We start from the raw sequence: 57,671 nt of genomic DNA, 5'->3' as shown, positions 1-57,671 counted from the left end.
GCCGGATGGCACGTATCCGGTCACCATCACGGCTATTGATGGCGCGGGGAACAGCACGACGATTAACAGCGCGCTGGTACTCGACACTACGCCGCCGGTGCTCAGCATCACGGACTTTACCGGCGACAACGTGCTGGATTACGGCGAGAGCATTCAGCCGCAGCTGCTCAGCGGCACAGTGACCGGTGCCGAACCGGGAACTGTGGTGACGGTCTCGCTGAATGACACGCTGCTGGGCACCGCGATTGTGGCGGCCAATGGCAGCTGGAGCGTGACGCTGACGCCAGAGCAGATGGCGACCTTTGGCACCGCCACAACCCTGAATCTGGCGGTGACCGATCTGGCCGGTAATACCGGCACGGGCTCGGTCAGCCTGGCCGTCGATCTGACGCCACCGGCAGGCCCGTTAGTGACGCTGGGCACCGTCTCAGGTGACAACATCATCAGCACCCAGGATCTCGCGGGCGGGGTGGTCGTAAGCGGCACCTCGATCGGATTGGGTGCCGGAGGCGTGGTCACGGTGGTAATCAATAATCTGGAGTACAGCACCACGCTGGATGCTCAGGGCAACTGGTCAACGGTGGCCCTGCCGGTCAGTGCGTTTGGGGAGACGGACGGCAGCGTCGCGATCACGGTGAATGCGACCGGTGGCGCGACACCTGTCAGCGCCAGCGGTAACGTCCTGATCGACCTGACACCTCCGACGCTCTCTATCAACGAATTTGCCGGCGATAATCAGGTGAATAGCAGCGAAAGTGGTGTCAGCCAGGTCATCAGCGGCACCAGCGATGCCAGCGAAGCGGGCCGTCTGGTTACCGTCACCTTCGATAATCAAAGTTACAGCGCCGTCGTGCAGAGCGACGGCAGCTGGTCCACCACCGTGCCTGCCAGCGCCATGCAGGCACTGGCCGACGGCACGACGCTTACCATCACCGCGCAGATGACCGATCTGGCGGGCAACGTGGCCACCGCCAGCCAGCCGGTGACGGTCAATACCTCTGCGCCGCTGGTGCAGGTGGATGCATTCCTGGGCGACAACCTGATCAACGCCGCTGACCTGGTGAACAGTCAGGTGCTGACCGGCAGTGCGCAGGGGGCCGAAGGCCAGACGATCGCTCTCTACCTGGGCGATGCGGCGCCTCTCGCCACCGCGACCGTCGGTGCGGATGGACGCTGGAGCCTTACCCTGACGCCGGAGGTGCTGGCGGGCCTGACGGAAGGCGTGCTGGTGTTTGGCGTGCGGGTCAGTGACGGCGCCGGAAACCAGACGGACGCCACGCTGACGGTCAACAAAGTGGTCAACAGCGCGCTGACGCTGGTGGTCGATTCGGTGTTTGGCGACGGCACGCTCAGCGCGCTGGACGCCACCGTGGCGCAGACGATTTCCGGGGTAGCGACCTCGGCGGGCGTGGGGGCGACCGTGTCGGTGCTGCTGGGCGGAACCACGCTCTCCACCAGCGTGGGGCAGGATGGAAAATGGGCCATCGTGGTGCCGCCATCGGTGCTGGGTCTGTTAGGCGATGGCACGCTGAATTTTAACGTGACCCTGACGGATGGCGCGGGCAACACCCGCATCGTGGGGGAATCCGTGACGTCAATTGTCAATGCGGTGCCGGTGGTGGGAGAGCTTACCGGGCTGTTTGGCGGTGATAACCTGCTGAACATCGCGGAAGCCGCGGCCGGACAGCTGGTCGGCGGCGTGATTCAGAATGCGGCGGCCGGTTCGCAGGTGACAGTGACCTTTGGCAGCAAGAGCTACACCACCACGGTGCAGGCGGGCGGGGCCTGGAGCGTTAACCTGCCGGCCAGCGATCTGACCGCACTGCTCGATGGCAACCTGACGCTGGGCGTCAGCGTCCGGGATGCGGTCGGTAATGTGGCTTCCGGCAGCGCAACCATCGGTGTCTTTACTCAGGCCCCGTCAATTTCACTGACGTCGTTGTTTGGGGATGGCGTGCTGAACCAGGCCGACATTGCTACCGGACAGGTGATCAGCGGCGTGGTGACCAACGTTGCCCAGGGTGCGACGGTGACGCTCACGGTCGGCAACAGCCAGGTCACCGCGACGGTGGGTGCGGGCGGGGCGTTCAGTGCCACGGTCACGCCGGATATTCTGGGCTCGCTGGCGCAGGGCAACCTGACCGTCGGCGCATCGGTGACGGACGCGGCGGGCAACACCGCATCCACCAGCGCCGGGTTCCGGGTCGATACGCTGCTGCCGACTATTACCCTTAATCCGCTCTTTGGCGACGGTCTGCTGAACGCAGCGGATGCGCTGGTCGCTCAGACGATCGGTGGGGTGATTGGGGGGGCGGAAGCAGGATCGCGCGTGGTGGTCTCTGTGGGCGCACAGCAGTTTGTCACGACGACCGATGCGAACGGTAACTTCAACGTTTCGCTGTCGCCAGCCCTGTTGCAGGGGCTTGCCGATGGCTCGCTGTCGGTCGGCGTCAGTGTGACCGACAGTGCCGGTAATACCAGCAGCGCGAATGCCACCGCCGTGGTCGGCATTCACAATCTGCCAAAAGTCACCCTTAATCCGCTGTTCGGTGACGGTGTGCTGAACCTGGCCGAGTCGCTGGTAACCCAGACCATCAGCGGCACGGTTTCCGGGGTCGCGGCAGGCAGCCGCGTCACGCTGGCAATTGGCAATACCACCGCCACGGCGCTGGTCAATGCAGACGGGACTTTCTCAACCACGGTCTCTCCGGCGGTGCTGTCGACGCTGCTGAACGGTAATTTTACCGTCAGCGCGTCAGTCACTGACCCGGTCGGCAACGTCAGCAGCACCAGCGCGGGCGTGTCACTGGGACTGGTTCAGCCTACGCTCTCCGTCAATACCGTGTTTGGCGACGGCGTGCTGAGCGCGGCAGATCTGGCCTCTAACCAGACGCTGAGTGGCACCTCCAGCCTCTCTGCGGGCTCTGTCGTCAGCGCCACGCTGAATGGCCTGACCTACACCACTAAAGTGGTCAGCGGCGGGAACTGGAGCATCAGCGTACCGAAAGCGGATCTGACGGCAATCACTGATGGCACCAAAACCGTCACGGTGACCGGTACGGACGCCTACGGCAATGTGGTCAACAGCAGCGGCACACTCAGCGTCATCAGTCAGTCGACGCCGGTGGTCGCGATTACCTCCCTGTTTGGCGACAGTGCCCTGAGCGCCGTAGATGTGAAAACGGCTCAGACCATCAGCGGCACCGCCAGCAACGCCGAAGGTTCGGTGGTGCGGGTGACGCTGGGCGGCCAGACCTACAGCACCACGGTCAGCAGCAACGGCAACTGGAGCCTCTCTGTGCCGGCGGCTAACCTCGCCGCCATCGCGGATGGCCTGCAGACCGTGACTGCCAGCGTGGTCAACGGCGCAGGCAGCACCGGTACGGTGTCGTCGTCGCTGGCGGTGGTGAGCCACACGCTGCCGACGGTGAGCGTAAACAGCTTCTTTGGCGGTGACGGTTATCTCAACATTGCGGAAGCAAACAGCGGTGAAATCATCCGGGGAAGCAGCACCAACGCGGTGGGTGGCAGGGTCACCGTTAACGTGGCGGGCGCGGTTCTCACCACCACGGTCGGGGCGGATGGCACATGGAGCGTCAGCGTGCCGTCAGCGACGCTGAAAGGGATCGCGGACGGCAGTCATCTGCTGACCGTGACGGTGGCGGATATCGGAGGCAACACCGCGACCAGCAACAGCACCTTTACCGCGTTGTCGCATAACCAGCCGCTGGTCGGGGTCGATCCGGTGCTCAGCCTGGTCGGTTCTGCGCTCTATGGCCTGGTGGTACAGGGCGGTTCGCTGAACGCGGCCCAGGGTACGAAAGTCAGCGTGACGCTGCTGCTCTCCAACGGCAGTAATGGACCGACGCTGAATACCACGACCGATGCGCTGGGACGTTACGCCGTTAACTTCTCACCGTCGCTGCTGTCGCTTGGCGGTCTGCTGCTGTCGCTGAATACCCTGGCCAAAGTCTCGATTGTCGATGCGGCCGGCAACAGCTACACCACCACCAACACCCTGATCCTGGGCTCGCTGCTGCCGGTGACGCTGGCGGCCACCGAGTCGGTCGCGCTGTTCTCAGTCGTGGATGACGCTGTCACGCTCGCCAGTGTCGGCTCTGAGACGCAGCACACGGCCAGCACCAGTAATGATGAGAGCAGTGCCACGGTGGCGGTAGCCTCCACGCTGGTCACGGAGGCAGATAGCGTGACGCCGGTCAGCAGCAGCGAAACCGCTCCAGTCAGTGAGACCGTGGCGGCGGTGACGGCGGCCCCGGCAGACGAGGGGGTCTACACCATCGGCGGCGTGGTGATCACGCTGGCAGATGGCAGCACGGCGGAAGGGGCTTCGGTGACGGGCAGCAGCGGTGCGGATATTGTGACGGTCAGCGACCTTAACTTTACCCACATTGATGGCGGTGCAGGCACCGATACTCTGGTGCTGAACGGTGAAAATCTCACGCTGGATCTCACCGCGCTGGGTCTGAAGGTCGAACACATTGAGGTGCTCGACCTGGGCAAAACCGGCACCAACGCTGTGAAGCTCGATCTCAATGAGGCACTCAACATCACGGACAAACAGAGTGACGATTTGCTGATCAAAGGCGCGGATGGCAGCCAGGTTATGCTGGCTAACAGCAACGGCGGGATCTGGGAAGTCAGCGGCGAGCGTACGGTGGAGGGCAGAGTCTTTGAGATCTACCATAACTCGGCGCTGAGCAGCGATAACACGCTGGGAGATGTGCTGGTACAGCAGAATCTGCAGGTTCACGTCGTGTAAAGACCATAGATGCTGTCAGCGCGACAGGCGAAGCGGGTGCGAAAGCACCCGCTTTTTTTCATAACGAAATCCTGACACTTTCCAGACTATCGCCACTATTCATTAACAGCCTGAAGGATTAGGGTAAGCGCAGCAAACGGCAAGGCGCGTTTGTCCCGTTATGACGCCTTTATCAGCCTGCCTCAGCGGCCCGCGCTGACAGGTCAGAGGATGCCGGATAAGTCTGACTGTTGCCGCTATTACCTGTTTATGCGTGGCATATTCCGGGCACCGCTGCGCGGACCGGGCCGGTCAGCGGCGGATTCAGCCTGCGGCACGCCCCGTCGCCTGCGCCGATACATTAATAAAATCACGGCTTTCTGCATCGATTCGATGCGTTATTCAAGAGAAAGATGAGGCTTAATAGTGGCTGTTTTTTAGCCATCTGGCAGAAATATCAACGATTTCATCTGTTTTTAGCAGGAATCTGCGGGTGAAATGATCTAATAATGTTAAAGGTCGCGTAGCGTCTGGCTTGCGAACCATAAATATAATAGTGAAAAAAATCTTCATCCTCTGAGCAGCACCCCTTTTGCACGCTTTGTTCACCGGGAAAAACACCATGATGATAAGAACCCCTGTTGGTATGGATAATGAACAAAGCGCGATTAACCTTTTTGCTATGCGCCCTGAGTGGCGTTGTCAGTCCTGCGGCCCTGGCCGCACCCTTACCTAAAGCCGAATTTAACTGGCGTGCTGCACCCAGCGAAGAGCAGATTGCCAGCTTAACGCTGCGCGACGCTATTCTCCGCGCCTTCGCCCGCAACCCGAAAATCTCGGAGGCGGCGGCACAGATCCATGTGGGGCAGGGTGACCTGGATGCCGCCCGCAGCGCCTGGTATCCGCAGATTTCTCTGCAGGGTGCGGCGGGACGCTCCCATCAGACCGACTCTGCCGGCAGCCTGAACAACAACGGGTCCGGCGGGATCACGCTCAGCCAGCTCCTCTATGACTTTGGTCGCACTGGCAGTGCCATTGATGAGCAACATGCGCTGTCGGATGCCTACCGTTATGGCCTGTTCGACGCGATGACCACCGTGGCGGAAGATACGCTGCAGGCCTATCTCGAAGTCAAACGCTATCAGGCGCTGGCCGACACGGCGCGCACCAATATCGCCTCGCTGCAGCGGGTGCGCGATATTGCAAAACTGCGTGCCGATGCCGGGCTTAATTCGCAGTCAGACGTGCTGCAGGCAGAAACCCGCATCGCCGCCATGCAGGCGACGGTGGAGCAGTATCGCGCCCAGCTCCGCTCCGCCACTGCGCAACTGACCGTGCTGACCGGCGTCGTCCCCGCCGCGCTGCCGGAACTGCCGCAGGCGCTGCTGAAACAGCAAATCACCCTCGACCGGATCGCCTACGAAAGCAGCGCCGCGGTGCGCAGCGCCCAGGCAAAACAGGAGGCGGCCCGCGAGCGGGTGCGCCAGGCCGAATCGGGCCACTGGCCGACTATTAAGGTGCAGGCGGGCCGTACCCGCTATGAAAACGATCGCCAGTCCTACTGGGATGATGAAGTACAGCTGCAGGTGGAGGCCCCGCTTTATCAGGGGGGCATGGTGAATGCCAAAACCCAGTCAGCCGAGGGGGATCGCGAAGCGGCCCAGGCGGCGGTTCAGCAGGCCAAGCTCGCCATCAATCAGAACGCCTCGACAGCCTATGCCGACATGATTGGCGCACAGCAGCGCCAGGCGGCCGGGGAGGTGCAGCTGGCCAGCGCCGACCATACCCGAAATGTCTACGCCGACGAGTATCGCCTGAGTAAGCGCAGTCTCAACGATCTGCTCAGCGTAGAACAGGATGTGTTTCAGGCTGACAGCTCACGCATTACCGCGCTCTACGATGGCTGGGACGCCACGGTACGTTATGCCGCTGCGGTAGACAATCTGCTCGACATCATGGGTATCGATCGCCAGCAAAGCAGCGGCGATCTCCTTCCTTCGCTGCAATAGGGATAAGGCTTTAATCATGAGTATGAATACGGACAACTGGATCGCCGCCATGCTGCGTGTGGCCGCGCGATTCGGCAAACCTGCCGAGGGTAAAACCCTGCGCCAGCAGATGCGCTGGTTCGAACATCTGCCGGCAGCACAGCAGCTGGAAAGGCTTGCCGGGCTGCTGGGGCTGCATCTGACTATGGTGCCGCAGCATACGTTGCGCTGGCGTCAGGAGATCACCCCGATAGTGCTGGTGCTGGAGAATGCCAGCGTAGCGGTGCTGGAAGAGATCGATGCCGATGAGGGGGCGCGCTACTGGCTGAGTGAAGGCGGCGACGTGGTGCGTGAAAGCCCCCTGTCAGAGCTACTGGCACGCGCCCAGGGCAATGTCGGCGTCGTTGGCGTCGCGGCGCGTGGCCGGGATGCGCGCATCGACGAGTTCGTTCAGCCCTATGAGCCACACTGGTTCTGGAAAAATTTTCGCGGCATGGGACGCCGGATCACCGAGATTTCTCTGGCCTCGGTGGTCAGCAACGTGCTGGCGCTGGCCGGGATCCTCTTTTCGATGCAGGTCTATGACCGGGTGATCCCGGCGCAGTCGGAATCCACGTTATGGGTGCTGTTTGTCGGGGTGCTGATCGCAGCAGCCATCGAGTATCTTATCCGGCTGATGCGCACCCAGGTTTCCGACCTGATGGGGAAACGTATCGATCTGAAAGTCTCGTCGATGCTGTTTGCCCGGGCGATGAGCATCCGCAATGAGGCGCGGCCAAAATCGACCGGCTCGTTTATCTCGCAGCTGCGTGAGATTGATCAGGTGCGCGAGCTGCTGACCTCGACGACGGTCGGGGCGGCTGCCGACCTGCCGTTTGTCATCCTGTTCCTGTTTATCATGTCATTTGTCGGCGGCTGGCTGGTTCTGATCCCGCTGGCGGCGATCCCGCTGATCGTCATTCCCGGCCTGCTGGTGCAGATCCCGATGGCGCGGCTGGCGAAAGAGGGGCTGCGGGAAGGGGCGCTGCGCAATGCGGTACTGGTCGAGACCATCGAAGGCATCGAGGATATCAAGGCGCTGCAGGCCGAACCCTACTTCCAGCGTCAGTGGGAGCAGACGCATGAGGTCAGCGCCGCCATCAGTAATCAGCAGCGGCTGTGGGGCGCGCGCCTCACCGGCTGGGCCTCGACCGTGCAGCAGCTGACCTACGCCGGGATGCTGGTGTTTGGCGTCTATCTGGTGCTCGACTCGCAGATTACCACCGGGACGCTGGTCGCCTGTAGCCTGCTCTCCTCGCGCACCATCGCGCCGCTGATGCAGCTCACCATGGTCTTCTCACGCTGGCAACACGCCAAAATGGCGATGAAAGGGCTGGATGAGCTGCTGAAAAAGCCGCTCGATCAGCCGGACACGGCGACGCTGGCCCACTGTCCGACGCTTACCGGGCAGTACGATCTGCGCAATGTGCATTACAGCTATGACGAGGAGAACGAAAAGAGTGTGCTCAATGTGCAGCAGCTGCAGATTAAGCCCGGCGAGAAGATCGCCATTCTGGGCAAAGTCGGGGCAGGCAAATCGACGCTGCTGAAGATTCTGGCCGGTCAGGCGCAGGCGACCCAGGGCAAGGTGATTGTCGATGGCGTCGACATTGAACGTATCGATCCTGTTGACTTACGCCGACAGCTTGGCTGGCTCTCGCATGACTCCCGCCTCTTCTTTGGCACGCTGCGGCAGAATCTGATGCTCGGCAATCCCCACGCCAGCGAGCAGGAGATGCTGCAGGCGCTGCGCATCAGCGGCGCGCTGTCGCTGATCCAGCAGGATGCCGCCAGCCTGGATCGCATTATCAATGAAGGCGGACGCGGCCTCTCTGGCGGGCAGCGGCAGATGGTGATGCTGAGCCGCATGATCCTGCGCCAGCCACAGGTAGTGCTGCTGGATGAGCCCACTGCGGCGATGGATGAGCAGCTTGAGGAGCATGTAATTCGTCAGCTTCAGGGCTGGATCAGCGGCCGGACACTGCTGCTGGTCACACACCGTCCGGCGCTGCTGAAAATGGTCGATCGTATTGTGGTGATGGATAACGGTCGGATCGTAGCCGATGGCCCGCGCGACGAGATTCTGCGCCGCGCGACGGTGCCCGCGACATCGTCATCAACAGGTAAAGGAGAGGGCGTATGAGTCTGGTTATCGTAGATAAAGATCTGGCCCGTCATGAACGCCGCACCTCGGCAATTATCTGGATCTGCACCGCCGCGCTGGTCATTTTCCTGATCTGGGCGCACTTCGCGATTCTGGATGAGGTCACGGTCGGCACCGGCAAAGTCACGCCCTCCAGCCGTGCGCAGGTCATTGACAGTCTGGATGGCGGCATCGTCAAACAGCTTAATGTCCATGAAGGCGATATTGTCGAGAAAGGGCAGGTGCTGGCGACGCTCGATCCGACGCGCTTTCAGTCAAACTTCGGCGAGGCGCAGGCTAAAGTGCGCACGCTACGTGCCTCCTCAGAGCGACTGGAGGCGGAGCTGGCAGGCACGCCCCTGACTTTCAGCGCGGAAACGCTGAAGGAGCCGCAGCTGGTGCTGCGGGAACGCCAGCTCTATGAATCACGCCGTCGCAACCTCACGGAAACCATCAGCAACCTGCAGCAGTCGCTGCGGCTGGTACAGGATGAGCTGCGGCTCACTGAACCGCTGGTGGCGAAAGGGGCGGCAGGGCAGGTGGAGGTGATCCGTCTGCGTCGGCAGGTCAGCGACCTGCGCGGCAAAATCGATGAGGCGCGCAACGACTATCTGGTTCGCGCCCATGAAGAGCAGGTGAAAAATAACGCGGAACTGGATGCGCAGCTGCAGGTTGCCGCCGGTAAAGAGGATCAGCTGACGCGCGCCACGCTCTATTCGCCCGTTCGTGGCATCGTAAAAGATATTCAGGTCACAACGGTGGGAGGCGTTCTGGAGCCGGGCGGCAAACTCATGGAAATTGTGCCGCTGGAAGATCAGCTGCTGATTGAAACGCGCATAAATCCCCGTGATATCGCCTTTATCCGTCCCGGACTGGCGGCGATTGTCAAAGTCACCGCCTATGACTCTTCCATCTATGGCGATCTGTCCGGTGAAGTCGAAACAGTCTCGCCAGATACGCTGCAGGACGAGGTGAAACGCGACCAGTATTACTATCGGGTCTACGTCCGTACTCAGAAAGCGGAGCTGACCAACCGCGCAGGACGAAAGTTCCCGATTGTGCCTGGCATGGTGGCCAACGTGGAAATTAAAACCGGACAAAAATCCGTCATGGATTATCTCATTAAGCCCCTGAATAAAGTGAAGGAATCGCTGCGTGAACGCTGAGTAGTCAGCACCGCTGATATCGCCTCTGGCTTAATTACACAGGTAAATTAACATGGCGGATATTTCATCATTGCGCCAGTGAAAAAGGGAAAAGTTTATCAATCTGTGCGGAAACCGCCGGGCGTTATTTTAATCCTGTGAAGAAAGTTGACAGAGAAATAGCGAAACGGCGGAGAGCAGACAAAAAAAGCCGGACAAATTGTCCGGCGGGAAATATTAAGTTGTACATCTCATTCGGGGAGAATGAAGGTAATAATGGAATAAATGATGATAGCGGGGGCTATTTTATTCCCGGATGAGACATAAGTTTTATCATTCAGTGCTTCGGAATGGTCTGATGTAACCCATTGATAATCATAAATGCAGATCCGGATTAACAATTCGTGCGCCATTTTTTATCGATCCGTGCTGATGATAAGTTCCCCAAAAATTACATCCAGAAATAACTGTTTCGCATTATGAAACAGTTTTGGAAATTTCGTAGCATTTTCCTGGTGGATTATTACCCTCTATAAAACAACAATGGCCTGCCGGCTGAATTTTTAAGCGTTCAGCTCGCAGTGGCAAATAATAAAAGGCACATAACAGAGGGTAATAAAATGAAACGTCGCGTTCTCTCCCTGATGATCCCTGCATTGCTGGTGGCAGCAGGATCAGCAAACGCAGCTGAAATTTATAATAAAGATGGCAATAAACTGGACCTGTTCGGGAAGGTAGATGGCCTGCACTACTTCTCTGACAACAGCAGCGCCGATGGCGACCAGTCCTACGTGCGCTTTGGCTTTAAAGGCGAAACCGAAGTCAGCGATCAGCTGACCGGCTATGGCCAGTGGGAATACCAGGCGGCGCTGAACAACTCTGAAGATGAAGGCACCGCCAACAGCTTTACTCGCGTCGGCTTTGCCGGGGTGAAATTTGGTGATGCAGGCTCGTTCGACTACGGCCGTAACTACGGCGTAGCCTATGACATTGGCGCATGGACCGACGTGCTGCCTGAGTTCGGCGGCGACACCTATGGCGCAGATAACTTCATGTACCAGCGCGGTAACGGCATGGCGACCTACCGCAACAACAACTTCTTCGGTCTGGTGGATGGCTGGAACTTCGCCGTGCAGTATCAGGGCAAAAATGGCAACAGCAGCGAATCACCGAACGGTCGTGACGTGCTGGGTCAGAATGGCGACGGCTGGGGTCTGAGCACCACTTATGATCTGGGCTCAGGCTTTGGCATTGGCGCGGCAACCTTCCAGTCCGATCGCACTAACGATCAGAACAGCGCCACCTCCGGTATCCTGGGTCGTGGTGACAAAGCGCAGGTCTACACTGGCGGTCTGAAATATGACGCCAACAACGTCTATCTGGCAGCGATGTATTCGCGCTCCCTCAACGCAACCCGCTTCGGCGACAGCAGCAACGATGCTTCAGCCTACGGTTATGCCGATAAAGCGGATAACTGGGAAGTCGTTGCACAGTATCAGTTTGACTTCGGTCTGCGTCCGTCTCTGGCCTATGTCACTCAGCGCGGCACCGACATTCAGAACTGGGGCAAACAGAACCTGAAAAAATACATCGACGTTGGCGCGACCTACTACTTCAACAAAAACATGTCTACCTACGTGGACTACCAGATCAACCTGCTGGACGACAACGCGTTCACCGACGCAGCCGGTATCAATACCGACGATGTGGTGGCGCTGGGCCTGGTTTACCAGTTCTGAGTTTTCAGGGCGTGCGGTTACGGCTGCGCGCCCGCCTGATCCTGCTGGCGAGGGGCATCTGCCTTTCGCCATTTCGTGGCTTTTGCCGCCACGGTCGCCGATGGCACGACGCAGCCAAAACGTGCGCCTTCAAACGCCACGCCTGCCAGGGTAAAGGCTGAAAAGCTCAGCCAGTGCTGCCAGACCGACTGCCACTTCTGTGAATTTTTCATTCTGCACCTCTCAGGGATAAACACTGTTTCAACAGTGCAGAATTCATGCCAGCTCTACCGCTCTCACAGCCACAGACATTTCGCCCGTTTTGGTACACTTGCCGCGCCGGTCACGGCTGCGTTGCCCCAGACAGGTGCAGCTATGCCTGTTAATGGCGCGGACGTGACGAGGCCATGTGGCGATGACGGCGCTGTTCAATGGCTTTGTAACTGCCAAAAACAAACAGGCCGAGGGCGATGGCGAGAATCATATAGATCATCTGCTGCTCCTTTATGTGATTCAGAGGGATCGCCTGTCGACAGGCGGGCTCAGGGTAGATGACGGGTGAATGTTCTCGTGGTTCACAGGAAGATTCAACGCTCTTTAAGCTAATTTACCCGAAGTTTATGCTTTGTAGTGGCTTTTAATGAAGTGTTACATGCGAGGAATAATGCGTTATAAGATTAATCTGCTATTTGTATCGCTGCTGGCGCTGATACTGACCGGCTGCGATAAGCCTGTAGCGACCTCTGCGCTGGTGCTGGAAGGCAAAACCATGGGCACCGTCTGGCGGGTAAGCCTGGCTGGTGTGAGCAGCGAACGTAAAACAGAGCTGCAGCAGCGCATTCAGCAATTACTGGACGCCGATGATGCCGAGCTTTCTACGTGGAAGCCGGACTCCGTACTGTCGCGCTTTAACCAGAGCCGCGATCTCTCACCCCAGCCAGTCAGTGAAAATATGGCGGATATCATCACTACCTCCCTGCGGATTGGCCGTAAAACCAGTGGCGCGATGGATATCACGGTCGGCCCGCTGGTCAATTTATGGGGCTTTGGTCCGACGAAACAGCCTCTGCATACGCCGGACGCAGCACAGATCGCGGCCGCCCGGGCAGAAACCGGATTGCAGCATCTGCGGGTACTGCAGGGAGCGGACGGACAGTGGCTGCAAAAAGATCTGCCAGGTCTGTATGTCGATCTTTCTACGGTAGGTGAGGGGTTCGCCACCGATCACCTGGCGCGACTGATGGAGCAGCTCGGGATGAATAACTATCTGGTGTCGGTGGGCGGCGCGGTACTGAGCCGGGGCCTCAATGCCCGGCAGCAGCCATGGCGGGTAGCGATTCAGAAACCCACCGATCGGGAGAACGCAGTTCAGGCGCGTGTGGATCTGCAGGGACATGGGATCAGCACCTCCGGCAGTTATCGCAACTATTATGAACTGGACGGCCGGCGCATTTCTCATGTCATCGATCCCGTTACCGGGCGACCGATCGAGCATAAACTGGTATCAGCGACGGTGATCGCCACCACGGCGCTGGAAGCCGATGGCTGGGATACCGGGCTGATGGTACTGGGCACCGAGAAAGCCAAAGCGCTGGCGACCCAACAGCATCTGGCGGTCTATCTGATCAGCAAGCAGGGCGATAAGTTTGTCAGCTGGATGTCGCCACAATTTGCTGCTTTCCTGATCCCCGCCGAATCCGGAGAACCCTGATGTTAGATCTTTTCAGTGAAGAGCAACCCTGGCAGGAGACGCTGGCTGACGGTGCGGTCATCCTGCGACGCCGGGCGCGCGCCGACGCAGAGGCGCTTTATCAGCAGCTGCTGACCATTGCCGAACAGAATCCCTTTGCCCACCGCATTACGCCAGGCGGGCATCGCATGTCAGTCGCCATGACTAATTGCGGTGATTTTGGCTGGTCGGTGGATTCACGCGGCTACCGTTATCAGCAGGAGGACAACCTGAACGGACGTCGCTGGCCGGCTATGCCGCCGCTGTTCCGGACGCTGGCGCAGCAGGCAGCATCCGAGGCGGGCTTCGCTGGATTTAATCCGGATGCCTGCCTGCTTAACCGCTATGAGCCGGGGGCGAAGCTGACGCTGCATCAGGACAAAGATGAAAAGGATATGCGCCAGCCGATTGTCTCGGTGTCGCTGGGTTTACCGGCAGTCTTTCAGTTTGGTGGCTTTGAACGTGGCGATGCGACCCAGCGCGTGCTGCTGGAACATGGCGATATTGTTGTGTGGGGCGGGCCGTCACGCCTGCGCTATCACGGTATCCTGCCGCTGAAACCGGGCGTTCATCCGCTGGTCGGGCCCTGGCGCTATAATCTGACGTTCCGCCGCGCCTTTTAATCCGCCATCATGGCAGCGGCATGATGCGAATAACTATTGCTATCATTTAGCATCCTATTACACTGCAGGCAGTTTTTAGCTGATGGATTGTCTGCATGACGTTGCTAAGCGTTGTTTTTCGCCAGTTCCGCTGGCCTTTTATCGGGGTGATTGCGCTGACGCTGTTCAGTGCCGTGCTGGGAATCGGCATGATCGCCTTTATCAACCGCGAAATGATTGTCGCCATAAACACCTCGTTTGCCGTCCTGCCGCAGTTTCTGCTGCAGCTGGTGGTGCTGATGGCGGTGACGCTGGCGTCACAGCTGGCGCTGACGATGCTCGGCCATCAGTTTGTCTGGCGGCTGCGCGGTGAGTTTATTAAGCGAATTCTTGATACCCGGATTGAGCGTATTGAGCAGCTCGGCAGCGCTCAGTTGCTGGCGGGACTGACCAGCGACGTACGGGCCATTACGCTGGCCTTTGTACGCCTGCCAGAGCTGTTTCAGGGCATTATTATTACGCTGGGCTCGGCCATCTATCTGGCCTGGCTCTCACCCGCTATGTTGCTGGTGACCAGCCTCTGGCTGGGCGTGATGCTGGTGGGCGGCTGGATGCTGGTTTCCCGGGTCTACCGGCACATGGCGAAGCTGCGGGAAATTGAAGATAACCTCTATCGCGATTACCAGACGGTGATTGAAGGGCGCAAAGAGCTGCAGCTCAATCGCTCACGCGCGCAGCAGGTTTATGACACCGTCTATCAGGAAGATGCGCGCGCCTGGCGTCACCATATCGTGCGAGCCGACACCTATCATCTCAGCGCGGTTAACTGGTCGAATATTATGACGCTGGGCGCTATCGGCATGGTCTTTTTCATGGCAAACAGCCTGAGCTGGGCCAACACTGCTGTCGCGGCGACCTTTTCCCTGACGCTGCTCTTTTTGCGCACGCCACTGATTTCGGCAGTGGGTGCACTACCCACACTGCTCAGCGCCCAGGTCGCGTTTCGTAAGCTCAACGCCTTTGACCTCGCTCCCTGGCAGCCGGGATTCCACACGCCCTCGGTCACCGCTGACTGGCAGACGCTGGAACTGCGCGATGTCGCTTTTCACTATGGCGACAACGGTTTCAAGGTAGGACCGGTTAACCTGACGCTACGCCGTGGAGAGCTGGTATTTCTGATCGGCGGTAACGGCAGCGGAAAATCGACGCTGGCGATGCTGCTGACCGGGCTTTACCGGCCTCAGTCCGGGACATTGCTGCTGGATGGCAAGCCGATCACAGCGGACGAACTTGATCGCTGGCGCAGCCACTTCTCGGCAGTCTTTACCGATTTACATCTGTTTGACCGGCTCATCGGACGTGAAGGTGTCGCGGCGAATCCTGCGCTGGTTCAGCAGTGGCTGGAGCGGCTGAAGATGCAGGATAAGCTGAAGATTGAAGGCAACAGAATACTGAATCTGCAACTCTCCAAAGGGCAGAGCAAACGCCTGGCGCTGCTGCTGGCCGTGGCAGAAGAGCGCGACGTGCTGCTGCTGGATGAGTGGGCGGCCGATCAGGATCCGCACTTCCGCCGTATCTTCTACCGCGAGTTGCTGCCGTGGTTACAGCAGGCAGGAAAAACCGTGCTGGCTATCAGCCATGACGATCACTACTTCGTTCATGCCGATCGGCTGCTGGAGATGCGCGAAGGCCAGTTAACCGAGCTGACAGGCGGGGAGCGCGATCTTGCCACGCTCGACGCGGTAAAACGCACCGACACCGGCCTTTAGACTCGCGGCCGCACCGATCAGAAACAGGCATCTCTGCCGCAGATCAGGCGATATCAGTCAGCGGCAGAAGCTGACTGATATCCTGGCTGGCTTCATGCGTCGGTATTCATCCACGCTGATCCTTACCTGCCGTCCGGCAGAGGGGTTAACCGGGTTTGACAGGATGTGTCACCTGAGTTATGACCTGATGCGGCTGCCATAAAAAGGTGGCCTGCAGTGTCGTCCCGGCTGGAAAATCTGTACTGAAGGTCCGCGTCAGGCGCAGCAGGGCGCGCTGCTGCGACCAGTCAACCGTAACCAGCGCCGCATCCGTGAACTCCATCGGCTGATGGAGTTGTGGCCACAATGCCTTGTACAGACTCTCTTTCAGCGAAAAGAGCAGGGTCGCAGCCGCATTGAATGAAACGGGCAGGGTGCGTAATAGCTGCTGCTCCCGGGCGTTCATCAGATAGCCAGCTGTTTCATGGGCGGTGTTCTCCGCCATCCACCGCTCAACATCGACGCCGATAGCCAGATTCTGTCGGGTGGCGGCAACCACAAGCGTGCCTGTTGTATGCGACAGCGACGCCTGAATGCCCTCAGGCCAGCGGGGAGAGCGGTCAGGCGCATTAGTAAGGATAAAATCGGCGATGCCGAACTCCGCCATTACGGCGCGCACCAGCAGGCGGCTGGCCAGATATTCGGCCCGCCGTTTAACCACGGCGCGCTGCAGCCGCTCAGGCAGCCGAATACCCCACGCCTCAGCCAGCGCATCACGGTAGTGCTGTGGATCAAAGCAGCCGATCGCCAGTAACGGGTCATTATGGTGAAGACGCTGGGAAAGAATGAAGCCGCCTGCAACAGGCGGCAGCGGCTGGTCGGGAAAGTGCATGCGAAACCGTGACAAGGGCCAAAAAGCCATTAAATCAGGCGCAGCCGGGCAGAGCAAGGTGCCCGCAGAGATCAGTCGTTAGGCGGGATGGCAAAACTTTTCAGGGAGACGACAAAATGGTGATGACCTCTGCTGATGCGCGCGCCCCTGTCGCACCAGTGGCTTGCCAGACGGAAGAAGTCGTCGCTGCCAATGTCATACGCCAGTTCCACTTTGCTGATGCCTGAGTGCAGTAACGCTTCTGCATCTTTCAGGCTTTTCGCTTTGATCGGCATGATAGTTATCCATCAATTTCTGGGATAGCCAGAGTAAGTATTTTCTGTGACATTTTTGTTTCAGTTTGATGAAAAGCGCAGAAAGCAGCGAATTTTGTGAGGTCGATCAAATTGCGATTTGCAGGCTAACTGGCTGCTCAGAAAGGAAATATTACCTGAATAAGAAAAGACTGAATCTGTCAAAAAGCCGGAGCAGAAACAGAAAGGCCGCGTTCCGACGCGGCCTTGTGGGTTACTTCTCGTCTGGCGGGGAAGGTTGCTTATCGCCAGATTCCGGTGCTTCAGTGGGATCGTCTTTTTCAATAAAAGTCATAAACTCTCCTCTGGTTACCCACACACACCTAAGTGTAGAACGGATTGCGCAGGGCGCGAAAAAAATGACCTTCTGATGACAGAAACGAAAAAAGCAGCCGCTAAGGCTGCTTTTTCGGGAGAATTTGGTCGGCACGAGAGGATTTGAACCTCCGACCCCGGACACCCCATGACCGTGCGCTACCAGGCTGCGCTACGTGCCGGACACTGGAGGATTAGTCTACTGGTTATCGTCATGAATGCAAGATACCTGTCGACTATTTGCCTGATAATTAATCAGTTAGCGATAAATCGCTTCTCCTCTGTCAGAACCTGCAACAGCAGCGTCAGTTCTGGCTTGTGATCTTTCAGCGCATTGCCCTGCGCATCATACGCCCGATAGCTGCCGTTGTTGTTCAATACCAGCGTCACCTGTGGCGTGGTAATCACCAGTTTGTTCTCTTCGCTACTGGCGACCCAGTCATGACGACGACGTGCGGCAAACAGATCTTCACCCTGCGAGTAGTTCACCGGACTGGTCCGCACATGCAGCAGTCGCTGCATCAGCGTGGCCATGACATCCTGATGATCGGAGAGGCGATCAACAGTCTGCGCAGGCGTGTCAGGCCAGTGAATAACGAGCGGCACCTGCAGCGCCTGCCGGTTACCTGCGCTGTCAGGATTGCCATCCAGCGTCAGACCGCGCTGTGCAGTGATGACCACCACGGTGTTTTTCAGCAAATCGCGTGCCTGCAGATCGCTAAGCACGGTGCGAATCTGATCGTCTACCGCAGGTGCCTGACGCAGATAGCTGCGCTGGCGCGCCTTCGCACTCTCACCGGTTACCTCAGGGCCGTTCAGGGCAATCCATGAGAACCACGGCGCCTGAGATCCTTTCTGTTTGTCCAGCCAGTTCTGCCATTGCGCCACAGTACTGGCGTCAGGCTGACTGGCGGTGGCCGGCAGCGAATAATCGGTCAGCAACGCCTGGCGATAAAGCGGCGCGTTGAAGCCTTCCGATGAGAAGAGACCAAACTGATACCCCTGGCTGCTCAGCGCACCGAGCAGGGCGGACGGCGTCCGGGAGGCCAGAATACCGTTCATGTAGCTGGAGGAGATGCCGTAGAACAGGCCAAACAGCCCTTTCTCCGGCGTATCGCCCGCGCTGTAATGCTGGGTGAAGCGCACATTTTCGCTGGCGAACTGATTCAGTGCCGGCAGCGCTTTGGGCAGTGTGGCGTTGTTCAGACCATCGACCGTCAGTACCAGCAGGTTGTTGCGCGTGCCGCCATCGCGGAACGTAATGTCACTGAGCGGATACTCCACCGCCAGCGCCTCGGGATCACCCTGCTGCACCAGCCGGCGCTGATACTCCTGCGCATCCAGCAGGCCATGCCGTTCAAGGAAGCGACGGGCGGTCATTGGGTAGGAGAGCGGCAGATTGGCGCGCTGCATCGTAATCGGACGATAGAAATTGGCATCGGCCCAGATATACATCAGGTGGCTGGCAAAGAAGGCACTGATAAACAGGGCAGCCAGAGGCTTGCCAAACGAACGGCGATTCAGGCTGCGCAGTTTCTGCCAGCTCCAGGTCGCAAACAATATCTCGACCAGGAAAATCAGTGGCACGCTGATAAACATCAGCTGCCAGTCGCGCGCCATCTCGCTCTGATCCGGGTTGATGACCAGCTCCCATACTACCGGGTTCAGGTGCAGATGGAAGCGGCTGAAGACGGCACTGTCGACCATCACCAGCGTCAGCCCGGCGGTGGCGACGACGGCCGATATGACCCGCATCAGCCGTTGCGACATCACCACAAAGGTCAGCGGGAAGATAATCAGCAGGTAAGCAGCAAAAACGATAAAACTGAAGTGGCCTGTCCAGCTGGTGTAGGCGTAGATACGCCCCGCCAGAGAAGAAGGCCAGTCGGCGACCAACAGGTAGCGACTGCCTAAAATCAGCGCGAATAAGATGTTAAACAGAGCAAACCAGTGCCCCCAGCTAATCATCTGGGAGACTTTTTCGCGGTAGCGCTGCCGGTTGGTTACCATATTATGAAATCAAATCAGCTAATTAATGGGCGTTGTCGTCACGCACGGAAGCCTGCAGGGCATCGGCGAAAGAGCGGGCCAGTGAACGACGTTGCGCGGGAGCGACGTCGCTGTTAATTAAGTTAGTCACCATATTTCCCAGCACCATCAGGGAAAGGTCTGTGGGGGCTTTGTCCTTGTGCAGGATTTGGGCCAGATCCGCGAGGAGTTGCTCCACGCGTTCGTCACTGTAACGGGATGATTGTGCCATATCGTCGTCTGAGCTCATTTTAAAAGGCGATATATTACCGGAACAACGCACTTTTTACCGCAATTTTATCGAAAGCAGCGCGTTCACTTTACGCATGGAGTTGAAAGCCGATGCTGGCGGTGTTTGAATACGCGCCTGTGCTAAAAGGAGAGTCTACCATGAGTCTGGATATCGACCAGATTGCCCTGCATCAGTTAATCAGACGCGATGAAAACCAGCTTGACGTGGCGCTGCGCGATTCGCTGCTGCCTGCCACCCAAACCGTCAATGCGATGGTGGAGGAGTTACACCGGGTTTACAGCGCAAAAAGCAAAGCCTATGGCCTGTTTAATGCAGAAAGTGAACTGGCAGAAGCCCTGCGTAATTGCCGTAAGGGCAACGATGATTTTCTTGCTTTTAGCCGTGCGGCAACGGGTCGCCTGCGCGATGAACTGTCAAAATATCCCTTTGCTGAAGGCGGCGTGGTGCTGTTTATTCACTATCGCTACCTCGCGGTGGAGTATCTGCTGATTGCGGTGCTGAACAGCCAGTCCAGCATGCGGGTGAATGAGCAGCTGGATATCAGCAGCACCCATTATCTCGACATCAATCATGCCGATATCGTTGCACGCATTGACTTAACCGAATGGGAAACCAATCCGGCGTCGACCCGTTACCTGACCTTCCTGCGTGGCCGCGTCGGGCGGAAAGTGGCAGACTTCTTCATGGATTTCCTGGGCGCCGAAGTCGGGCTGGACACCAAAGCGCAGAACCGTGGGCTGTTACAGGCGGTGGATGACTACTGCAACGAATCGGCGCTGGATAAACAGGAGCGACAGAACTATCGCCAGCAGGTCTACAGCTACTGTAATGAGCAGTTGCAGGCGGGCGAGGAGATTGCGCTGGAAGAGCTGTCGGGCGAGCTGCCTCCGCTGGGCGAAAAAAGCTTCCAGGCGTTTACCCAGGAGCAGGGCTATGAGCTGGAAGAGAGTTTCCCGGCCGACCGCTCGACGCTGCGTCAGCTGACCAAATTCGCCGGCAGTGGCGGGGGACTGACGCTGAACTTTGATGCGATGTTGCTGGGCGAACGAATTTTCTGGGATCCGGCCACGGACACCCTGACGATCAAAGGGACGCCACCGAATCTGCGCGACCAGCTGCAGCGCCGGACCAGCGGCAAATAAAAAAGCCGGGCTCAGCCCGGCTTTTCTTTACCCTTCACGATGATAATCTTCATCGGAAGGCAACAAAACAAAAGGGCCGGTTTCGCAACCGGCCCTTCTGCTTTTCAACTCTGTCAGCGATTAAGCGCGAACGAAGTCGATATGGAACAGTTTTGGCTTGAACGGGTGACGCTGAACAGCCTGAACTTTCACTTTGGTTTCTTTACCGTCAACATTCAGAGTCAGCACTTCTTCGTAGAAACCAGGCTTAGCCTGCATGTTCATTACGGAGTCGTGATCCAGGTCGATGGCAACAGCCGCTTCAGAACCACCATAAATGATAGCCGGGAAACGGTTAGCTGTACGCAGGCGGCGGCTCGCACCCTTACCCTGCTCTTTACGTTCTACTGCATTGATAGTGAACATTAATACGTCTCTTTATATAATTCCTGCTACAGGCGACCCAGTAACAGGCAGGTTATTCAACACTGCTGATGCACATGCAAAAGCGGGCGGCATTATAGCCGTATTGCCTTGCGGTAGCAAACGGTATACCCATCCGCCCGGGGCCGGACGGTCAGCGCAGCTCATTGGCCCGGCGATAGCGCCCCTGATAGTCGAACATTTTCTCGCGGATCTGCCAGTACTGGCCTTTAGCGCGCGCCACCACAAAGTCGGGATGGCGCAACAGCGGCTGCAGCGCCACGACGTCAGCGGCGGTCTGCCAGCCCAGCGGCACGCCGGGCGCGCGCTGGTGCGGACGCATAAACAGCTGCTCAAAGGCTTTGCGCTGGGCTGGCGTCTGCAGGCGAAATCGTTCGCTGACGCTGGTGCCATCTTCGTCAAAATAGGTCGCTTTCAGCCATTCGCCTTTGGCATCCGCTCCCTGTTCCAGCGTCATGCCGCCACAGCGCAGCACCAGCGCATCTTTGAGTTTCAGCGCCGCTTTCAGCATATCGTCCGGATCGACCAGAACTTTGTCGCACTGGTGGCAGCGCCGGGCGGCGATATCGTTCTCTGCGCCACAGTCCGGGCAGCTCTTAAAGCGGAAACGGAAGTCACACTGCTCGCGTTCGCCCTCGTCATCTTCCAGTATGCCCTGACAGCGGCGGCCAAAATGCTCAATGATCATGCCATCTTCTGTCGCTTTGCCCCAGAAGGTATTGGCGAAACCACAGGCCGGGCAGAAGACCTGTACCGGCTGGTTGTCGCTGGCCCCTTTGGGCGCGCCGACTTCCGGCGTGAAAAGGTCGTGCGGATTACCGGCATAATCGAGGATCAGACAGCTGGTTTTACCGGGCGAAAGCCGCAGACCACGTCCGACGATTTGCTGATAGAGACTGACCGATTCGGTGGGCCGCAGGATGGCGATCAGGTCGACATGCGGCGCATCAAAGCCCGTAGTCAGCACTGCGACATTCACCAGAAATTTCAGCTGCTGCGCCTTGAATGCCAGAATCAGCGCGTCGCGCTCCCGCGCGGGCGTATCGGCGGAAACCAGTGCGCTATTATCGGGCAGCAGTCGCAGGATTTCATGAGCATGATCCACCGTGGAGGCGAAAATCATCACGCCGAGCCGGTCCTCCGCAAACGCCACAATCTGCCGGATGATATGCGGCGTCACGCGCTGCTGCTGCTTCAGTTCACGATTAAGGTCGGCTTCGCTGAACAGTCCACTGGACTGTGCCGTCAGCCGGCTGAAGTCATACTGCACCACCGGCATATCCAGCCGTTCCGGGGGCACCAGAAACTGATGTTTGATCATGTAGCGCAGCGGCAACTCATAGATACAGTCGCGGAATAACGACTTTTCATCGCCGCGCACCATGCCGTGATAGTGAAACTGATAGATCCAGCCTTTGCCCAGCCGGAACGGCGTGGCGGTCAGGCCTAACAGGCGCAGTTGCGGATTATGCTGACGCAGATGATTGAAGATCTGCTGATACTGGCTCTCTTTGTCATCGCCAATGCGGTGACACTCATCGACGATAACCAGCGAGAAGGCGCTGTCGAACTGGTCGAGATTGCGTGCGACCGACTGCACGCTGCCAAAGACCACTTTACGCTGACTCTCTTTTCGCTGAAGGCCCGCCGCAAAGATGTCGGCTTCCAGCCCGTAAGCCTGATATTTGCTGTGGTTCTGCGCCACCAGCTCTTTGACGTGTGCGAGCACCAGCACCCGGCCACGTGCCAGCCGGGCCAGCTCAGCGATGACCAGACTTTTTCCGGCACCGGTCGGCAGCACAATCACCGCAGGCTGGTGATGACGACGGAAGTGCGACACGGTGGCATTCACCGCATCCTGTTGATAGGGGCGTAAGGTAAAAGACATGTTGCTCACTTTTGCAAAACTGGTAGCAATTATGCCACGAAAGGGCGGTAAACGCGCTGTCAGGCTGGCGCGGATCACGTTATACTTCCCGCACATTTTCAACGGTTAACCAGGCCGTTTCAGATTCCCTCCGCAGTAACAGGCAAAACGAATTCATGCGACTCGACAAATTCATCTCTCAGCAACTGGAAATCAGCCGCGCTATCGCCCATCGCGAAATCCGTGGTCAGCGTGTCACCATTAACGGTGAAGTGGTGCGTGATACCGCGTTTAAACTGCTGCCCGATCATGAAGTGATGTACGACGGTAACCTCCTGCAGATGCTGACCGGCCCACGCTACTTTATGCTGAACAAGCCGCAGGGCTACGTCTGCTCCACCGACGATCCCGATCATCCCACCATCCTCTATTTCATTGAAGAGCCGATGTCTTTTAAGCTGCATGCGGCAGGGCGGCTTGATATCGATACCACCGGACTGGTGCTGCTGACTGATGATGGTCAGTGGTCACATCGCATTACCTCGCCACGTCATCACTGCGAGAAGACTTATCGCGTCACGCTGGAGTCGCCGATTGCGGACGACACCGCGGCAAAGTTTATGGCGGGTGTACAGCTACATAACGAGAAGAGCCTGACCAAACCGGCTCAGCTGGAGGCGATGACACCGACAGACGTGCGGCTGACGCTGAGCGAAGGGCGCTACCACCAGGTGAAGCGGATGTTTGCAGCCGTGGGCAACCGGGTTGTGGAGCTTCATCGCGAGCGTATCGGCGATATCGTGCTGGATGAGGATCTGGAACCGGGCGAATACCGGCCGCTGACCGAAGATGAGATCGCCAGCATCGGTCTGCCAAAAGAGCTGCAGGCAAAATAAAATCTGCGTCAGGAGAGAAGAGGAGAGGGCGTGCGTAAGGAAAAAAACTCGCCAACGGGATTGATCGTTATCCTGGGGCTATTAGCGATGCTGATGCCGTTATCGATCGACATGTATCTGCCTGCCATGCCGCAGATTGCCCGTGAGTTTGGTGTCTCTGCCGGCAGCGTGCAGATGTCGCTCAACCTCTACATCCTGGGCTTCGCGATCGGCCAGCTCATCTACGGGCCGCTGGCCGACAGCTATGGCCGCAAGCCGGTGATCGCGCTCGGCACCCTGATTTTTGCCTGTGCTGCCGCGGCCTGTGCGCTGTCACAATCAATCGACCAGCTCATCCTGATGCGTTTCCTGCATGGCCTGTCAGCGGCGGCCGCCAGCGTGGTGATTAATGCGCTGATGCGGGACAGTTACTCGAAAGAGGACTTCTCGCGCATGATGTCTTTTGTGATGCTGATTACCACCATTGCGCCGCTGCTGGCCCCGATTATCGGCGGCTGGCTGCTGGTGCTCTGGAGCTGGCATGCCATTTTCTGGGCGCTGGCCGGGGCCGCGTTAGTGACCACCGTGCTGGTCACTACCCAGATCCGCGAAACACTGAAGCCGGCGCAGCGGCAGCGTTTTCATCTGCGCACCACGCTGGGCAATTTTGTGACCCTGTTTCGGCATAAACGCGCTTTCAGTTATATGCTGTCGAGCGGCTTCTCCTTTGCCGGGCTCTTTACCTTTCTGAATGCCGGTCCGTTTGTTTACATCGAGCTGAATCACGTCTCGCCACAAAACTTTGGCTACTACTTTGGCCTTAACGTGGTGTTTCTGTTTGTACTGACGCTGATTAACAGCCGTGCCGTACGCCGTTTTGGGCCCTTGGCGATGTTCCGGCTGGGGCTGCTGATTCAGTTCTGTATGGGGATCTGGCTGCTGCTGGTCAGCGCATTGGATCTGGGCTTTCTGCCGCTGGTGATGGGCATCGCAATGTTTATCGGCTGCGTATCGATGGTCTCTTCCAACGCGATGGCGGTGATCCTGGATGAGTTTCCGCACATGGCAGGCACGGCGTCGTCGCTGGCGGGCACGCTGCGGTTTGGCGTCGGCGCGTTTGTCGGTGCGCTGCTCTCCCTGCTGAGTTTCAACAGTGCCTGGCCGATGGTTGGTACTATCGCGCTCTGCGCCTCCCTCTCTCTGCTGCTCTTCTTTTACGCTTCCCGTCCGCGCACGGCGTCCCGCTAATCCGGTACAGGATTTTTGTCCCCTGTACGGTGGCGGGCGACGTGCTGCCCGCTATGTTTATTTAATGTGAAGATTTTTAGTTAAAAAAGTAACCATATTGCGTCTAAAATGATTGTTAACGGCGTGTGAACGCGGTAAATATAGCCTGAAGTGCGACGTAAGTCGCAAAAATGCGCTTCTGCAGTTCGCACAGCGAGGCGATCCTGTCCGGATTCCGCCGTCATCGGCCGTTTTTCGCGTCAGTGCCTGTGCGTTGCGACATACACTCATCCGGGGAGAGTAAACTATGCTGCAACTTTCAATCGTGCATCGCCTGCCGCAGCGTTTTCGCTGGGCCAGCGATCACCACAGTGCCATCGAGTCTGATGACACTGTGCTGGATGACCAGGAGTTTGTGGCGCTGCGGTTGATCAGCCATGACGGCATGCCAGCGTGGGAGATCCTGCAGCAGCTTAAAGAGGTGCTGGCCGGTATTCAGGTCGACTGCAAAGTGGCCGAGTGTGAAGGGCAGCCCTGCCTGTTCATCCGGCGCCGTGACGAAAGCGCGACCAACTGCTGCCTGAAAAATCAGGGTGTGGCGATTGCCGAAACCTTTATCGCTGGCTGAGGGCGTGGCCAGCCACGCCCGGGCAGAGGCCGTTGCAGGAGAGGTAAATAACTATTCATATTCCCTCTGTTCCACCACTTCCTCCTGTCACAATACAATAATCAGGTGACACAGGGCCCGTCCTACATCGGGGTCGTGGCTGACAGACAGCTCACTGCGCGGCCGCTGTAAACGACGTAAAAAGTATCTGTATCTGCACCGTGCGGTCCCGCGACCAGGCCAGCTCACCAGCAATCAACAGCCGGGGCTTTGTCAGCTGCGCCATCGCAATCAGTGCACGCGGATGTTTTCCGCCTGATAGCTGGAAGGGAACATCACTGAGCCGGGCGCACAGCAGCAGAAATCCGGAAAGAAGCCAGGCGGGTCTGTTCTCCTCTCCGCATTCAGGGACGGGACGGTTCAGCGTGATAACGCTGGAAATAGTCTGTCAGTGTTTCCGGTCGCAGCGGACGGCTGAAGATATAGCCCTGCAGATGCGTCACCCCACGATTAATCAACCAGGCTGCCTGCTCGCGGGTTTCGACCCCTTCGGCCACACTCTTCAGGTTGAGCTGCTTCGCCAGCTGCAGCACGGAATCCAGTACCGGTGAGGCCAGCGTCTCCGTTCTGATGCTCTGGACAAAGCCACGATCGATTTTCAGGTAATCAAACGCATAACGTTCAAGATAAATCAGCGCGCTGTGGCCAGTGCCGAAATCATCAATCGCGATATGAATCTGCTGCTGATGCAGCCAGTCGAACTGTTCGCCGACGTTGTCGTCGCTCAGCATGGCCCGCTCGGTGATCTCAAACACGTAATTAAAGTGAGCCGCAGGCATGGTATCCAGCCAGTGCAGGACATCCTGGCGGAAACTGCTGTCAGCCAGATGCAGTGGCGAAATGTTGAGACTAAGACAGGCGTTGCGGGGAATAGTATGGCATAGCCGATGCGCGTCGCGTGACACCAGCTGAAACAGATGCCGGGTCAGGGGAATAATCAGGTCATGTGACTCGGCATAGTGAATAAATATATCGGGCGGAATCGGGCCTCTGGTCGGATGGGTCCAGCGCAGTAACGCTTCCATGCCATAGGGCTGACCATCGTGTGAGGTCACCAGCGGCTGATATTCAACGTGAAACTCGCCGCGCTTCATGCCCTGAATCAGTGCTTTGCCCGGACACAGATAGCTCGACAAGAGCAGCCAGCAACCCCCGGCGACCAGCAGCGACAGCAGCAGACTGCTGAAGAGAATAGCCTCATAGTCACTGAACGCCAGCGTGGAGCCGTAGAGCGTCAGCTGCAGCGGATAGCCTGCCAGTCCCTGCTGATTCAGCGGTGTCGGCAGATTATGGCTCTCCATAATACCGGGTTGCCAGCTGGTCAGGGCGCTGCGTGGGTCGGACAGCGCCATACCGGTAATTTCCGGTCGCATCGACACCATCAACTGATAGGGCGCCAGCGTGATATTCAGCGTGGCGAAGACGCCTGACTGCTGGTTGCCCGGATTTTTAATCCACAGTGCAAGCGCCGGTTTACTGGGCTGCAGCGGCGTGCCGGGCATCAGCCGCAGATCGAGTTCGCGAGAGAGATCACTGAGCGGTGCAATCACACTGAGCGGCAGACTGAAGCTGCCGGTCGCCGAGGAGCAAAACGCGTTGCCGTCGTTGACCAGCAGGATAGCGCGGAGATTCCCGGCGAAGGCGGCGCGTGAGGTGAGTTCACGATTAATGGTATGGCAGGCGGTCTGGGTAAACGGAAGCAGGGGGCTGAGGGTACTGTTAAGCAGCGAGGAGAGCGTCTGCTGTAATGCCGTGCGGCTTTTTTCCAGCAGTTGCTGATGCTGCCGCTCGCGTTTCTGCCAGGTCTGGTGAAGCGAGAGCGTGGCAAATAAGAGAAAAAATAAGCCGCCTGCCATCGCGCTACTCCATGCGATACGGCGAGGATAGTTGGTATGGCGCCGCAGCGCCCCCGACAGTGGCATGAGGAGCTTCCCCTGATCAAATTATTATTATGTTATTACGCACGACTGCTTCGGTTTAAGCGACCGAGAATATAACGAGATCGTCCGGTATGTCTTGTTATTAATCTGAAATGCAATGCTTTTATCTTATGTCACGCCTGTTGCACAGAACAGGCAAAAAAAAACGCTGCATAAGCAGCGTTTTCTGTTCTCTGGCTGAGAGAAGATCGAAGGTGATTATCAGCTCGGGTTACGGCTCAACACACGACGTCCTTCACGGTAACGCTTTTTCCAGTAGTCATCATTGAGACTGGAGATCATTACACCGCTGCTGGTCGAGGCATGAACGAAGTTGTCATTGCCCAGATAGATGCCCACATGGCGGCCGGTTGAACCGGCGCGGAACATCACCAGATCGCCAGGACGCAGTTTATTGCGGGTAATCTCTCTGCCGGTGTCCTGCTGCTCAGAGGTGGAGCGCGGGAGTTCTAAGCCAAACTGATCGCGGAAAGTACGCTGAACAAAGGCGGAACAATCAATCCCGCGTTTGGTATCGCCACCGAGGCGATAGCGCACACCTTTCCAGACGGCGTATTGTTCCATGATGCGCGACTTCACGTCGACATTACGCACCATTTCTTCAAACTCATCCTGAGACGCCTGAAGTAAAAAACCATTCTGGTTGTTAACTTCATGATTCTCGTTATTCGCGTTTTGACTGCTATGAGTACTGCTACAAGCTGAGAGGAGTGTTGCCAGCGCCAGTGCGGGCACGATCCGCAAAATATATCTCAGTATTGGTTGAGACTTGACCATTATTCGGGTTTTCCTTCGGGTTCCTTACGACACAATTGTCGTCAGCCAGATGACAAAGCAGGGAGATTAATAAGCGAGACAGACTAAGACAAATCCTTAATTACTAAAATGTGTTAATGGACACATTTTAATGTAAAAAAATCTGGTTTTTCTGACGCTTTGGCCTCACTGCGATTGAGGTTAACTGATTACAGACGCTGTGGCGAGTGCTTTTAATCAATTTCACATAGGTTTTTTTGATGAGAATCAAAACGTAACATAATGACTAATTTAGCGACAATTATGAGCAAATGATGGTGAGAACAGGCGGTAATACGGGCGTCAATTCAGCGCATCGCCGCATTTCCGGGATTTTCTGGGTGGACAATAGCGTGGGGCGAGGATTTAACCAGCTTGCGGAAAAGATAACCTTTTCTTTTCGCCATATTAATTAGCAGGCTAATAGTGAGGGGCTGTTTTTTATAAGCGCGGCAGGTTCAGCGTAAAACGATTAAACCGACCGCGCTTATCATTTACATCGCGGGCTTATATTTTCCCGGTAAGTTGCGATAAAACCAGTTAACCAGCATGTCGCTGGCTGGCGTTAATAGCCACCAGCTCAGACCGACCAGTACGACCGATAGCGATCCCACGGCAATATCAGTAAACCAGTGTGCGCCGGCCATAACGCGCGGCAGCGAAAATAGCACCACAATCGCGGCGGCAATTGAAAAACGGCGGAAGCCAAAATAACGCCACATAAAGCAGGCAAAAATAATCAGCATCATGCCGTGGTCGCCAGGAAAGCTATCTTTCGACGCATCTTTAGCCGGGATGCCGGTCAGTTCGCTGACACGATGTACATTCTCAAAAAACAGGGTCGGACTGGAATGTTTCACCGGCAGCAGATGGCCAAGCTGATTAAGGATGACAGCCGTCAGCAGCATGGTGATGCCGATCGCCAGCATCCGACGACGCGCCGGAGGTGTCTCCTGCCGCCAGATTGACAGATAGAGCAGGCCCATCGCCAGCAGTGACACGACATCAAAACCCCGGAAGTTGGTCATCGCGACGATCAGCGCAAACAGCGGGTGGGTCACCATCTGGTTATTGAAACCATAAAAGATCGTTTTATCGATGCCGAACCAGAAACCGTGTTGCGGCGGCAGATACCAGGACAGAAACAGCACAACACCCAGTGCATTAAGCAGCAGGATGGTAACAAGGCGGGTTGCGCGCATAGGTAAACTCATTTCAAAAAATAACCGCCGATAATACCTTTACTAGCGTAAACGGCACTTCAACAACGCCGATTGTAGTCGATTCCAGTCAGCCTGCTGAGAATGAATGACTTCAATACGGCTGTCAGGGGGCGATGCAGCAGAGGTTTCACTGTGCAGGGCTTTTGCCTCGCCGTTAATACGCATTGTGCCTTCGGCCGTGTGCATCACGCCCTTTATCCGATCGACCTGCGCCTGCTGTGCCCACGCCAGCAGGGCCGCGCTGTCGAACCGGGTGTCGCCATCGAATAGCCAGCCGCAGGCGTTATAGCCCTGACCCTGATTCAGCGACCGGCGCCAGCGCGCACCGCCTTCCAGTCGCAGCGCTGCTACGCCGCTGGCAGGGGCTGCCGGATGATGATGGTGCGGAAGCGGGAGTTCGCGGGGCTGGTGGGGCGCATCAAGCAGATAAAGGGGAATGCGACCAGATTCTGTTTCTGTCACAGGACGCGGGGACTGGCTCTGCTGCAGCCAGTCAGTCAGCCGCTGGCGATCCTGCCTGTCCCATAAGTCACGCTTGCTCGCGATGATAATATCGGCGGCCGCCAGCTGATCGCGAAAGTTTTCATTGGCAACGATACGCGGATCGGCGAGCTGGCGGGGATCAAGAAGGGTCAGGGTAGCATTCAGCTGCAGCCAGCTCTGATAGACCGGGGCCTGTAGCATCTTCAGTATCTGGCGCGGATGGCCCAGACCAGTGGGCTCGATCAGCAGCCGGTCCGGCTTATCCTTCAGCAGCAGATTCAGCCCGACCTGCATTGGCAGGCCATTCACGCAGCACAGGCAGCCGCCGGGGATCTCTTTGACGATTGCGCCACGATCCGCCAGCAGTGCACCATCAATGCCGATCTCGCCAAATTCGTTAACCAGCACCGCCCACGTTTCGTTCTGTGGCCGGTTGGCCAGCAGATGACAGAGCAGCGTGGTTTTTCCGCTGCCCAGAAAACCGGTAATCAGATTAACGCGTGTCATGGTGCGGGCTCCTGCCTGAAATAGCTGATTAATGTTATATTATAACACGATTACGCCCGCGCCCGTGACAGCTTAATCAGCACGGCTCATGTAGCGGCGTTCAGCGATATGAATACGGATACGATCGCCATTGCTAAGGTATTCCGGAACCTGAATAGAAAGACCAGTACTCATCCCGGCGGGTTTGGTGCGGGCGCTGGCGGAAGCGCCTTTAATGCCAGGCGAGGTATCGACGATCTCCATATCCACCGTCTGTGGCAGTTCCAGGGCAATTACCTGGCCATCCATCGTCAGAACATGAATGCCGGGGATACCGCCTTCAGGGATAAACAGCAATTCGTCTTCGATCTGGTCCTGCTTAAAGGAGTAGGGCGTATAATCCTCATCATCCATAAAGATATATTCGTCACCATCTATATAAGAGAAGGTGACGCTGCGGCGGCTGAGCGAAATCGCATCGATAATCTCGTCGCCCTTGAAGCGCTCTTCCACTTTTAAACCGGTGCGGACATCGGTAAAGCGCATTTTGTACAGGGTCGCCGCACCGCGTGCGCTGGGGCTCTGGACATCAATATCTTTAACCAGCAGCAGTTTGCCGTTGTGCGTGACGGCCATCCCTTTTTTGATTTCATTGGCTTTTGGCATTGCTGTTCTCGCTATCATGAGAGTGAAGTGCGCGCAACGTTACTCGCGCCAGTGAAAACTGGCAATATCACGGATGCGAAATTTTGTGTCAGGCCGCGGCTTTCATGGTAATTGCCGTCCCGGACTGCTATTGTCAGCGCCTCTTTTTCTGCCGGAGCACAGCATGCAATGTCGTAGCCAATGCGGTGCCTGCTGCACAGCACCCTCTATTTCATCGCCTATCCCCGGCATGCCTGACGGCAAGCCCGCCAACACGCCCTGTGTTCAGCTGGACGACGATCTTCGCTGCAAATTGTTCGGTTCGCCGCTACGGCCTGCCGTCTGCGCTGGTCTCCAGCCTTCATTCAGCATGTGCGGGCAGTCGCGCCAGCAGGCGATGACCTATCTGCTGAAACTTGAAGCCGACACCGCCCCCTGAAAAGGCTGATATAGCTGATATAGCTGACGCTGTTTTTCTGCGCCGCCGGGCGTGACAGCAACAGCGTCAGCCTGACTCTCCGCTGATCCGCTTCCTGCCCCTGAAATGTGCGTAATGTCAAAAATCTGTTACGCCGTTTACGCATTTTCTTGCCTGACGAAAGCAGCTGCTTCACAATTCCTGAAACGTTTCAGCGTTGACAGCGTCAGCAGGCACAGACGGCAGGGCGCAAAAATCTGTTCATTAGCTGAAACGATTCAATCTCAGCAAGCGAGGAGAATTATGTTCCAGCTCGAATTGCAGGCCATCCATACCGGAGCCAGCGCCCAGAACAAAGAAGAGGCCATTCGTCAGGTTGCTGCCGCGTTAACCGCGGCAGGCAATGTGGCTGAAGGCTATGTCAACGGCATGCTGGCGCGCGAACAGCAGACCTCAACCTTTCTTGGCAACGGCATCGCAATCCCACACGGCACGACCGACACCCGCGATCTGGTGCTGAAAACCGGCGTTCAGGTGTTTCAGTTTCCACAGGGCATAGCCTGGGGCGAGGATCAGACGGCCTATGTGGCTATCGGGATTGCCGCAAAGTCAGATGAACATCTGGCGCTGCTGCGTCAGCTGACCCATGTGCTCAGCGATGACTCCATCGCTGAACAGCTCAAAACCGCCTCTGCTGAAGATCTTCGTGCGCTGCTGATGGGCGAAAAACAGGCCGCTGAATTCAGCTTCGACACCTCACTGGTTACGCTTAACGTCGCCGCCAGCGATTTGATTACCCTGCAGGCGATGAATGCCGGCAGACTGCAATCCGCAGGCGTGGTTGATGCCAGCTACGTCGCCGATGTCATCTCAACCCCGCCGCTGAGCCTGGGACAGGGCATCTGGCTCAGCGACAGCAGCCTGGGCAATCTGCGCAGCGGCGTGGCCGTCAGCCGTACCGAGCACGCCTTTGAACATCAGGGCGAACCGGCGTCGATGCTCATCAGCGTGTCAGCCACCGATGAACGTCCGCTGGACGTGCTGGGTTACCTCAGCGCGCTGCTGCAGCAGGGCAAAGCTGACCGTCTGCTGAAAGCTGATGCGGCGGGTGTTTACGCCCTGCTGACCAGTGAAGTCGATGAGCAGGCTGAAGTCCTGACCGCCGAATTTACTATCCGCAACGAACATGGCCTGCATGCCCGTCCGGGCACGGCGCTGGTCAGTGTGATCAAGCAGTTCAACAGCGACATCACCGTGACCAACCTCGACGGCAGCGGTAAACCGGCTAACGGTCGCAGCCTGATGAAAGTCGTGGCGCTGGGCGTGAAGAAAGGCCATCGCCTGCGCTTTACCGCCAGCGGTGAAGATGCCCAGCAGGCGCTGAGCGCGATTGAAGAAGCGATCACCAGCGGTCTGGGTGAGGGGGCAGCATGAGCAGACGTGTCGCCACCATTACGCTGAATCCGGCGTATGACCTGGTGGGATATACCCCTGAAATTGAACGCGGCGAAGTCAATCTGGTGAAAACTACCGGACTGCACGCGGCGGGCAAGGGGATCAACGTCGCCAGAGTTCTGAAGGACCTGGGTATTGATGTCACCGTCGGTGGCTTTCTGGGTAAAGAGAATCAGGATGGCTTTCAGCAGCTCTTCAGCGAGCTGGGCATTGCCAACCGTTTCCAGGTGGTGCCGGGCCGGACCCGTATTAACGTTAAACTCACCGAACAGACCGGTGATGTGACCGATCTGAATTTCTCCGGTTTTCAGGTCACGGCGCAGGACTGGGATCGTTTTACCAGCGATTCACTGACCTGGCTGGGCCAGTTCGATATGGTCTGCGTCAGTGGCAGCCTGCCAGAAGGCGTGGATCACGAGGCTTTTACCCGCTGGATGACCGAACTGCGAACCCATTGCCCCTGCATCATTTTCGACAGCAGCCGCGAGGCGCTGGTGGCGGGCCTGAAAGCCGCGCCATGGCTGGTGAAACCTAACCGCCGTGAGCTGGAGATCTGGGCCGGGCGTAAGCTGCCAGCGTTGCAGGATGTGATTGGTGCGGCGCACGAGCTGCGCGAGCAGGGCATCGCCCATGTGGTGATCTCGCTGGGCGCAGAAGGCGCACTGTGGGTCAACGCGTCAGGCGAATGGATTGCGAAACCGCCGGTGTGCGACGTCGTCAGCACCGTCGGTGCAGGTGACTCTATGGTAGGCGGGCTGATCTATGGCCTGCTGATGCGTGAATCCAGCGAGCACACGCTGCGTCTTGCGACAGCGGTGGCGGCCATGGCCGTCAGCCAGAGCAACGTTGGTGTGTCCGATCGTACTCAGTTGGCCGCGATGATGGCGCGTGTCGACTTACAACCCGTTAACTGACAGCAGGAGAGCGATAATGAAAACGCTGCTGATTAAAGACCCTACACTGGGACTGGCTTCCGCCTTTATGGCGCAACAACGTCTGGCTGCCGCTGCAGCGGCGGCGGGCCTGACCCTGACTGAAAATCCTGCCGACGCAGATCTGGCGATTGTGCTGGGCAAAAAGGTGCCGGACGATGCGGCGCTGAATGGCAAGCTGGTCTGGCTGGGCGATCTCCAGCTGGCGGTCAGCGAGCCGGAAAACTTCCTCAACCGGGCGAAGGCAGAAGCCAGAACCTGGCAGGCGCCAGCTGCGGCGGTAACACCAGCGGCAGCGTCAGCGGCGACTCCGGCGCAGGCGGGAGCACCGAAACGCGTGGTTGCTGTGACAGCCTGTCCGACCGGCGTCGCGCATACCTTTATGGCGGCCGAGGCGATCCAGGCCGAGGCGACCCGTCGCGGCTGGTGGGTCAAGGTTGAAACCCGCGGTTCCGTGGGTGCCGGTAACGCTATCACGCCGGAGGAAGTGGCGGCTGCCGATCTGGTAATCGTGGCGGCGGATATCGAAGTGGATCTGGCGAAATTTGCCGGTAAGCCGATGTACCGCACCTCTACCGGCCTGGCGCTGAAGAAAACTGCGCAGGAGCTGGATAAAGCGGTCACAGAAGCGAAGCCTTATAAAGTCGCTGCCAGCGGCCAGAGCACGGCAAACAGCGAAGAAGAGAAGAAGCAGGGCGGCGCGGGCGCCTATCGCCACCTGCTGACCGGGGTTTCTTACATGCTGCCGATGGTGGTGGCGGGTGGTCTGAGTATCGCCCTGTCGTTCGCCTTTGGTATCACCGCCTTTAAAGAGCCAGGCACCCTGGCTGCCGCACTGATGCAGATCGGTGGAGGCAGTGCTTTCGCCCTGATGGTACCGGTGCTGGCGGGCTTTATCGCCTTCTCCATCGCAGATCGTCCGGGTCTGACACCGGGTCTCATTGGCGGCATGATCGCCACCAGCATCAACGCAGGTTTCCTGGGCGGGATTATCGCAGGCTTCATTGCCGGTTATGCGGCGAAGCTGATTAGCGGCAAAGTGAAACTACCGCAGAGTATGGAAGCGCTGAAACCGATACTGATTATTCCGCTGTTCGCCAGCCTGATCACCGGCCTGCTGATGATCTATGTAGTCGGTAAACCGGTGGCGGGTATCATGAGCGGCCTGACGCACTGGCTGGCAAACATGGGTACAGCGAATGCGGTCCTGCTGGGTGCGATTCTGGGTGGCATGATGTGTACCGACATGGGTGGCCCGGTGAACAAGGTGGCCTACGCGTTTGGTGTCGGCTTACTGAGTTCGCAGACCTATGCACCGATGGCCGCCATCATGGCAGCCGGTATGGTGCCGCCGCTGGCGATGGGCCTGGCAACCCTGGTTGCCCGTCGTAAATTCAACAAAGGTCAACAGGAAGGCGGTAAAGCGGCACTGGTGCTGGGTCTCTGCTTCATCTCTGAAGGTGCGATTCCGTTTGCTGCCCGTGACCCGATGCGCGTTCTGCCATGCTGTATCATTGGTGGCGCAGTGACCGGTGCAATCTCTATGGCGATTGGTGCCAAACTGATGGCCCCGCACGGCGGACTCTTTGTTCTGCTGATCCCAGGCGCGATTACGCCGGTTGTAGGCTATCTGATGGCGATTGTCATCGGCACCGCGATTGCCGGTCTGAGCTATGCGGTTCTGAAACGTCCGGAAGAGCAGCTGGCGAAAGCCTGATACGCTGAAGTGAAATAAACAGGGAGCCAGATGGTTCCCTGTTTGCTTTTCAGACGGCAAGTAAGCCAGAAGCGATAGGCACATGCGTATGGCGCAGAGCATAGCGTGCCGGAGAGGGCGTTATCTGCACCTTCACGCAGGGCGTATGCGCCCTTAGCCTGCACAAAGCTGACATAATAAAGGAGCCTTCAGGCTCCCTTTTTTATCCCTGCTGCTCGGCTTTCAGCCAGGCAATCTCATCTTTCCAGATATCAGGGTTGATGGTTTCCAGAATCAGCGGGATCCCGTCAAACCGGGCATCTTTCATCAGCCAGCTGAACACCGTCCTGCCGATGTTGCCTTCACCCAGGCTGTGGTGGCGGTCAACGCGACTGTCAAACGCGCTTTTGGCATCGTTGAGGTGCATACCGCGCAGATAGCCGAAGCCCACGACGCGCTCAAACTCGCTGAAGGTCGCTTCACAGTCGGCTTCGGTACGCAGGTCATAACCGCCGGCAAACGCATGGCAGGTATCGATGCAGACGCCGACGCGCGACTTGTCTTCGACATGCTCAATAATGGTCGCGAGGTGCTCGAAGCGGAAGCCCAGGTTACTGCCCTGGCCTGCCGTATTTTCAATCACGGCGGTGACGTTCTGCGTCTGGTCGAGGGCGACGTTAATCGACTCGGCGATCCGCTTCAGGCAGGCTTCTTCTTCAATCTGATGCAGATGGCTGCCGGGATGGAAGTTCAGCAGCGTCAGGCCCAGCTGATCGGCCCTGCGCAGTTCATCGATAAAGGCCGCCCGGGATTTCTCCAGCGCCTCCTCAACCGGATGACCGAGGTTAATGAGAAAACTGTCGTGCGGCAGGATTTGCTGCGGGCTGAATTTGTACGTCTCGCAGGCGGCGCGAAAAGCATCAATCATCTCTGTGGAGAGCGGGGCGGCCTTCCACTGACGCTGATTTTTAGTAAAGAGGGCGAAGGCGGTGGCTTCCAGTTCATGGGCGCGGATCACGGCCTGATCCACGCCCCCTGCCGCACTCACATGTGCGCCGATATATTTCATTCCTTTCTCCTGGGGCTATGCATGGATGAACCGGCATGATACCTGATGGCATCAGCCCATGAAATGTTGTACCAGCAGATTGAGGGTGCCGCCGCCCACGATTAACCAGCCAAAGACCATCGCGCCCAGTAGCAGCGGCCTGACGCCCGCCTCGCGCAGTGCCCCGAAACGGGTGGTCAGTCCCAGCGCGGCCATCGCCATGGCAAGCAGCAATCCGGCGAGCTGATTCAGCGAGCTCACCAGCGCCGCAGGCAGCAGCTGGAGTGAGTTAACCAGGGCAACAGCAATAAACAGCAGCGCGAACCAGGGAAACGTCACCGGCTGACGGGCGTTGCCCGCATGGCGTCTGCCGCGAATGACTGCACCGAGGCAGAGCAGGAACGGGGCCAGCATCATCACCCGCAGCATCTTCGCGATCACTGCACTGTTTTCCGCCGCCGGGCTGATGCTGTGGCCAGCGGCCACTACCTGCGCCACTTCATGGATGGTAGAGCCGGTGAAGACCCCAAACTGCGCTGCACTCAGCCCCGGAAACAGATGATGAGCCAGCGGCCACAGCAGCGGATAGATAAAGATCGCCAGGGTGCCGAACAGCACCACGGTGGCGATAGCCACCGCGACTTTTGACGGCGCGGCTTTCACTACCGGTTCGGTTGCCAGCACTGCCGCCGCACCGCAGATGCTGCTGCCAGCCCCAATCAGCCAGACGGTATCGCGATCCAGCTTCAGCAGCCGGATGCCCAGCAGACAGGTCACCATGAACGTACTGCTCAGCGTCAGCGCATCGATCAGGATGCCGCTGAAACCGACATCAGCAATCTGTTGTAAAGTGATACGAAAGCCAAACAGGATAATGCCCAGCCGCAGCAGCTTCTGTTTCGCCAGTACCACGCCGCGGTCGCAGCGGGAGGCCACCAGGGGATAGACGCTGTTGCCAGCCACGATGCCCAGCATAATTGCCAGGGTCAGCGAGCCCAGTCCCAGCGACGCGATCAAAGGCTGCTGTGCCAGCCAGCTGGCCGCAGCGGCAATGACGGCGGTCATCAGCAGGCCGGGGAACCAGAGCGCGATAGGGTGATGCGGTTTAGCGAGGCTCAGTTCGGTCATGGTAGTCACTCCTTCTGGTGGAGTCGTGATCATGAAGGCAACTGGCTTAAAAGTGAAATTGATAATATATTTATAATTGACCAGAATAAACGATAAGGCAGCTGTCATGTTAGTGTCACGTCTGCGCCGCTGGGCGACGCTGATCAAACGGGATGTGTTTGTGCTGGGATTCGCTTTTCGCGACCCGCGCACGCCCTGGTGGAACAAGCTGGGGATGCTGGGGCTGGTTGCCTACGGCATCAGCCCAATCGATCTTATTCCGGATGTCATTCCCTTTGTGGGGCTGCTGGATGACGCAGTGATTATCCCGAGGGGCGTCATGCTGCTGCTACGGTTACTGCCGAAAGAGGTACGCCTCAGCAGCCTCGCGCGGGCAGAAGCGCAGCGCAGCCGCGGCAAAAAGATCGCCGGCTGGCTGGTGGCGATTGGGCTGATCTGGCTGGCGCTGATCGTCTGGCTCGTCAGGCAATCACTGAGTTAAGAGGCAACGATGCACATTACGCTGCGACAGATTGAAGTGTTTACCGAAGTGCTTAAGAGTGGCTCCACCACCCAGGCGTCCCAGCTGCTGGCCCTGTCGCAGTCGGCGGTCAGCGCGGCGCTGGCCGATCTGGAAAATCAGCTTGGGGTGCAGCTGTTTGACCGGGTCGGCAAACGGCTGGTGCTGAATGAACATGGGCGGCTGCTCTATCCGCGTGCGGTGGGGCTGCTGGAGCAGGCAGGCGAGATCGAGCAGCTGTTTAAAGAGGATAACGGCGCCATTCGCATTTCCGCCAGCAGCACCATCGGCAACTATCTGCTGCCCGGCATGATGGCGGCTTACCGCCGCGATTTTCCCGGCCTGCCGCTGGAACTGAGTGTGGGCAACAGCCAGGATGTGATTCAGGCGGTGTCCGATTTCCGCGTGGATGTGGGGCTGATTGAAGGGCCGTGCCACATGACCGAGCTGGTCAGTGAACCCTGGCTGGAGGATGAGCTGGTGGTGTTTGCCGCGCCCGATGCGCCGATTCTGCAGCAGCCGGTGACGCTGAAAACCCTGGCAGACGCCCCATGGATCCTGCGCGAACGCGGCTCCGGCACCCGGGAAATTGTCGATTATCTGCTGCTGTCTCATCTGCCGAGTTTTCAGCTGGGAATGGAGCTGGGCAATTCCGAAGCCATTAAACATGCGGTGCGGCACGGCATGGGGATCAGCTGCCTGTCGCGCCGGGTGATAGCCGATCTGCTGGAGGCGGGCACGCTGACCGAACTGGTGATCCCGCTGCCGCGGCTGACCCGCACGCTCTACCGTATTCATCACCGGCAGAAGCATATTTCCAAAGCCCTGACGCGCTTTCTCTCCTACTGTCGTGAGTGACTGCTAATAATCCGGCCACGATCATGAACTTAACTAATAACAGCATGGCATCGCTATACAGAGGCGGTCTGGCTGCTACAATCGCGCCTCATTTTTACCCAGCGTAGCGTTAACACATGCATAATGACTCAAAAACAACACAACAACCTGCATTACGACGTGCGTTAAAAGCCCGTCATCTGACGATGATTGCCATCGGCGGCTCCATCGGTACTGGCCTCTTTGTGGCCTCCGGTGCCACCATTGCTCAGGCCGGACCCGGCGGGGCGCTTCTCTCCTATATCCTCATCGGCCTGATGGTTTATTTCCTGATGACCAGCCTGGGCGAACTGGCCGCCTTCATGCCCGTGTCAGGCTCCTTCGCTACCTATGGCGCAAAATATGTCGAAGAGGGCTTTGGTTTCGCACTCGGCTGGAACTACTGGTACAACTGGGCGGTGACCATCGCGGTTGACCTGGTGGCCTCACAGCTGGTGATGAACTACTGGTTCCCCGACACGCCCGGCTGGATCTGGAGCGCACTATTCCTGGGGCTGATGTTCCTGCTCAACTACATCTCGGTGAAAGGCTTTGGCGAGGCGGAGTACTGGTTCTCGCTGATCAAAGTGGCGACCGTGATTATCTTTATCGTGGTGGGCGTGCTGATGATTACCGGCATTATGCGCGGCGCGGAGCACGCGGGCTGGCATAACTGGCAGGTCGGGGATGCGCCGTTTGCGGGGGGCTTTGCCGCGATGATTGGCGTTGCGATGATTGTCGGATTCTCCTTCCAGGGCACCGAACTGATCGGTATCGCGGCGGGCGAATCTGAAGATCCGGCGAAAAACATTCCGCGCGCGGTCCGGCAGGTGTTCTGGCGTATCCTGCTGTTCTATGTCTTTGCTATTCTGATCATCAGCCTGATTCTGCCTTACACCGATCCACAGTTGCTGCATAACGATATTAACGATATCAGCGTCAGCCCGTTCACGCTGGTCTTCCGCAATGCCGGTCTGCTCTCCGCGGCGGCGGTGATGAATGCGGTGATCCTGACGGCGGTGCTGTCGGCAGGAAACTCCGGTATGTACGCCTCAACACGTATGCTCTATAACCTGGCCTGCGAAGGCAAAGCGCCACGGATTTTCGCGAAGCTCTCAAAGGGCGGCGTGCCGCGCAATGCACTCTGGGCGACTACCGTCGTGGCAGGCCTCTGTTTCCTGACCTCAAAGTTCGGAAATCAGGAGGTCTACCTGTGGCTGCTGAATACGTCCGGCATGACCGGCTTTATCGCCTGGCTGGGCATTGCCATCAGCCACTATCGCTTCCGCCGGGGCTATATTGCTCAGGGGTATGACCTGAACGATCTGCCGTACCGTTCCGGCTTCTTCCCGCTAGGACCCATTTTCGCTTTCGTGCTCTGCCTGATTATTACGCTGGGTCAGAACTATCAGGCGTTTCTCAACGAGAGTATCGACTGGTACGGCGTGGCAGCGACCTATATCGGCATTCCGCTGTTCCTGATCATCTGGTTCGGCTACAGGCTGGTACGCGGCAGCCGTCTGGTGAAGTACAGCGAGATGACGTTCCCGGTTCATAAAGCGTAACGCGGTTACGCCTGACACCGCGCGTGGCGGTGGCGCCCGACCTTATGGCGAGGGCGCAGACCGCCGAAGCGAAGCAGCGCACCGCCCGGCCAAAAAGCGGGCAGCGTTTTTTGAAAAATCTGAAGCGTTAACCCGGCGACGATGCACCTGAGGGATGAAGTGCGTCGTCGCCTGCGTTCGTGCTGAACCTCTCTTTTGCAAAAGCCCTGTGCGCTCTGAGCCGATGCGCCATTTGCCGCTCTCCCGTCCATAACAACACCCTTTTTTACTGTTTTTTCACGTCTCGCTTGCGCTAACGAATTGATAATTATTATCACCTGGACTATTGTGGCTGCGTTTTCTGACGTGATAGCCACACAGGGTTAAAACATGACTACCGAAACTTCGCTGCTGGTAGGGGAAGAGATGCTTCACCACACCATGCAAAACTATCATCAGATGCTGCGCCGCCGCCTTGTCTGGATTGGCGTGCTGCTGCTGGCGATCGTCGCCTCACTGATTCTCGATTTCACGCTGGGCCCGGCCGGACTCTCGCTGGAAACGCTGTGGAATACGCTGCTCAATCCTGACAACGTCGATGCCGGCACTCGCGTTATCGTCTGGGATATTCGTCTGCCTTATGCGCTGATGGCGCTGGTGGTGGGGTTGTCGCTGGGCCTGGCGGGCGCGGAAATGCAGACCATCCTGAATAACCCGCTGGCGAGTCCGTTTACCCTGGGGGTTTCATCGGCGGCCGCCTTTGGTGCAGCGCTGGCCATCATCCTTGGCATAGGGATCCCGGGCATTCCCGATCAGTGGTTAATCTCAGCCAACGCCTTTGTGTTTGCGCTGTTTGCCGCGCTGATGCTCGATGCCGTCACCCGCTGGACGCAGGTCTCCTCGGCAGGTGTGGTGCTGTTCGGTATTGCGCTGGTCTTTACCTTTAACGCGCTGGTTTCCATGATGCAGTTCATCGCCAGCGAAGATACGTTGCAGGGCCTGGTCTTCTGGACCATGGGCAGCCTGGCGCGCGCCTCCTGGGAGAAACTGGGGGTACTGAGCCTGGCGCTGGTTATCCTGGTGCCGTTTTCGATGATGAGCAGCTGGAAACTCACGGCGCTGCGTCTGGGCGAAGATCGTGCGGTGAGCTTTGGTATTGATGTGCGTCGTCTTCGCCTGGCCACCTTGCTGCGCATCAGCGTCCTCTCCGCGCTGGCCGTGGCCTTTGTCGGGCCTATCGGCTTTATCGGCCTGGTTGCCCCGCACATCGCCCGCATGATGTTTGGTGAAGATCACCGCTTCTATCTGCCTGCCAGTGCGCTGGTCGGTGCGCTGGTGCTGTCGCTGGCGTCGGTTGCCTCGAAAAACCTGATTCCTGGCGTGATCATTCCGGTCGGCATTGTAACCTCACTGATTGGCGTGCCGTTCTTCCTGAGTATTATTCTGCGTCATCGGGGGACAGTATGATGGAACAGGGTCTGACCTTACGCGGCTTCAGCGCCGGTTATCCCAAACATAAAGTCATTGAAAATCTGAACATTGCGCCGCTGCCGCGTGGCGAAATCACGGTGCTGCTGGGGCCGAATGGCTGTGGTAAATCGACGCTGCTACGTGCGCTGGCGGGGCTGAACAAAGGGCAGGGGGAGATGTGGCTGAACGGCGAAGATCTGATGACTCAGCCCTTTGCCCGCCGTGCAAAGAACGTCGTCTATCTGCCGCAGTCGCTGCCTGCGGGTGTGCATCTGCACGTGCTGGAGTCCATTATCGTGGCGCAGCGTGCCTCGGGCGGGCTGCACAACGCCGGCAGCGAAGCGGAAATTATGCATCTGCTGGAGCAGCTTGGCATTGCACATCTGGCGATGCGCTATCTGGATCAGCTTTCCGGGGGCCAGAAGCAGCTGGTCGGGCTGGCGCAGTCGCTGATCCGTCGTCCGGCACTGCTGCTGCTGGATGAGCCGCTGAGCGCGCTGGACCTCAACTATCAGTTCCACGTCATGGATCTGGTGCGGCGCGAAACGGCCCTGCGTAATATCGTGACGGTCGTCGTGGTGCACGATATCAATATTGCACTGCGCCATGCGCAACATGCCCTGATGCTGAAGCAGGGCGCGCTGGTGGCGGAAGGGCAGCCGGATAAGGTTATTACGCCCGCCACGCTGGCGAAGGTTTATGGCGTGAATGGCCGTATCGAACACTGCTCACGCGGCATTCCGCAGGTGATGATCGATGGGCTGACCGGCCCGGCACTGGTCTGACAGAGCAGACAGGCTCAACGTCCGTCCTGCAGGCGAATGACAGAAACGTCGGTCCGCTTGCAGTAAAAATTCAGGGCCGCGGGTGCGGCCCTGATTGTCAGCTAGACCAGCAGATGCTGGGCATGGAAGCGCAGATGATCTTCCACGAAACTGGCAATAAAGAAGTAGCTATGGTCATAACCCGGCTGAATGCGCAGGGTCAGCGGGAAGCCCACGTCGCTGGCGACCGCATCTAATCGCTCCGGTTGCAGCTGGTCGGCCAGGAACTGATCGCTGTCACCCTGGTCAATCAGCATGGGCAGCCGGTGCGACACTTCCGCCATCAGCTGGCAACTATCATACTCCCGCCACGCCGCGCGATCCTCGCCCAGATAGGCCGTAAACGCTTTCTGACCCCAGGGCACCTGCATCGGATTAACAATCGGTGCAAAGGCAGAAGCCGAGGCAAAACGGTTGCCCAGACGCAGCGCCAGCATCAGCGCGCCGTGGCCACCCATGGAGTGACCCATGATCGACTGGCGTTCACTGACCTTGAAGTTATCCGCAATCAGGGCGGGCAACTCGCTGCTCAGATAGTCGAACATGCGGAAATGACTGGCCCAGGGCTGCCGGGTGGCATTGAGATAGAATCCCGCGCCCTGGCCCAGATCGTAAGCCTCATCATTCGCAACCCCTTCACCGCGTGGGCTGGTATCCGGCATAATCAGTACCAGACCCAGTTCCGCCGCCACCCGCTGCGCGCCCGCTTTAGTAGTGAAGTTTTCATCGTTGCAGGTCAGCCCGGCAAGAAACCAGACCACCGGCGGCGGCGCATCACCGTGCGGATCGGGCAGATAGATGCTGAAAGTCATCGGACAGTTCAGCACCGTCGAGGAATGCCGCCAGCGCTGCTGCCAGCCGCCAAAAATACGGTGTTCTTCCAGTAGCTCCAGAGTGGATGCCATAACGCCTCCTGATTACTTATTAAAATGCACGACTGAGCGAATCGATTTTCCTTCATGCATTAAATCAAAGGCGTCGTTGATCTCTTCCAGCGGCATGGTGTGGGTGATGAAATCGTTCAGCGCAAATTTGCCGTCGAGATAATCCTGCACGATGCCCGGCAACTGCGAACGGCCTTTTACGCCGCCAAAGGCGGAGCCGCGCCACACGCGACCGGTCACCAGCTGGAAGGGACGGGTTGAGATCTCTTCACCGGCACCCGCGACGCCGATAATCACAGATTCGCCCCAGCCCTTGTGGCAGCACTCCAGTGCGGAACGCATCACGTTAACGTTACCGATACATTCAAACGAGAAATCCACGCCGCCGTCGGTCAGCTCGACAATCACATTCTGAATCGGTTTATCGTAATCTTTCGGGTTAATCAGATCGGTCGCACCCAGTTTGCGCGCCAGATCGAATTTACTGGTGTTGAGATCGATAGCGATGATGCGGCTCGCCTTCGCCATCTTCGCCCCAATGACGGCGGAAAGACCGATGCCGCCGAGACCAAAGATTGCTACGGTGTCACCCTCTTTGACTTTCGCCGTGTTCATCACCGCGCCCATGCCGGTGGTCACGCCACAACCCAGCAGGCAGACTTCTTCCAGCGGCGCTTCTTTGCTGATTTTGGCCAGTGCGATCTCCGGGATAACGGTGTACTCAGAGAAGGTCGAGGTGCCCATGTAGTGGAAAATCGGCTTGCCATCTTTAAAGAAGCGGGTGGTGCCGTCAGGCATCAGCCCTTTGCCCTGAGTGGCGCGAATCGCCTGGCAGAGGTTGGTTTTGCCTGACAGGCAGAACTTACATTTGCCACATTCCGGTGTGTAGAGCGGGATCACATGGTCGCCCACTTCTACGCTGGTCACGCCTTCGCCCACGGCTTCCACGATGCCGCCGCCTTCATGGCCAAGGATCGCCGGGAAAACGCCTTCCGGATCGGTACCGGAAAGGGTATAGGCGTCGGTATGGCAGACGCCGGTCGCAACAATACGCACCAGCACTTCGCCTTTCTGCGGCGGCATTAAGTCCACTTCCTCAATTTTCAGTGGCTCGCCAGCAGCCCAGGCAACAGCGGCACGGGTTTTGATCATGTTCATGCAATCCCTCTTCCAGTCAGATTGTGGCGCGCAGGCGCGCCGGGTGGTCGTGATGATTCAGGGCCGGATGGGCCAGAATTTTAAACATAGCGCGGAACGCTTATTCCGCTGCCTGTAATGGATGCATCAGTTCATCATTGAGCGGACGATTGTCAAACTGTTCGATAATCAGGTACTTCAGCGCCTCAACATTCGGCGTAAAGGCGTCGCGTCGCCACATCAGCCAGGTGGCCGTATCACGGTAAGCCGGAGGCAGCGTGTGCGCCTGTACCCGCGACCGATCCGCCATCTGCTTCAGCACCGACGCCGGGATCATCGCGACACCGGCTCCGCCCGCCACGCAGGCCAGCATGGCGTGATAGGACTGAATCTCCATCACATTATCGGGCGCGGTCTGGCTGTCGCGATACCAGCTTTCCAGCTTGACCCGATAGGAGCAGCTGTTACGGAAGGCAAACAGAGTGTCGCCCTGGACATCGCGCGCGGTGGTAATCGGCGCATGGTCGAGCCCGGTGATCAGCACCATCTCCTCACGAAAGGCGATGCAGCCATTCAGATCGTCATGGGCGACCGGACCATCCACCAGCGCGGCGGCCAGCGTACCTTCACGCACCCGATCGATAATTTCGCCCGAGGTGCCGGTGATCAGAGAGAGCGCCACCGCCGGGAAGCGCTGATGATAGGCGGCGAGGAGGCCGGGCAGACGGGTCGCCGCGGTACTCTCCATGGAGCCAAGCGCAAAGTTGCCCGCCGGTTTGCCGGTGCGGGTCATGCTCATCGCCTCTTCGCTCAGTGTCAGGATGCGCTGCGCATAGTTCAGAAAATTATGGCCCATCGGCGACAGACGAATGCGCTGCTTCTCACGAATAAAGAGATCCACACCCAATTCTTCTTCCAGCTGACGCAAGCGCGTGGTGAGATTAGAGGGGACCCGATGCAGCTGCTCTGCTGCGCGAGCCAGCGAACCCGTTTCGGCGACGGAACAGAACATACGTAGCTGAACCAGATCCATATCTTCTCTTCCTGTAAACAAGTTGGTTAATAATATTCACTTTCCGTGAGTGTAGACATCCTGCATGCTGTTAGCAAGTGAGATAAGATCTCAGGGCAGAACAGCAGGAGTTCAGCAATGGCATTTCGCATCGCGCTCAGCGCGTTTTTAACCTTATTTGTAGCAATGGGGATTGGTCGCTTTGCCTTTACGCCCCAGGTGCCGCTGATGATCCAGGCTCACCAGCTGACGCTCACCAGCGCCAGCCTGGTCGCCGCGTTTAACTATCTGGGCTATCTGTGCGGCTCGTTTGATGCGATGCGGGCGCACCGACGGGTCGAGCTGCGGCTACAGACAGGTGTGTGGGGCGCAGTAATCCTGACGCTGCTTTCCGCGTTCGCCAGCGGGCCGTGGCTGCACGGCGCGATCCGCTTTCTGATTGGCTGGGCCAGCGGCTGGGCAATGGTACTGGTGGCGGCGTGGAGCAATGAACAACTGCATCGTTACGGGCGGGCGGGCCTGTCTGCGGCCGTATTTGCGGGGCCGGGCTGCGGCATTCTGGTCAGCGGTCTGCTGGGCGTGCTGCTGCACACGCTGCAGGTTTCAGTCGGGGTGGCCTGGACCGCTTACGGTGCGCTGGCGCTGCTGCTGATTGCGCTCATCACCCGGCATCTGCCGCGTCAGGGAGAACTGCATCGTCCCGGACAGGCCCCTGCGCCGCTGGTGCTGGATCGCAACCTTAAACGTCTGGTCGCGAGTTACAGTCTGGCGGGCTTCGGCTACATACTGCCCGCCACTTTCCTGTCGCAGATGGCGGCTACACGCTTTCCTGAAAGCATTTTTGCTCAGTTCGTCTGGCCCGTTTTTGGTGGCGCAGCGGTGATCGGCATCGGGCTCGGGATCCTGACGCGGCGCTGGGGGCAAAGCCACATCCGGCTGGCGCTGGTGCTCTGGGCACAGGCGCTGGGCGTCTTTGCCGCGGCTCTGTTGCCTGGCTTCAGTGGCCTGCTGGCCGGGGCGCTGCTGGTGGGAGGCGGCTTCCTCTGCGTGGTGCAGCTTTCAATGCTCTGCGCCCGTGAGCTGGCCCCCGGCCATCTGCGCTATATGGCGGGCCTGCTGACCACGGGCTATGCCATTGGGCAACTGGCGGGGCCGCTGCTCTCCTTTCTCTCTGCTATCCTCTGGCACCGGCTGGAGCCTGCGCTGTGGGTCGCCGGGGGCAGCCTGCTCTGGGCGGGGCTGCTGGTCTGGCGTCGAACCGGATAAAAAGCTTTCTTCACCAATCTGATTGATTGCTGGATTCCCCGCCAAGAAAGTTTCACAATACGCGCCTGATTACAGGGCCCGCAGGCAAAGGCGTGCGGGCGCAACACCAGCCGGAGAAGAGTACGATGAGCACCTTAAGTCAGGAAGCTGCCCTGGTCCATGAAGCGCTGCTGGCGCGAGGACTGGAAACGCCGTTACGTGCACCGACGCGCGACATTGATGACGAAACGCGTAAAAGCCTGATTGCCGGGCACATGACGGAGATCATGCAGCTGCTGAATCTGGATCTGGAAGATGACAGCCTGATGGAAACGCCACACCGCATTGCCAAAATGTATGTGGATGAGGTCTTTTCCGGCCTCGATTATGCGAACTTCCCGAAAATCACCGTCATTGAAAATAAGATGAAGGTTGATGAGATGGTGACTGTACGTGACATTACGCTGACCAGCACCTGTGAACACCATTTTGTGATCATTGATGGTAAAGCCACCGTCGCCTACATTCCCAAAGAGAAAGTGATTGGCCTGTCAAAAATCAACCGCATCGTCCAGTTTTTTGCGCAGCGTCCACAGGTGCAGGAGCGTCTGACGCAGCAGGTTCTGGTCGCACTACAGACGCTGCTGGGCACCAATAATGTCGCCGTTTCTATTGATGCAGTGCACTACTGTGTGAAAGCGCGCGGCGTGAAAGATGCCACCAGCGCCACCACCACGACCTCCCTGGGTGGTCTGTTCAAGTCCAGCCAGAATACCCGTCAGGAATTTTTGCGCGCGGTGCGCCATAGTTGAGTTTACGGCGGGCGCATAACGCTGCCCGCCTCATCGGGGCAGGGTGCCGCATGCAACGCTATCACGCGCTGGATTTCATTCGTGGCTGTGCCATTCTCGGCATTCTGCTGCTCAATATCGTCGGCTTTGGCTTGCCCTCGGCCGCCTACCTCAATCCTGCCTGGCAGGGAAGTGTCAGCCTGAGTGACGCCTGGACCTGGGCGCTCTCTGATACGTTCGCCCAGCTCAAATTTCTCACTCTGTTTGCACTGCTGTTTGGCGCCGGTCTGCAGATGCAGTTGCCGCGCGGCAGCCGCTGGCTGACGGCCAGACTCTCCCTGCTGGTGGTGATCGGTTTCCTGCATGCGGTTTTTTTGTGGGAGGGCGACATCCTGCTGGATTACGGTGTGATTGGGCTGGTGGTCTGGCGGGTGTTACGCGACGTTCCCTCCACCCGCAGCCTGATGAATACCGGCATTCTGCTCTATCTGGTGGGCTGCGGCGTACTGCTGGTGTTTGGGTCGATTTCCGATGCCGAACCGACCCGCTCCTGGCTGCCGGGCGCAGCCGATCTGCAATATGAACAGTACTGGAAGCTCACCGGCGGCTGGGAAGCCGTACAGAACCGGCTGGATCACCTCTCTTCCGGGCTGATGGCGCTGGCGGCGCAGTATGGCTGGCAGCTGGCAGGATTGATGATGATTGGCGGTGCGCTGCTGCGCAGCGGCTGGCTGACCGGCCAGTTTTCCGCGCAGCACTACCGTCAGGCGGCGGCCTTACTGCTTTCCATCGGATTCACGATTGCGGTGGCCGGGGTGGCCGCACAGTGGCTGTTACACTGGGCGTTTCGCTGGAGTGGTTTCTATCTGCAGATGCCGCGTGACCTTGCCAGCCCGCTCATCAGCCTGGGCTATGCCGCGCTCTGTCTGGCCTACTGGCCGCAGATTGCACGCTGGCGTGTCAGCTATGCCATCCGGTGCGTTGGCCGCATGGCGCTGACCAACTATCTGCTGCAGTCTCTCATCTGCACCACGCTCTTTTATCGCTTTGACCTCTATATGCACTTCACCCGTCTGGAGCTGGTGCTGATGGTGCCACTGATATGGCTTATCAATATCCTGTTTTCACTCATCTGGTTACATTTCTTCGCGCAGGGGCCGCTGGAGTGGCTTTGGCGGCGGCTGACGCTGCTCTCCGCCGGTAAATCACGCCTCACCGATCGCGCCGGATAATGACCGCCATCACAAAGGTTACAGAATTGTATGTAACCGTTTTCATTGATGTGACGCAATTCACGCTGCACGCTGCCAGCCCCTGACAAAATAGCGCCGGTGTACAACCCGGCGTGATGCCTTATTTTTCCTTTCTGGAACTGCTGCATGATAACAATCCGTGATGTTGCCCGTCAGGCTGGCGTATCCGTAGCGACCGTGTCGCGCGTCCTCAATCAGAGCAGCGCCGTGACCTCTGACACCCGCGACGCCGTGTTACAGGCAGTCGAAGCGCTGGGCTATCGTCCCAATGCCAACGCTCAGGCGCTGGCGACGCAGGTCAGCGACACGATTGGGGTAGTGGTGATGGATGTTTCCGATCCCTTCTTTGGGGCACTGGTGAAAGCGGTCGACACCGTGGCGCAGCGCGTTCACAAGCATGTGTTAATCAGCAACTCCTGGCATCAGGAAGAGAAAGAGCGTCATGCCATTGAAGTGCTGATCAGGCAGCGCTGCAATGCCCTGGTGGTCCACGCAAAAACCTTGCCGGACGCGGAACTGGCGGAGTTTATGCAGCATGTGCCGGGCATGGTCGTCATCAATCGCATCGTGCCCGGCTTTGAGCATCGCAGTGTCAGTCTGGATAACGTCACCGGGGCACTGATGGCATCACGCACACTGTTACAGCAGGGACATAGCCGTATTGGTTATCTCTGCTCCAGCCATCCTATTGAGGATGTGGCACAGCGTCGCGACGGCTGGATGCAGGCAATGGCAGAGCAGGGCATCCGGCCTCAGGAGAGCTGGATAGCCAGTGCGGAGCCCGATATGCAGGGAGGCGAAGCCGCCATGGTCGAACTGCTCGGACGGAATCTGAATCTCAGTGCGGTGTTTGCCTATAACGACGGCATGGCGGCGGGGGCACTCACTGCGCTGAAAGACAACGGCATTCAGGTACCACAGCATTTTTCTGTCATTGGTTTCGATGACATTCCCATTTCACGTTACACCGATCCACAGCTCACCACCGTCCGCTATCCCATTATTTCTATGGCAAAAATCGCCACTGAACTGGCGTTACAGGGGGCGGCCGGACTGCTTGATGACACGGCAACCCATGTCTTTATGCCGACGCTGGTGCGGCGTCATTCGGTAGCACAGCGGCAAAATGTGGAGTCCGTCACTAATTCAGGCGATTCAGGCATGTAACCGTTTTCAATCTGTGATTACATTCACAGTTAATTAACATTGCCCTCACTATGATGGCAGCGTCTTACCGGACTGAAACATTATGTAACGCCAGTGTAACGGCATCAGTTGTGGTCTCAGTAGCCGGTTATGGGTTTACACCCGCCTCAGGGAAGCGTTCTGGCACAGGGAAGTCAGGTTTGAGATGGCGTTTCACGGATTAGCACCCATTACGTTAGCCGACACGCCAGTCTGTTTTACCGATTGTACTGCCGCCTGGTTGCGCGGCAGCGCTACAAAGACCCTGCATAATAAAACCGGAGATACCATGAATAAGAAGGTTTTCACGCTTACCGCCCTGGTTGCCAGCATGATGTTTGGCGCAACCGCTCACGCAGCTGATACCCGCATCGGCGTAACCATTTACAAATATGATGACAACTTCATGTCAATGGTGCGCAAAGATATCGAGAAAGAAGCGAAAGCCATCGGTGGTGTGCAGTTGCTGATGAATGACTCGCAGAATGACCAGTCCAAACAGAACGACCAGATTGACGTGCTGATGGCAAAAGGCGTGAAAGCGCTGGCGATTAACCTGGTTGACCCGGCCGCAGCGGCCGTGGTGGTGGATAAAGCGCGTGCCAACGACGTGCCGGTGGTCTTCTTCAACAAAGAGCCGAATGCCAAAGTGCTGGCCGGTTACGACAAAGCCTATTACGTGGGTACCGACTCTAAAGAGTCCGGCATCATTCAGGGCAAGCTGATTGAGAAGCACTGGAAAGCGACCCCTGCCTGGGATCTGAACAAAGATGGCACCATCCAGTTCGTGCTGCTGAAAGGCGAGCCGGGCCATCCGGATGCGGAAGCCCGTACCAAATATGTGATCGATACCCTGAACAAAGATGGCCTGAAAACCCAGCAGTTAGCGATGGACACGGCGATGTGGGACACCGCGCAGGCTAAAGATAAGATGGATGCGTGGCTGTCTGGTCCGAACGCGAAGAAAATCGAAGTGGTGATTGCGAACAACGACGCCATGGCGATGGGTGCGGTTGAAGCGCTGAAAGCGCACAACATGACCTCTATTCCGGTCTTCGGCGTCGATGCCCTGCCAGAAGCGCTGGCGCTGGTGAAATCCGGTGCGCTGGCTGGTACCGTGCTGAACGATGCTGAGAACCAGGCGAAAGCGACGCTGGACATTGCCAACAACCTGGCGAACGGCAAAGGGGCAACCGACGGAACCAACTTCAAGATGGTTGATAAGATCGTCCGCGTTCCTTACGTACCGGTTGATAAAGAAAACCTCGCTCAGTTCCAGAAATAAGATCGATTACGGGCGCGACTGCTGTCGCGCCTTTTTTATGTCACCACCGTTTTTTAGCCAGGTAAATTATGGCCAGTGATAACACGACCGCGCAGCGAGAATATCTGCTGGAAATGACGAATGTCTCTAAATCATTTCCCGGAGTCAAAGCGTTAGATAATGTGAATTTAAAAGTGCGGCCTCACTCTGTTCATGCATTAATGGGCGAGAACGGTGCCGGGAAATCCACCTTATTAAAATGCCTGTTTGGTATTTATAAAAAAGATACCGGCAGTATCCTGTTTCAGGGTAATGAGATCGATTATAAGAGTTCCAAAGAGGCGCTGGAAAATGGCGTGTCGATGGTGCATCAGGAATTAAACCTGGTTCTGCAGCGTACAGTCATGGATAATATGTGGCTGGGACGTTATCCACGCAAAGGATTCTTTGTCGATCAGGATAAAATGTACCAGGATACGAAAGCGATCTTTGACGAGCTGGATATTAATATTGATCCACGCGATAAAGTTGCCAATCTTTCTGTCTCGCAGATGCAGATGATTGAAATCGCCAAAGCATTTTCCTATGACGCGAAAATTGTGATTATGGATGAGCCGACCTCCTCGTTAACCGAGAAAGAGGTTAATCACCTGTTCACGATTATCCGCAAGCTGAAAGATCGTGGCTGCGGCATTGTTTATATTTCGCACAAGATGGAAGAGATTTTCCAGCTGTGCGATGAGATCACGATTCTGCGTGATGGTCAGTGGATCACGACTCAGCCGCTGGAAGGGCTAGATATGGATAAGATCATCGCGATGATGGTCGGCCGTTCACTGAACCAGCGTTTCCCCGATCGGACCAACGTGCCGGGCGAAACGATTCTTGAGGTGCGCAACCTGACCTCTCTGCGTCAGCCTTCGATTCGCGACATCTCGTTTGACCTGCGTAAAGGGGAGATCCTCGGCATTGCCGGGCTGGTGGGCGCCAAACGTACCGATATCGTCGAAACGCTGTTTGGCATTCGCGAAAAATCGGGCGGCACCATAAAACTGCATGGCAAACCGATTAATAACCACAGCGCCAATGAAGCCATTAACCACGGTTTTGCGCTGGTGACGGAAGAGCGTCGTTCGACCGGTATTTATGCTTACCTCGACATTGGATTTAACTCGCTTATTTCCAATATTAAAAAATATAAAAACAGTATGGGGCTGCTGGACAATAAACGCATGAAGAGTGATACCCAGTGGGTGATCGATTCAATGCGGGTAAAAACACCTGGCCACCATACTCAGATTGGTTCGCTTTCGGGCGGTAACCAGCAAAAAGTGATTATTGGACGCTGGTTATTGACCCAGCCTGAAATCCTGATGCTTGATGAACCTACGCGCGGTATTGACGTAGGGGCAAAATTCGAAATTTACCAGCTTATTGCTGAGCTGGCGAAAAGAGAGAAGGGCATCATTATTATCTCATCCGAAATGCCGGAACTGTTGGGCATTACCGACCGTATTCTGGTAATGAGCAACGGTCTGGTAGCAGGCATTGTTGATACCAAAACAACCACGCAGAACGAAATATTGCGTTTAGCGTCATTACACCTTTAATGAAGCAAGGGCTGTTAACATGAAAGCGACTACAAAAAAGAATGCGCTAACCTGGTTAAAAGAGGGCGGCATTTATGTCGTTCTGCTGGTATTGCTGGCTATTATTATTTTCCAGGACCCGACATTTTTAAGTTTGATGAACCTGAGTAATATCCTCACCCAATCTTCAGTGCGCATCATTATTGCACTGGGTGTGGCGGGCCTGATTGTGACCCAGGGGACTGACCTGTCAGCTGGCCGTCAGGTGGGTCTGGCGGCGGTGGTGGCCGCAACGCTGTTACAGGCAATGGATAACGCCAACAAGGTGTTCCCGACGCTGGATACGGTGCCGATCCCACTGGTTATCCTGACCGTGTGCATCATCGGTGGCGTGATTGGTCTGGTCAACGGTGTAATCATTGCGTACCTGAAGGTGACGCCATTTATCACCACCCTGGGCACCATGATCATCGTTTACGGTATCAACTCCCTCTATTACGATTTTGTTGGTGCGTCACCGATTGCCGGTTTTGATGCCGGGTTCTCTAAGTTCACTCAGGGCTTCCTGCGCTTCGGTGATTTTAAACTGTCGTTTATCACCTTCTATGCCGTTATCGCGATTGTTTTCGTCTGGGTGCTGTGGAACAAAACCCGCTTCGGCAAAAACATTTTTGCTATCGGCGGTAACCCGGAAGCGGCGAAAGTGTCAGGCGTCAACGTGCCGCTGAACCTGATCATGATTTACGCGCTGTCAGGTGTCTTCTATGCCTTTGGCGGGATGCTGGAAGCGGGTCGTATCGGTTCGGCCACCAACAACCTCGGCTTTATGTATGAGCTGGATGCGATTGCAGCCTGTGTGGTCGGCGGCGTCTCCTTCGCCGGTGGTGTGGGAAGCGTGGCGGGTGTGGTTACCGGTGTGTTGATCTTTACCGTCATCAACTACGGTCTGACCTATATCGGCGTTAACCCTTACTGGCAGTACATTATTAAAGGCGGCATCATCATTTTCGCCGTGGCGCTGGATTCACTGAAGTATTCGCGCAAGAAGTAAGCCTGATTCAACAGCAAGAAAGCGACCTTCGGGTCGCTTTTTTTATGGGTCAGACAGGCGAGATGCTGTCTGACGGCGCAGGCGCAGGGAACAGGGTCAGATCGGAAAGACACAAAACCATTCCTGAGATGCCCTGCCTTATCGTTTCAGGACACGCTTAGGGAGGATGCTGTCAGACGGAGCAAGGCGCAGGGAACAGGGTCAGATCGGAAAGACGCAAAACCATTCCTGAGATGCCCTGCCTTATCGTTTCAGGACACGCTTAAAGAGGATGCTGTCTGACGGCGCAGGCGCAGGGAACAGGGTCAGATCGGAAAGACGCAAAACCATTCATGGGATGCCCTGCCTTATCGTTTCAGGACACGCTTAAAGAGGATGCTGTCTGACGGCGCAGGCGCAGGGAACAGGGTCAGATCGGAAAGACGCAAAACCTGTCATCCATGACACGCTCGGCCCGCGTCGTCCCTGACGCGGGACGCTTTCCTCTTCTGACCCTGTTCCCTGCGCGTTGAGCTTAATCATTGTGGTGAGAATTAACGGGCCGTTTGCGTTGAGCTTACTCATTGTGGTGAGAATTAACGGGCCGTTTGCGTTGAGCTTACTCATTGTGGTGAGAATTAACGGGCCGTTTGCGTTGAGCTTACTCATTGTGGTGAGAATTAACGGGCCGTTTGCGTTGAGCTTACTCATTGTGGTGAGGATTAATGAGCCGTTTGCGTTGAGCTTGCTCATTGCGGTGAGAATTAACGGGCCGTTTGCGTTGAGCTTGCTCATTGCGGTGAGAATCAACGGAACCTGCGCATCAGTGCCGCAACGGCTTTCAGGCGCTATTTCTTCAGCTTCTGCTCTAATTCCAGCAGCTGCTCCGGCGTCACTGCCGGATAACTCTGTGTATCCTCGGGAACATCGCGCACGGCAGGAATTGGCACCAGCGGGCCCAGGAAACGCGGCTCGCGTTTCAGCAGGAAAAGATCTGCCAGCGCACCCAGCCGGGCACCCACCTCGCGGAAGCGTACGCTAAGCATATTTTTCGGAGATGGCACGGCATAGCATTGCGCCTGAATGCCGAGCTGCAGGGCGATAAACAACGCCCGCTCACAATGGAAACGCTGCGTGATAATAATGAAGTCGTTGGTATCGAATACCTTGCGGGTGCGGACTATCGAATCCAGTGTACGGAAACCGGCATAGTCGAGCACGATATCGGCCGGATCGACACCGGCTTTGATGAGATCACGACGCATGGTCATCGGTTCGTTGTAGCTCTGCTGAGCATTATCACCGCTCAGCAGCAGATAGTTTACCCTGCCACTGTTATAGGCATTCAGGGCACCCTGTATGCGGTAGAGGTAATACTGATTGATGACGCCGGTCCGGTAATATTTAGCCGTTCCCAGCACCACGCCAACCTGACGATGCGGTAAAGAGGCGACATTCTCGTAAATAAAAGGCGCCGTTTTCCAGCTGATCCAGCGATCAAGGCCGAGCGCAGTCGCTAACATCGTTAAAACGATGAAAAGCAGACCAATGAGAACGCGTTTCAGCATGCGCCTGGAGACTCGATATCAGAATGTTGAGATGGGACAAGGCTACTTGAGCTGCTGCATTGAAGCAAGTCAGAGGCGGCTGGCTGTGCTCTTTTTGAACACTGCCGGATCGAAAATCGATCCGGCAGTCAGAGGATTAAATCGAGGTACGACGATAATGACGGTACTGCGGCAGCCAGAAGTTATTCGCAATTGCCTGCGATAACACATCTTCAGAGGTCACTACGGCAACGCCAGCCAGCTGCGCGGCTTTACCTACTTCCATGGCAATAATCTTCGATACACCCTGAATATCTTTAATCTCAGGCAGAACCGGACCTTCACCTTCGTTGACCAGCGGAGAGCAGTCGGCGAGCGCACGGCTGGCGGTCATCAGCATCGAATCAGTCACGCGGCTGGCACCCGATGCAATCACACCCAGACCAATACCCGGGAAGATATAGGAGTTGTTGCACTGTGCAATCGGATACGTTTTACCATTCCAGCTCACCGGTGAGAACGGACTGCCGGTAGCGACCAGTGCGGCACCGTCGGTCCAGGCGATGATATCAGCAGGTGTCGCTTCCACGCGTGACGTCGGGTTCGACAGCGGCATCACGATAGGGCGGCTGCAGTGCTTGTGCATCTCGCGGATGATCTCCTCGGTGAACAGGCCCGGCTGACCGGAAACGCCAATCAGGATATCCGGTCTGGCATTGCGCACCACATCCAGCAGTGAGATAGCGTCGTTAGTGACATCCCACTCCTGCAGCGTTTCGCTCTTCTGCACCAGTTTGCTCTGGAAATCGAGCAGGTTGGGTAGTTTGTCCGTGAGCAGACCAAAGCGGTCCACCATCAGCACACGGCTGCGCGCTTCATCGTCACTCAGCCCTTCAGACTTCATCTGCGCGATGATCTGTTCGGCGATGCCACAACCGGCGGAACCGGCACCCAGGAACACCACTTTCTGCTCACACAGACGGCTTCCTGCGGCGCGACTGGCGGCGATTAGCGTTCCCACGGTCACAGCAGCGGTGCCCTGAATGTCATCGTTAAAGCAGCAGACTTCATCGCGATAGCGGTTCAGCAGCGGCATCGCGTTCTTCTGGGCGAAGTCTTCAAACTGCAGCAGCACTTTCGGCCAGCGGCGTTTAACGGCCTGGATAAACTCGTTTACAAACGCATCATACTCTTCGCCGGTGATGCGCGGATGACGCCATCCCATATAGAGCGGATCGTTCAGCAGCTGCTGGTTATTGGTGCCGACATCCAGCACCACCGGCAGGGTGTACGCCGGGCTGATACCGCCACAGGCGGTATAGAGCGAGAGCTTACCAATCGGAATACCCATGCCGCCGATGCCCTGGTCGCCCAGGCCCAGGATACGTTCACCGTCGGTGACCACAATCACCTTCACGT

At 57.3% G+C, this 57,671-nt stretch carries 48 protein-coding genes, 1 tRNA gene and 1 pseudogene (2 of these 50 only partly in view); 28 read left to right on the top strand and 22 right to left on the bottom strand.

What is annotated here, in order from left to right; genetic code table 11:
• From ACLHDD_RS09500 to ompC, 5 genes and pseudogenes are all read left to right on the top strand, one after another.
• Window positions 1–4,780 (top strand): annotated as a pseudogene (locus ACLHDD_RS09500) (Ig-like domain-containing protein); it begins 12,274 nt to the left of the window's first position.
• Between the two features lie 632 nt (window positions 4,781–5,412).
• On the top strand, window positions 5,413–6,768 hold the full coding sequence (locus ACLHDD_RS09495; RefSeq protein ID WP_427103923.1) for a TolC family outer membrane protein: 1,356 nt from the start codon (window positions 5,413–5,415) through the stop codon (window positions 6,766–6,768).
• Between the two features lie 16 nt (window positions 6,769–6,784).
• Complete coding sequence (locus tag ACLHDD_RS09490) at window positions 6,785–8,929, top strand: type I secretion system permease/ATPase (RefSeq protein WP_427103922.1); 2,145 nt, start codon at window positions 6,785–6,787, stop codon at window positions 8,927–8,929.
• On the top strand, window positions 8,926–10,095 hold the full coding sequence (locus tag ACLHDD_RS09485) for an HlyD family efflux transporter periplasmic adaptor subunit (RefSeq protein WP_427103921.1): 1,170 nt from the start codon (window positions 8,926–8,928) through the stop codon (window positions 10,093–10,095). The genes ACLHDD_RS09490 and ACLHDD_RS09485 overlap by 4 nt, the downstream gene beginning before the upstream one ends.
• Window positions 10,096–10,694: 599 nt before the next feature.
• Complete coding sequence (gene ompC / locus ACLHDD_RS09480) at window positions 10,695–11,813, top strand: porin OmpC (protein ID WP_427103920.1); 1,119 nt, start codon at window positions 10,695–10,697, stop codon at window positions 11,811–11,813.
• Window positions 11,814–11,830: 17 nt separating this feature from the next.
• Here ompC and ACLHDD_RS09475 read toward each other — a convergent pair whose 3' ends face one another.
• Both ACLHDD_RS09475 and ACLHDD_RS09470 read right to left on the bottom strand, forming a co-directional pair.
• The gene (locus ACLHDD_RS09475; protein ID WP_427103919.1) at window positions 11,831–12,025 is read right to left on the bottom strand and encodes a hypothetical protein; all 195 of its coding nucleotides are present in this window, start codon (window positions 12,023–12,025) and stop codon (window positions 11,831–11,833) included.
• A 149-nt stretch (window positions 12,026–12,174) separates the two neighbouring features.
• Entirely contained in the window at window positions 12,175–12,285 is a 111-nt protein-coding gene (locus ACLHDD_RS09470; RefSeq protein ID WP_427103918.1) for a response regulator, read from the bottom strand.
• 171 nt (window positions 12,286–12,456) lie between these two features.
• On the opposite strand from ACLHDD_RS09470, the gene apbE reads away from it, so the two are divergent.
• The 3 genes from apbE to ACLHDD_RS09455 all read left to right on the top strand — a co-directional run bounded on the left by apbE (window position 12,457) and on the right by ACLHDD_RS09455 (window position 15,892).
• Window positions 12,457–13,503, top strand: coding sequence for an FAD:protein FMN transferase ApbE (gene apbE, locus ACLHDD_RS09465; protein WP_427103917.1), 1,047 nt, complete (start codon window positions 12,457–12,459; stop codon window positions 13,501–13,503).
• Window positions 13,503–14,144 carry a DNA oxidative demethylase AlkB gene (gene alkB, locus ACLHDD_RS09460; protein WP_427103916.1) on the top strand — a complete coding sequence of 214 codons (642 nt, stop codon included), beginning with the start codon at window positions 13,503–13,505 and terminating at the stop codon, window positions 14,142–14,144. Before apbE ends, alkB begins: the two co-directional genes overlap by 1 nt.
• A 95-nt stretch (window positions 14,145–14,239) precedes the next feature.
• On the top strand, window positions 14,240–15,892 hold the full coding sequence (locus ACLHDD_RS09455) for a multidrug ABC transporter permease/ATP-binding protein (RefSeq protein ID WP_427103915.1): 1,653 nt from the start codon (window positions 14,240–14,242) through the stop codon (window positions 15,890–15,892).
• A 145-nt stretch (window positions 15,893–16,037) separates the two neighbouring features.
• Here the strand turns inward: ACLHDD_RS09455 and ACLHDD_RS09450 are convergent, their stop codons facing one another.
• From ACLHDD_RS09450 to ACLHDD_RS09430, 5 genes are all read right to left on the bottom strand, one after another.
• On the bottom strand, window positions 16,038–16,763 hold the full coding sequence (locus tag ACLHDD_RS09450; RefSeq protein WP_427103914.1) for a 4'-phosphopantetheinyl transferase family protein: 726 nt from the start codon (window positions 16,761–16,763) through the stop codon (window positions 16,038–16,040).
• Window positions 16,764–16,834: 71 nt separating this feature from the next.
• Window positions 16,835–17,038: a hypothetical protein gene (locus ACLHDD_RS09445; protein ID WP_111138729.1), complete on the bottom strand. Its 204-nt coding sequence runs from the start codon at window positions 17,036–17,038 to the stop codon at window positions 16,835–16,837.
• 438 nt (window positions 17,039–17,476) lie between these two features.
• Window positions 17,477–17,553, bottom strand: a tRNA-Pro gene (locus tag ACLHDD_RS09440).
• Window positions 17,554–17,626: 73 nt separating this feature from the next.
• Window positions 17,627–19,381 carry an LPS biosynthesis-modulating metalloenzyme YejM gene (gene yejM, locus ACLHDD_RS09435; protein ID WP_427103913.1) on the bottom strand — a complete coding sequence of 585 codons (1,755 nt, stop codon included), beginning with the start codon at window positions 19,379–19,381 and terminating at the stop codon, window positions 17,627–17,629.
• 22 nt (window positions 19,382–19,403) lie between these two features.
• Complete coding sequence (locus ACLHDD_RS09430) at window positions 19,404–19,631, bottom strand: YejL family protein (RefSeq protein ID WP_111138780.1); 228 nt, start codon at window positions 19,629–19,631, stop codon at window positions 19,404–19,406.
• A 158-nt stretch (window positions 19,632–19,789) separates the two neighbouring features.
• Here ACLHDD_RS09430 and yejK point away from each other — a divergent pair, with 158 nt between their 5' ends.
• On the top strand, window positions 19,790–20,794 hold the full coding sequence (gene yejK, locus ACLHDD_RS09425; RefSeq protein WP_427103912.1) for a nucleoid-associated protein YejK: 1,005 nt from the start codon (window positions 19,790–19,792) through the stop codon (window positions 20,792–20,794).
• 120 nt (window positions 20,795–20,914) lie between these two features.
• On the opposite strand, the gene rplY is transcribed toward yejK, so the two are convergent.
• A complete protein-coding gene (gene rplY, locus ACLHDD_RS09420; protein WP_427103911.1) occupies window positions 20,915–21,199 on the bottom strand; it encodes a 50S ribosomal protein L25 in 285 nt (94 codons plus the stop codon).
• A 151-nt stretch (window positions 21,200–21,350) separates the two neighbouring features.
• Window positions 21,351–23,105, bottom strand: a complete 1,755-nt coding sequence (locus ACLHDD_RS09415) for a DEAD/DEAH box helicase (RefSeq protein ID WP_427103910.1) — start codon at window positions 23,103–23,105, stop codon at window positions 21,351–21,353.
• 155 nt (window positions 23,106–23,260) lie between these two features.
• Here ACLHDD_RS09415 and rsuA point away from each other — a divergent pair, with 155 nt between their 5' ends.
• The 3 genes from rsuA to ACLHDD_RS09400 all read left to right on the top strand — a co-directional run bounded on the left by rsuA (window position 23,261) and on the right by ACLHDD_RS09400 (window position 25,814).
• Window positions 23,261–23,980, top strand: a complete 720-nt coding sequence (gene rsuA / locus ACLHDD_RS09410) for a 16S rRNA pseudouridine(516) synthase RsuA (RefSeq protein WP_427103909.1) — start codon at window positions 23,261–23,263, stop codon at window positions 23,978–23,980.
• 30 nt (window positions 23,981–24,010) lie between these two features.
• Window positions 24,011–25,207 carry a Bcr/CflA family multidrug efflux MFS transporter gene (locus ACLHDD_RS09405; protein ID WP_427103908.1) on the top strand — a complete coding sequence of 399 codons (1,197 nt, stop codon included), beginning with the start codon at window positions 24,011–24,013 and terminating at the stop codon, window positions 25,205–25,207.
• A gap of 286 nt (window positions 25,208–25,493) precedes the next feature.
• Complete coding sequence (locus ACLHDD_RS09400; protein WP_427103907.1) at window positions 25,494–25,814, top strand: hypothetical protein; 321 nt, start codon at window positions 25,494–25,496, stop codon at window positions 25,812–25,814.
• 383 nt (window positions 25,815–26,197) lie between these two features.
• Here the strand turns inward: ACLHDD_RS09400 and ACLHDD_RS09395 are convergent, their stop codons facing one another.
• The 5 genes from ACLHDD_RS09395 to yeiP all read right to left on the bottom strand — a co-directional run bounded on the left by ACLHDD_RS09395 (window position 26,198) and on the right by yeiP (window position 31,446).
• Window positions 26,198–27,775, bottom strand: a complete 1,578-nt coding sequence (locus tag ACLHDD_RS09395; RefSeq protein WP_427103906.1) for a cyclic di-GMP phosphodiesterase — start codon at window positions 27,773–27,775, stop codon at window positions 26,198–26,200.
• A gap of 219 nt (window positions 27,776–27,994) precedes the next feature.
• Window positions 27,995–28,570, bottom strand: coding sequence for a bifunctional murein DD-endopeptidase/murein LD-carboxypeptidase (gene mepS / locus ACLHDD_RS09390; protein WP_427103905.1), 576 nt, complete (start codon window positions 28,568–28,570; stop codon window positions 27,995–27,997).
• A 512-nt stretch (window positions 28,571–29,082) separates the two neighbouring features.
• A complete protein-coding gene (locus tag ACLHDD_RS09385; RefSeq protein WP_427103904.1) occupies window positions 29,083–29,790 on the bottom strand; it encodes a phosphatase PAP2 family protein in 708 nt (235 codons plus the stop codon).
• Between the two features lie 42 nt (window positions 29,791–29,832).
• A complete protein-coding gene (locus tag ACLHDD_RS09380) occupies window positions 29,833–30,801 on the bottom strand; it encodes a CobW family GTP-binding protein (RefSeq protein WP_427103903.1) in 969 nt (322 codons plus the stop codon).
• A 72-nt stretch (window positions 30,802–30,873) separates the two neighbouring features.
• Window positions 30,874–31,446 (bottom strand): elongation factor P-like protein YeiP, encoded by a 573-nt coding sequence (gene yeiP / locus ACLHDD_RS09375; RefSeq protein WP_427103902.1) that lies wholly within the window; start codon window positions 31,444–31,446, stop codon window positions 30,874–30,876.
• A 163-nt stretch (window positions 31,447–31,609) separates the two neighbouring features.
• Here yeiP and ACLHDD_RS09370 point away from each other — a divergent pair, with 163 nt between their 5' ends.
• The 4 genes from ACLHDD_RS09370 (at window position 31,610) to fruA (ending at window position 35,947) form a co-directional block, all read left to right on the top strand.
• Window positions 31,610–31,864 carry a YkgJ family cysteine cluster protein gene (locus ACLHDD_RS09370; protein WP_313653969.1) on the top strand — a complete coding sequence of 85 codons (255 nt, stop codon included), beginning with the start codon at window positions 31,610–31,612 and terminating at the stop codon, window positions 31,862–31,864.
• A 282-nt stretch (window positions 31,865–32,146) separates the two neighbouring features.
• On the top strand, window positions 32,147–33,277 hold the full coding sequence (gene fruB, locus ACLHDD_RS09365; RefSeq protein ID WP_427103901.1) for a fused PTS fructose transporter subunit IIA/HPr protein: 1,131 nt from the start codon (window positions 32,147–32,149) through the stop codon (window positions 33,275–33,277).
• Window positions 33,274–34,212, top strand: a complete 939-nt coding sequence (fruK, locus tag ACLHDD_RS09360) for a 1-phosphofructokinase (RefSeq protein ID WP_427103900.1) — start codon at window positions 33,274–33,276, stop codon at window positions 34,210–34,212. The genes fruB and fruK overlap by 4 nt, the downstream gene beginning before the upstream one ends.
• 16 nt (window positions 34,213–34,228) lie before the next feature.
• On the top strand, window positions 34,229–35,947 hold the full coding sequence (gene fruA / locus ACLHDD_RS09355) for a PTS fructose transporter subunit IIBC (RefSeq protein ID WP_427103899.1): 1,719 nt from the start codon (window positions 34,229–34,231) through the stop codon (window positions 35,945–35,947).
• A 202-nt stretch (window positions 35,948–36,149) separates the two neighbouring features.
• Here the strand turns inward: fruA and nfo are convergent, their stop codons facing one another.
• Complete coding sequence (gene nfo / locus ACLHDD_RS09350) at window positions 36,150–36,995, bottom strand: deoxyribonuclease IV (RefSeq protein ID WP_427103898.1); 846 nt, start codon at window positions 36,993–36,995, stop codon at window positions 36,150–36,152.
• Window positions 36,996–37,046: 51 nt separating this feature from the next.
• Complete coding sequence (locus ACLHDD_RS09345; RefSeq protein ID WP_427103897.1) at window positions 37,047–38,102, bottom strand: YeiH family protein; 1,056 nt, start codon at window positions 38,100–38,102, stop codon at window positions 37,047–37,049.
• A 106-nt stretch (window positions 38,103–38,208) separates the two neighbouring features.
• On the opposite strand from ACLHDD_RS09345, the gene ACLHDD_RS09340 reads away from it, so the two are divergent.
• The 5 genes from ACLHDD_RS09340 to ACLHDD_RS09320 all read left to right on the top strand — a co-directional run bounded on the left by ACLHDD_RS09340 (window position 38,209) and on the right by ACLHDD_RS09320 (window position 43,276).
• The gene (locus tag ACLHDD_RS09340) at window positions 38,209–38,583 is read left to right on the top strand and encodes a YkvA family protein (protein WP_427103896.1); all 375 of its coding nucleotides are present in this window, start codon (window positions 38,209–38,211) and stop codon (window positions 38,581–38,583) included.
• 9 nt (window positions 38,584–38,592) lie between these two features.
• Window positions 38,593–39,459 carry a DNA-binding transcriptional regulator YeiE gene (gene yieE, locus ACLHDD_RS09335; RefSeq protein ID WP_427103895.1) on the top strand — a complete coding sequence of 289 codons (867 nt, stop codon included), beginning with the start codon at window positions 38,593–38,595 and terminating at the stop codon, window positions 39,457–39,459.
• A 116-nt stretch (window positions 39,460–39,575) separates the two neighbouring features.
• Entirely contained in the window at window positions 39,576–41,042 is a 1,467-nt protein-coding gene (locus tag ACLHDD_RS09330) for an amino acid permease (protein WP_313653978.1), read from the top strand.
• Between the two features lie 369 nt (window positions 41,043–41,411).
• Window positions 41,412–42,488 carry a FecCD family ABC transporter permease gene (locus ACLHDD_RS09325; RefSeq protein WP_427103894.1) on the top strand — a complete coding sequence of 359 codons (1,077 nt, stop codon included), beginning with the start codon at window positions 41,412–41,414 and terminating at the stop codon, window positions 42,486–42,488.
• Window positions 42,488–43,276, top strand: coding sequence for an ABC transporter ATP-binding protein (locus tag ACLHDD_RS09320; RefSeq protein WP_427105192.1), 789 nt, complete (start codon window positions 42,488–42,490; stop codon window positions 43,274–43,276). Before ACLHDD_RS09325 ends, ACLHDD_RS09320 begins: the two co-directional genes overlap by 1 nt.
• Before the next feature lie 101 nt (window positions 43,277–43,377).
• Here the strand turns inward: ACLHDD_RS09320 and fghA are convergent, their stop codons facing one another.
• From fghA to ptrR, 3 genes are all read right to left on the bottom strand, one after another.
• Entirely contained in the window at window positions 43,378–44,220 is an 843-nt protein-coding gene (gene fghA / locus ACLHDD_RS09315; protein ID WP_427103893.1) for an S-formylglutathione hydrolase, read from the bottom strand.
• A gap of 12 nt (window positions 44,221–44,232) precedes the next feature.
• On the bottom strand, window positions 44,233–45,357 hold the full coding sequence (locus tag ACLHDD_RS09310) for an S-(hydroxymethyl)glutathione dehydrogenase/class III alcohol dehydrogenase (RefSeq protein ID WP_427103892.1): 1,125 nt from the start codon (window positions 45,355–45,357) through the stop codon (window positions 44,233–44,235).
• Between the two features lie 100 nt (window positions 45,358–45,457).
• Window positions 45,458–46,369: a putrescine utilization regulator PtrR gene (gene ptrR / locus ACLHDD_RS09305; protein WP_427103891.1), complete on the bottom strand. Its 912-nt coding sequence runs from the start codon at window positions 46,367–46,369 to the stop codon at window positions 45,458–45,460.
• A 117-nt stretch (window positions 46,370–46,486) separates the two neighbouring features.
• Here ptrR and ACLHDD_RS09300 point away from each other — a divergent pair, with 117 nt between their 5' ends.
• From ACLHDD_RS09300 to mglC, 7 genes are all read left to right on the top strand, one after another.
• Window positions 46,487–47,614, top strand: coding sequence for a YbfB/YjiJ family MFS transporter (locus ACLHDD_RS09300; RefSeq protein ID WP_427103890.1), 1,128 nt, complete (start codon window positions 46,487–46,489; stop codon window positions 47,612–47,614).
• Window positions 47,615–47,739: 125 nt separating this feature from the next.
• Window positions 47,740–48,405 carry a GTP cyclohydrolase I FolE gene (gene folE, locus ACLHDD_RS09295; RefSeq protein ID WP_061062924.1) on the top strand — a complete coding sequence of 222 codons (666 nt, stop codon included), beginning with the start codon at window positions 47,740–47,742 and terminating at the stop codon, window positions 48,403–48,405.
• A gap of 50 nt (window positions 48,406–48,455) precedes the next feature.
• Window positions 48,456–49,616 (top strand): DUF418 domain-containing protein YeiB, encoded by a 1,161-nt coding sequence (gene yeiB / locus ACLHDD_RS09290; RefSeq protein WP_427103889.1) that lies wholly within the window; start codon window positions 48,456–48,458, stop codon window positions 49,614–49,616.
• Between the two features lie 147 nt (window positions 49,617–49,763).
• A complete protein-coding gene (gene galS, locus ACLHDD_RS09285) occupies window positions 49,764–50,804 on the top strand; it encodes an HTH-type transcriptional regulator GalS (RefSeq protein WP_427103888.1) in 1,041 nt (346 codons plus the stop codon).
• Between the two features lie 307 nt (window positions 50,805–51,111).
• Complete coding sequence (gene mglB, locus ACLHDD_RS09280; RefSeq protein ID WP_427103887.1) at window positions 51,112–52,107, top strand: galactose/glucose ABC transporter substrate-binding protein MglB; 996 nt, start codon at window positions 51,112–51,114, stop codon at window positions 52,105–52,107.
• 68 nt (window positions 52,108–52,175) lie between these two features.
• Window positions 52,176–53,696 (top strand): galactose/methyl galactoside ABC transporter ATP-binding protein MglA, encoded by a 1,521-nt coding sequence (gene mglA, locus ACLHDD_RS09275; protein WP_427103886.1) that lies wholly within the window; start codon window positions 52,176–52,178, stop codon window positions 53,694–53,696.
• 19 nt (window positions 53,697–53,715) lie between these two features.
• A complete protein-coding gene (mglC, locus tag ACLHDD_RS09270; RefSeq protein ID WP_427103885.1) occupies window positions 53,716–54,726 on the top strand; it encodes a galactose/methyl galactoside ABC transporter permease MglC in 1,011 nt (336 codons plus the stop codon).
• 366 nt (window positions 54,727–55,092) lie between these two features.
• Here mglC and ACLHDD_RS09265 read toward each other — a convergent pair whose 3' ends face one another.
• The 3 genes from ACLHDD_RS09265 to ACLHDD_RS09255 all read right to left on the bottom strand — a co-directional run.
• Complete coding sequence (locus ACLHDD_RS09265; protein ID WP_427103884.1) at window positions 55,093–55,500, bottom strand: hypothetical protein; 408 nt, start codon at window positions 55,498–55,500, stop codon at window positions 55,093–55,095.
• Between the two features lie 53 nt (window positions 55,501–55,553).
• Window positions 55,554–56,273: an outer membrane permeability protein SanA gene (gene sanA, locus ACLHDD_RS09260; protein ID WP_427103883.1), complete on the bottom strand. Its 720-nt coding sequence runs from the start codon at window positions 56,271–56,273 to the stop codon at window positions 55,554–55,556.
• A 136-nt stretch (window positions 56,274–56,409) separates the two neighbouring features.
• On the bottom strand, window positions 56,410–57,671 hold the 3' portion of the coding sequence (locus ACLHDD_RS09255) for an NAD-dependent malic enzyme (protein ID WP_427103882.1). Its footprint extends 436 nt past the window's final position; the window shows 1,262 of its 1,698 coding nt (coding positions 437–1,698); its start codon lies beyond the right edge, outside the window; its stop codon occupies window positions 56,410–56,412.

The sequence above is a fragment of the Pantoea sp. NSTU24 genome, assembly GCF_050157905.1.
In the GTDB taxonomy this organism is placed as follows: domain Bacteria; phylum Pseudomonadota; class Gammaproteobacteria; order Enterobacterales; family Enterobacteriaceae; genus Pantoea.
The sequence above is the reverse complement of the archived record's forward strand: the minus strand, read 5'-3'. Positions and strand labels throughout refer to the sequence as shown.

What these genes read in the sequence shown, in the direction of transcription:
- ACLHDD_RS09495 (WP_427103923.1), top strand. Translation starts at nt 5,413, where the DNA reads ATGAACAAAGCGCGATTAACCTTTTTGCTATGCGCCCTGAGTGGCGTT.
- ACLHDD_RS09490 (WP_427103922.1), top strand. Translation starts at nt 6,785, where the DNA reads ATGAGTATGAATACGGACAACTGGATCGCCGCCATGCTGCGTGTGGCC.
- ACLHDD_RS09485 (WP_427103921.1), top strand. Translation starts at nt 8,926, where the DNA reads ATGAGTCTGGTTATCGTAGATAAAGATCTGGCCCGTCATGAACGCCGC.
- ompC (WP_427103920.1), top strand. Translation starts at nt 10,695, where the DNA reads ATGAAACGTCGCGTTCTCTCCCTGATGATCCCTGCATTGCTGGTGGCA.
- ACLHDD_RS09475 (WP_427103919.1), bottom strand. Translation starts at nt 12,025, where the DNA reads ATGAAAAATTCACAGAAGTGGCAGTCGGTCTGGCAGCACTGGCTGAGC.
- ACLHDD_RS09470 (WP_427103918.1), bottom strand. Translation starts at nt 12,285, where the DNA reads ATGATCTATATGATTCTCGCCATCGCCCTCGGCCTGTTTGTTTTTGGC.
- apbE (WP_427103917.1), top strand. Translation starts at nt 12,457, where the DNA reads ATGCGTTATAAGATTAATCTGCTATTTGTATCGCTGCTGGCGCTGATA.
- alkB (WP_427103916.1), top strand. Translation starts at nt 13,503, where the DNA reads ATGTTAGATCTTTTCAGTGAAGAGCAACCCTGGCAGGAGACGCTGGCT.
- ACLHDD_RS09455 (WP_427103915.1), top strand. Translation starts at nt 14,240, where the DNA reads ATGACGTTGCTAAGCGTTGTTTTTCGCCAGTTCCGCTGGCCTTTTATC.
- ACLHDD_RS09450 (WP_427103914.1), bottom strand. Translation starts at nt 16,763, where the DNA reads ATGCACTTTCCCGACCAGCCGCTGCCGCCTGTTGCAGGCGGCTTCATT.
- ACLHDD_RS09445 (WP_111138729.1), bottom strand. Translation starts at nt 17,038, where the DNA reads ATGCCGATCAAAGCGAAAAGCCTGAAAGATGCAGAAGCGTTACTGCAC.
- yejM (WP_427103913.1), bottom strand. Translation starts at nt 19,381, where the DNA reads ATGGTAACCAACCGGCAGCGCTACCGCGAAAAAGTCTCCCAGATGATT.
- ACLHDD_RS09430 (WP_111138780.1), bottom strand. Translation starts at nt 19,631, where the DNA reads ATGGCACAATCATCCCGTTACAGTGACGAACGCGTGGAGCAACTCCTC.
- yejK (WP_427103912.1), top strand. Translation starts at nt 19,790, where the DNA reads ATGAGTCTGGATATCGACCAGATTGCCCTGCATCAGTTAATCAGACGC.
- rplY (WP_427103911.1), bottom strand. Translation starts at nt 21,199, where the DNA reads ATGTTCACTATCAATGCAGTAGAACGTAAAGAGCAGGGTAAGGGTGCG.
- ACLHDD_RS09415 (WP_427103910.1), bottom strand. Translation starts at nt 23,105, where the DNA reads ATGTCTTTTACCTTACGCCCCTATCAACAGGATGCGGTGAATGCCACC.
- rsuA (WP_427103909.1), top strand. Translation starts at nt 23,261, where the DNA reads ATGCGACTCGACAAATTCATCTCTCAGCAACTGGAAATCAGCCGCGCT.
- ACLHDD_RS09400 (WP_427103907.1), top strand. Translation starts at nt 25,494, where the DNA reads ATGCTGCAACTTTCAATCGTGCATCGCCTGCCGCAGCGTTTTCGCTGG.
- ACLHDD_RS09395 (WP_427103906.1), bottom strand. Translation starts at nt 27,775, where the DNA reads ATGCCACTGTCGGGGGCGCTGCGGCGCCATACCAACTATCCTCGCCGT.
- mepS (WP_427103905.1), bottom strand. Translation starts at nt 28,570, where the DNA reads ATGGTCAAGTCTCAACCAATACTGAGATATATTTTGCGGATCGTGCCC.
- ACLHDD_RS09385 (WP_427103904.1), bottom strand. Translation starts at nt 29,790, where the DNA reads ATGCGCGCAACCCGCCTTGTTACCATCCTGCTGCTTAATGCACTGGGT.
- ACLHDD_RS09380 (WP_427103903.1), bottom strand. Translation starts at nt 30,801, where the DNA reads ATGACACGCGTTAATCTGATTACCGGTTTTCTGGGCAGCGGAAAAACC.
- yeiP (WP_427103902.1), bottom strand. Translation starts at nt 31,446, where the DNA reads ATGCCAAAAGCCAATGAAATCAAAAAAGGGATGGCCGTCACGCACAAC.
- ACLHDD_RS09370 (WP_313653969.1), top strand. Translation starts at nt 31,610, where the DNA reads ATGCAATGTCGTAGCCAATGCGGTGCCTGCTGCACAGCACCCTCTATT.
- fruB (WP_427103901.1), top strand. Translation starts at nt 32,147, where the DNA reads ATGTTCCAGCTCGAATTGCAGGCCATCCATACCGGAGCCAGCGCCCAG.
- fruK (WP_427103900.1), top strand. Translation starts at nt 33,274, where the DNA reads ATGAGCAGACGTGTCGCCACCATTACGCTGAATCCGGCGTATGACCTG.
- fruA (WP_427103899.1), top strand. Translation starts at nt 34,229, where the DNA reads ATGAAAACGCTGCTGATTAAAGACCCTACACTGGGACTGGCTTCCGCC.
- nfo (WP_427103898.1), bottom strand. Translation starts at nt 36,995, where the DNA reads ATGAAATATATCGGCGCACATGTGAGTGCGGCAGGGGGCGTGGATCAG.
- ACLHDD_RS09345 (WP_427103897.1), bottom strand. Translation starts at nt 38,102, where the DNA reads ATGACCGAACTGAGCCTCGCTAAACCGCATCACCCTATCGCGCTCTGG.
- ACLHDD_RS09340 (WP_427103896.1), top strand. Translation starts at nt 38,209, where the DNA reads ATGTTAGTGTCACGTCTGCGCCGCTGGGCGACGCTGATCAAACGGGAT.
- yieE (WP_427103895.1), top strand. Translation starts at nt 38,593, where the DNA reads ATGCACATTACGCTGCGACAGATTGAAGTGTTTACCGAAGTGCTTAAG.
- ACLHDD_RS09330 (WP_313653978.1), top strand. Translation starts at nt 39,576, where the DNA reads ATGCATAATGACTCAAAAACAACACAACAACCTGCATTACGACGTGCG.
- ACLHDD_RS09325 (WP_427103894.1), top strand. Translation starts at nt 41,412, where the DNA reads ATGACTACCGAAACTTCGCTGCTGGTAGGGGAAGAGATGCTTCACCAC.
- ACLHDD_RS09320 (WP_427105192.1), top strand. Translation starts at nt 42,488, where the DNA reads ATGGAACAGGGTCTGACCTTACGCGGCTTCAGCGCCGGTTATCCCAAA.
- fghA (WP_427103893.1), bottom strand. Translation starts at nt 44,220, where the DNA reads ATGGCATCCACTCTGGAGCTACTGGAAGAACACCGTATTTTTGGCGGC.
- ACLHDD_RS09310 (WP_427103892.1), bottom strand. Translation starts at nt 45,357, where the DNA reads ATGAACATGATCAAAACCCGTGCCGCTGTTGCCTGGGCTGCTGGCGAG.
- ptrR (WP_427103891.1), bottom strand. Translation starts at nt 46,369, where the DNA reads ATGGATCTGGTTCAGCTACGTATGTTCTGTTCCGTCGCCGAAACGGGT.
- ACLHDD_RS09300 (WP_427103890.1), top strand. Translation starts at nt 46,487, where the DNA reads ATGGCATTTCGCATCGCGCTCAGCGCGTTTTTAACCTTATTTGTAGCA.
- folE (WP_061062924.1), top strand. Translation starts at nt 47,740, where the DNA reads ATGAGCACCTTAAGTCAGGAAGCTGCCCTGGTCCATGAAGCGCTGCTG.
- yeiB (WP_427103889.1), top strand. Translation starts at nt 48,456, where the DNA reads ATGCAACGCTATCACGCGCTGGATTTCATTCGTGGCTGTGCCATTCTC.
- galS (WP_427103888.1), top strand. Translation starts at nt 49,764, where the DNA reads ATGATAACAATCCGTGATGTTGCCCGTCAGGCTGGCGTATCCGTAGCG.
- mglB (WP_427103887.1), top strand. Translation starts at nt 51,112, where the DNA reads ATGAATAAGAAGGTTTTCACGCTTACCGCCCTGGTTGCCAGCATGATG.
- mglA (WP_427103886.1), top strand. Translation starts at nt 52,176, where the DNA reads ATGGCCAGTGATAACACGACCGCGCAGCGAGAATATCTGCTGGAAATG.
- mglC (WP_427103885.1), top strand. Translation starts at nt 53,716, where the DNA reads ATGAAAGCGACTACAAAAAAGAATGCGCTAACCTGGTTAAAAGAGGGC.
- ACLHDD_RS09265 (WP_427103884.1), bottom strand. Translation starts at nt 55,500, where the DNA reads ATGAGCAAGCTCAACGCAAACGGCCCGTTAATTCTCACCGCAATGAGC.
- sanA (WP_427103883.1), bottom strand. Translation starts at nt 56,273, where the DNA reads ATGCTGAAACGCGTTCTCATTGGTCTGCTTTTCATCGTTTTAACGATG.